The sequence below is a fragment of the Nostoc sp. genome (genome assembly GCF_036918245.1).
Lineage (GTDB): Bacteria > Cyanobacteriota > Cyanobacteriia > Cyanobacteriales > Nostocaceae > Nostoc.
Map to the genome: position 1 here is coordinate 115,344 of NZ_JBALEF010000071.1, position 57,671 is coordinate 173,014.

46 protein-coding genes and 3 pseudogenes (1 of these 49 only partly in view) are annotated in these 57,671 nt (G+C 40.9%); 21 read left to right on the forward strand and 28 right to left on the reverse strand.

Translation table 11 applies throughout. The features are described 5' to 3' along the window. Positions 1 to 625, forward strand: the 3' portion of a protein-coding gene (locus V7L12_RS20350; RefSeq protein WP_335086962.1) for a protein kinase domain-containing protein. It extends 659 nt beyond the left edge of the window; only the last 625 of its 1,284 coding nucleotides appear in the window; its start codon lies off the left edge, out of view; the stop codon is at positions 623 to 625. Positions 626 to 709: 84 nt separating this feature from the next. Here V7L12_RS20350 and V7L12_RS20355 read toward each other — a convergent pair whose 3' ends face one another. After that, entirely contained in the window at positions 710 to 928 is a 219-nt protein-coding gene (locus V7L12_RS20355) for a DUF4327 family protein (protein WP_012407469.1), read from the reverse strand. Between the two features lie 891 nt (positions 929 to 1,819). Here V7L12_RS20355 and V7L12_RS20360 point away from each other — a divergent pair. The 4 genes from V7L12_RS20360 to V7L12_RS20375 all read left to right on the forward strand — a co-directional run bounded on the left by V7L12_RS20360 (position 1,820) and on the right by V7L12_RS20375 (position 8,998). Continuing rightward, a complete protein-coding gene (locus V7L12_RS20360; RefSeq protein WP_335086964.1) occupies positions 1,820 to 2,224 on the forward strand; it encodes a tetratricopeptide repeat protein in 405 nt (134 codons plus the stop codon). A 105-nt stretch (positions 2,225 to 2,329) separates the two neighbouring features. Then, positions 2,330 to 2,878 (forward strand): acyltransferase, encoded by a 549-nt coding sequence (locus tag V7L12_RS20365; RefSeq protein ID WP_335086966.1) that lies wholly within the window; start codon positions 2,330 to 2,332, stop codon positions 2,876 to 2,878. Positions 2,879 to 2,895: 17 nt separating this feature from the next. Then, the gene (locus V7L12_RS20370; RefSeq protein WP_335086969.1) at positions 2,896 to 4,110 is read left to right on the forward strand and encodes an aminotransferase class I/II-fold pyridoxal phosphate-dependent enzyme; all 1,215 of its coding nucleotides are present in this window, start codon (positions 2,896 to 2,898) and stop codon (positions 4,108 to 4,110) included. Between the two features lie 25 nt (positions 4,111 to 4,135). After that, positions 4,136 to 8,998 (forward strand): glycosyltransferase, encoded by a 4,863-nt coding sequence (locus V7L12_RS20375; RefSeq protein WP_335086971.1) that lies wholly within the window; start codon positions 4,136 to 4,138, stop codon positions 8,996 to 8,998. Here the strand turns inward: V7L12_RS20375 and V7L12_RS20380 are convergent. The 5 genes and pseudogenes from V7L12_RS20380 to V7L12_RS20400 form a co-directional block, all read right to left on the reverse strand. Further along, a complete protein-coding gene (locus V7L12_RS20380) occupies positions 8,995 to 9,330 on the reverse strand; it encodes a XisI protein (RefSeq protein WP_334958981.1) in 336 nt (111 codons plus the stop codon). The genes V7L12_RS20375 and V7L12_RS20380 overlap by 4 nt on opposite strands. Beyond that, positions 9,318 to 9,736 (reverse strand): annotated as a pseudogene (locus V7L12_RS20385) (XisH family protein). Before V7L12_RS20385 ends, V7L12_RS20380 begins: the two are co-directional and overlap by 13 nt. Positions 9,737 to 9,907: 171 nt before the next feature. Beyond that, positions 9,908 to 12,127 (reverse strand): O-linked N-acetylglucosamine transferase, SPINDLY family protein, encoded by a 2,220-nt coding sequence (locus V7L12_RS20390; protein WP_335086974.1) that lies wholly within the window; start codon positions 12,125 to 12,127, stop codon positions 9,908 to 9,910. A 139-nt stretch (positions 12,128 to 12,266) separates the two neighbouring features. Then, positions 12,267 to 12,833 carry a type IV pilin-like G/H family protein gene (locus tag V7L12_RS20395; protein ID WP_335086976.1) on the reverse strand — a complete coding sequence of 189 codons (567 nt, stop codon included), beginning with the start codon at positions 12,831 to 12,833 and terminating at the stop codon, positions 12,267 to 12,269. A gap of 101 nt (positions 12,834 to 12,934) precedes the next feature. Further along, positions 12,935 to 13,060: pseudogene (locus tag V7L12_RS20400) on the reverse strand (Uma2 family endonuclease); the annotation flags it as partial. A 107-nt stretch (positions 13,061 to 13,167) separates the two neighbouring features. Here V7L12_RS20400 and trxB point away from each other — a divergent pair. Next, complete coding sequence (gene trxB / locus V7L12_RS20405; RefSeq protein WP_335086978.1) at positions 13,168 to 14,541, forward strand: thioredoxin-disulfide reductase; 1,374 nt, start codon at positions 13,168 to 13,170, stop codon at positions 14,539 to 14,541. Positions 14,542 to 14,587: 46 nt separating this feature from the next. On the opposite strand, the gene V7L12_RS20410 is transcribed toward trxB, so the two are convergent. After that, on the reverse strand, positions 14,588 to 14,836 hold the full coding sequence (locus V7L12_RS20410) for a putative toxin-antitoxin system toxin component, PIN family (RefSeq protein ID WP_335086979.1): 249 nt from the start codon (positions 14,834 to 14,836) through the stop codon (positions 14,588 to 14,590). 164 nt (positions 14,837 to 15,000) lie between these two features. Next, on the reverse strand, positions 15,001 to 15,240 hold the full coding sequence (locus V7L12_RS20415; RefSeq protein ID WP_335086981.1) for a hypothetical protein: 240 nt from the start codon (positions 15,238 to 15,240) through the stop codon (positions 15,001 to 15,003). Between the two features lie 227 nt (positions 15,241 to 15,467). Here V7L12_RS20415 and V7L12_RS20420 point away from each other — a divergent pair, with 227 nt between their 5' ends. The 4 genes from V7L12_RS20420 (at position 15,468) to V7L12_RS20435 (ending at position 18,273) form a co-directional block, all read left to right on the forward strand. Next, positions 15,468 to 16,364, forward strand: coding sequence for an ABC transporter permease (locus tag V7L12_RS20420; protein WP_335086983.1), 897 nt, complete (start codon positions 15,468 to 15,470; stop codon positions 16,362 to 16,364). A 65-nt stretch (positions 16,365 to 16,429) separates the two neighbouring features. After that, the gene (locus tag V7L12_RS20425; protein WP_292858707.1) at positions 16,430 to 16,639 is read left to right on the forward strand and encodes a hypothetical protein; all 210 of its coding nucleotides are present in this window, start codon (positions 16,430 to 16,432) and stop codon (positions 16,637 to 16,639) included. Between the two features lie 89 nt (positions 16,640 to 16,728). Further along, positions 16,729 to 17,631, forward strand: a complete 903-nt coding sequence (locus V7L12_RS20430; protein WP_335086987.1) for an ROK family protein — start codon at positions 16,729 to 16,731, stop codon at positions 17,629 to 17,631. A 3-nt stretch (positions 17,632 to 17,634) separates the two neighbouring features. Continuing rightward, complete coding sequence (locus tag V7L12_RS20435) at positions 17,635 to 18,273, forward strand: type I restriction endonuclease subunit R (protein WP_335086989.1); 639 nt, start codon at positions 17,635 to 17,637, stop codon at positions 18,271 to 18,273. A gap of 203 nt (positions 18,274 to 18,476) precedes the next feature. On the opposite strand, the gene V7L12_RS20440 is transcribed toward V7L12_RS20435, so the two are convergent. The 3 genes from V7L12_RS20440 to V7L12_RS20450 form a co-directional block, all read right to left on the reverse strand. Then, positions 18,477 to 19,421: an SDR family oxidoreductase gene (locus V7L12_RS20440; RefSeq protein ID WP_335087196.1), complete on the reverse strand. Its 945-nt coding sequence runs from the start codon at positions 19,419 to 19,421 to the stop codon at positions 18,477 to 18,479. Positions 19,422 to 20,006: 585 nt separating this feature from the next. Further along, complete coding sequence (locus tag V7L12_RS20445; protein WP_335086990.1) at positions 20,007 to 20,429, reverse strand: hypothetical protein; 423 nt, start codon at positions 20,427 to 20,429, stop codon at positions 20,007 to 20,009. A 158-nt stretch (positions 20,430 to 20,587) separates the two neighbouring features. Continuing rightward, positions 20,588 to 22,225, reverse strand: a complete 1,638-nt coding sequence (locus tag V7L12_RS20450) for a CTP synthase (RefSeq protein ID WP_335086991.1) — start codon at positions 22,223 to 22,225, stop codon at positions 20,588 to 20,590. 84 nt (positions 22,226 to 22,309) lie between these two features. On the opposite strand from V7L12_RS20450, the gene V7L12_RS20455 reads away from it, so the two are divergent. The 3 genes from V7L12_RS20455 to V7L12_RS20465 all read left to right on the forward strand — a co-directional run bounded on the left by V7L12_RS20455 (position 22,310) and on the right by V7L12_RS20465 (position 24,947). Continuing rightward, a complete protein-coding gene (locus V7L12_RS20455) occupies positions 22,310 to 24,064 on the forward strand; it encodes an N-acetylmuramoyl-L-alanine amidase (RefSeq protein ID WP_335086993.1) in 1,755 nt (584 codons plus the stop codon). Between the two features lie 198 nt (positions 24,065 to 24,262). Then, on the forward strand, positions 24,263 to 24,658 hold the full coding sequence (locus V7L12_RS20460; RefSeq protein ID WP_335086995.1) for a type II toxin-antitoxin system RelE/ParE family toxin: 396 nt from the start codon (positions 24,263 to 24,265) through the stop codon (positions 24,656 to 24,658). Next, positions 24,630 to 24,947: a helix-turn-helix domain-containing protein gene (locus V7L12_RS20465; protein ID WP_335086997.1), complete on the forward strand. Its 318-nt coding sequence runs from the start codon at positions 24,630 to 24,632 to the stop codon at positions 24,945 to 24,947. Before V7L12_RS20460 ends, V7L12_RS20465 begins: the two co-directional genes overlap by 29 nt. 361 nt (positions 24,948 to 25,308) lie before the next feature. Here the strand turns inward: V7L12_RS20465 and V7L12_RS20470 are convergent, their stop codons facing one another. The 4 genes from V7L12_RS20470 to V7L12_RS20485 form a co-directional block, all read right to left on the reverse strand. Then, positions 25,309 to 26,388, reverse strand: a complete 1,080-nt coding sequence (locus V7L12_RS20470; RefSeq protein WP_335087198.1) for a ParM/StbA family protein — start codon at positions 26,386 to 26,388, stop codon at positions 25,309 to 25,311. A gap of 457 nt (positions 26,389 to 26,845) precedes the next feature. Further along, on the reverse strand, positions 26,846 to 27,856 hold the full coding sequence (locus tag V7L12_RS20475; protein WP_335086999.1) for a hypothetical protein: 1,011 nt from the start codon (positions 27,854 to 27,856) through the stop codon (positions 26,846 to 26,848). Positions 27,857 to 27,894: 38 nt separating this feature from the next. Next, entirely contained in the window at positions 27,895 to 28,023 is a 129-nt protein-coding gene (locus tag V7L12_RS20480) for a hypothetical protein (RefSeq protein WP_335087001.1), read from the reverse strand. Between the two features lie 96 nt (positions 28,024 to 28,119). Further along, positions 28,120 to 28,920, reverse strand: a complete 801-nt coding sequence (locus V7L12_RS20485; RefSeq protein WP_335087003.1) for a Uma2 family endonuclease — start codon at positions 28,918 to 28,920, stop codon at positions 28,120 to 28,122. 163 nt (positions 28,921 to 29,083) lie between these two features. On the opposite strand from V7L12_RS20485, the gene V7L12_RS20490 reads away from it, so the two are divergent. Beyond that, positions 29,084 to 29,485: a hypothetical protein gene (locus tag V7L12_RS20490; RefSeq protein ID WP_335087005.1), complete on the forward strand. Its 402-nt coding sequence runs from the start codon at positions 29,084 to 29,086 to the stop codon at positions 29,483 to 29,485. An 85-nt stretch (positions 29,486 to 29,570) separates the two neighbouring features. Here V7L12_RS20490 and V7L12_RS20495 read toward each other — a convergent pair whose 3' ends face one another. Further along, positions 29,571 to 30,080, reverse strand: coding sequence for a pentapeptide repeat-containing protein (locus tag V7L12_RS20495; RefSeq protein WP_335087007.1), 510 nt, complete (start codon positions 30,078 to 30,080; stop codon positions 29,571 to 29,573). An 87-nt stretch (positions 30,081 to 30,167) separates the two neighbouring features. Between V7L12_RS20495 and V7L12_RS20500 the strand changes: the two genes are divergently transcribed. Both V7L12_RS20500 and V7L12_RS20505 read left to right on the forward strand, forming a co-directional pair. Further along, positions 30,168 to 30,683, forward strand: coding sequence for a hypothetical protein (locus V7L12_RS20500; protein WP_335087009.1), 516 nt, complete (start codon positions 30,168 to 30,170; stop codon positions 30,681 to 30,683). 86 nt (positions 30,684 to 30,769) lie between these two features. Then, positions 30,770 to 31,282, forward strand: a complete 513-nt coding sequence (locus tag V7L12_RS20505) for a YraN family protein (RefSeq protein WP_335087011.1) — start codon at positions 30,770 to 30,772, stop codon at positions 31,280 to 31,282. Between the two features lie 70 nt (positions 31,283 to 31,352). On the opposite strand, the gene V7L12_RS20510 is transcribed toward V7L12_RS20505, so the two are convergent. Beyond that, entirely contained in the window at positions 31,353 to 31,742 is a 390-nt protein-coding gene (locus V7L12_RS20510; protein ID WP_335087012.1) for a hypothetical protein, read from the reverse strand. 272 nt (positions 31,743 to 32,014) lie between these two features. On the opposite strand from V7L12_RS20510, the gene queA reads away from it, so the two are divergent. The 3 genes from queA to V7L12_RS20525 all read left to right on the forward strand — a co-directional run bounded on the left by queA (position 32,015) and on the right by V7L12_RS20525 (position 35,365). Further along, positions 32,015 to 33,172, forward strand: a complete 1,158-nt coding sequence (queA, locus tag V7L12_RS20515) for a tRNA preQ1(34) S-adenosylmethionine ribosyltransferase-isomerase QueA (protein WP_442947901.1) — start codon at positions 32,015 to 32,017, stop codon at positions 33,170 to 33,172. A 135-nt stretch (positions 33,173 to 33,307) separates the two neighbouring features. Then, positions 33,308 to 34,405 carry a tetratricopeptide repeat protein gene (locus tag V7L12_RS20520; protein WP_335087014.1) on the forward strand — a complete coding sequence of 366 codons (1,098 nt, stop codon included), beginning with the start codon at positions 33,308 to 33,310 and terminating at the stop codon, positions 34,403 to 34,405. Positions 34,406 to 34,522: 117 nt separating this feature from the next. Further along, positions 34,523 to 35,365 carry a methyltransferase domain-containing protein gene (locus V7L12_RS20525; protein WP_335087016.1) on the forward strand — a complete coding sequence of 281 codons (843 nt, stop codon included), beginning with the start codon at positions 34,523 to 34,525 and terminating at the stop codon, positions 35,363 to 35,365. A 97-nt stretch (positions 35,366 to 35,462) separates the two neighbouring features. On the opposite strand, the gene V7L12_RS20530 is transcribed toward V7L12_RS20525, so the two are convergent. Both V7L12_RS20530 and V7L12_RS20535 read right to left on the reverse strand, forming a co-directional pair. Then, positions 35,463 to 35,924 (reverse strand): hypothetical protein, encoded by a 462-nt coding sequence (locus V7L12_RS20530; protein ID WP_335087018.1) that lies wholly within the window; start codon positions 35,922 to 35,924, stop codon positions 35,463 to 35,465. Between the two features lie 433 nt (positions 35,925 to 36,357). Then, the gene (locus V7L12_RS20535; RefSeq protein ID WP_104905330.1) at positions 36,358 to 37,101 is read right to left on the reverse strand and encodes a response regulator transcription factor; all 744 of its coding nucleotides are present in this window, start codon (positions 37,099 to 37,101) and stop codon (positions 36,358 to 36,360) included. Positions 37,102 to 37,258: 157 nt separating this feature from the next. On the opposite strand from V7L12_RS20535, the gene V7L12_RS20540 reads away from it, so the two are divergent. After that, on the forward strand, positions 37,259 to 38,323 hold the full coding sequence (locus tag V7L12_RS20540; protein WP_335087020.1) for a YheT family hydrolase: 1,065 nt from the start codon (positions 37,259 to 37,261) through the stop codon (positions 38,321 to 38,323). Between the two features lie 95 nt (positions 38,324 to 38,418). Here V7L12_RS20540 and V7L12_RS20545 read toward each other — a convergent pair whose 3' ends face one another. After that, on the reverse strand, positions 38,419 to 38,586 hold the full coding sequence (locus V7L12_RS20545; protein ID WP_199784761.1) for a hypothetical protein: 168 nt from the start codon (positions 38,584 to 38,586) through the stop codon (positions 38,419 to 38,421). A 494-nt stretch (positions 38,587 to 39,080) separates the two neighbouring features. Between V7L12_RS20545 and hetI the strand changes: the two genes are divergently transcribed. Next, complete coding sequence (hetI, locus tag V7L12_RS20550; protein ID WP_335087024.1) at positions 39,081 to 39,800, forward strand: 4'-phosphopantetheinyl transferase HetI; 720 nt, start codon at positions 39,081 to 39,083, stop codon at positions 39,798 to 39,800. Between the two features lie 59 nt (positions 39,801 to 39,859). Here the strand turns inward: hetI and V7L12_RS20555 are convergent, their stop codons facing one another. The 8 genes and pseudogenes from V7L12_RS20555 to V7L12_RS20590 form a co-directional block, all read right to left on the reverse strand. Further along, positions 39,860 to 40,663 (reverse strand): SDR family NAD(P)-dependent oxidoreductase, encoded by an 804-nt coding sequence (locus V7L12_RS20555; protein ID WP_335087026.1) that lies wholly within the window; start codon positions 40,661 to 40,663, stop codon positions 39,860 to 39,862. Between the two features lie 455 nt (positions 40,664 to 41,118). Continuing rightward, positions 41,119 to 41,349, reverse strand: a complete 231-nt coding sequence (locus tag V7L12_RS20560) for a hypothetical protein (protein ID WP_335087028.1) — start codon at positions 41,347 to 41,349, stop codon at positions 41,119 to 41,121. Positions 41,350 to 41,408: 59 nt separating this feature from the next. Continuing rightward, positions 41,409 to 42,923 (reverse strand): thioester reductase domain-containing protein, encoded by a 1,515-nt coding sequence (locus V7L12_RS20565; RefSeq protein WP_335087030.1) that lies wholly within the window; start codon positions 42,921 to 42,923, stop codon positions 41,409 to 41,411. Positions 42,924 to 42,925: 2 nt separating this feature from the next. Then, positions 42,926 to 44,602 carry a PfaD family polyunsaturated fatty acid/polyketide biosynthesis protein gene (locus V7L12_RS20570; protein ID WP_335087032.1) on the reverse strand — a complete coding sequence of 559 codons (1,677 nt, stop codon included), beginning with the start codon at positions 44,600 to 44,602 and terminating at the stop codon, positions 42,926 to 42,928. A gap of 135 nt (positions 44,603 to 44,737) precedes the next feature. Further along, a complete protein-coding gene (locus tag V7L12_RS20575) occupies positions 44,738 to 49,486 on the reverse strand; it encodes a PfaB family protein (RefSeq protein WP_335087034.1) in 4,749 nt (1,582 codons plus the stop codon). Positions 49,487 to 49,633: 147 nt separating this feature from the next. Further along, positions 49,634 to 51,361: an SDR family NAD(P)-dependent oxidoreductase gene (locus tag V7L12_RS20580; protein ID WP_335087036.1), complete on the reverse strand. Its 1,728-nt coding sequence runs from the start codon at positions 51,359 to 51,361 to the stop codon at positions 49,634 to 49,636. A gap of 251 nt (positions 51,362 to 51,612) precedes the next feature. After that, complete coding sequence (locus tag V7L12_RS20585) at positions 51,613 to 57,057, reverse strand: beta-ketoacyl synthase N-terminal-like domain-containing protein (RefSeq protein WP_335087038.1); 5,445 nt, start codon at positions 57,055 to 57,057, stop codon at positions 51,613 to 51,615. A 204-nt stretch (positions 57,058 to 57,261) separates the two neighbouring features. Next, positions 57,262 to 57,539: pseudogene (locus tag V7L12_RS20590) on the reverse strand (hypothetical protein). Positions 57,540 to 57,671: the final 132 nt, after the last annotated feature.

Sequence of the window (57,671 nt, forward strand, 5' to 3'; positions counted from 1 at the left end):
TGAGCGGGAGGCGCACACTCTCAAATCCCTTAACCATCCTGGAATTCCCAAGTATTATGACTTCTTTGTAGAAGGCGGAAAAAAATACTTGGCAATGGAACTAATCCACGGACAAGATTTAGAAAAACGTGTCTATACCACTGGCCCAGTGACACCAAACCAAGCGATCGCTTGGATGATCCAAACCTGCGATATTTTAGACTATCTTCATAGCCAAGAGCCTCCACTGATTCACCGCGATATTAAACCTGCCAATTTAATGGTGCGAAGTTCAGTAAATCGCATCGTGGTGCTAGATTTTGGCGCAGTTAAGGAAATTGGCACAGCGCCCGGTACTCGAATTGGTGCAGAAGGTTACTGCGCTCCTGAACAAGAACGAGGACAACCTTTAACTCAATCTGATTTGTATGCAATTGGGCCAACGTTGATTTTTTTGCTCACAGGCGAAAACCCTTTCAAGTATTACCGCCAACGAGGGCGAAACTTCAGGTTTGATGTGGCAAAAGTTCCCACCATTAGTTCCCAATTAAGAAATGTGATTGATCGCGTTACAGAACCATTGCCACGCGATCGCTATCAAAATGCAAAGGAATTGGCTGCGGCTTTAGGTGCTTGCAAAGTTTAGAGAGTCGGGAGTATGTAAAGACGCGATTAATCGCGTCTAGGGAGTGGTGAATATTAAAAATTCCTATCCCTTATCCCCTATTCCCTACTCCTCATCCCAAGTTTCTACAGCTAGCAATTCACTAACTGGGTCTTGCATACTAAAGCCAAAGTCAAGGAGTTCCTGTTTCCAGTGCTGCCATTCATTACCATAGAGCAGAGCGATTTTCCAGATGCTATCGCTTGGCTTGATAATATTCGATTCTATGAGTGATTGCACGTTGCGCTGCAATTTCACCATTGGGTGAATCACTTGCTGAGTCATAACCTCGATTGAATTCTGATTTTGTGGGTAAATGCTTAATTAAAACTGCTTCCCATTCTGCAATTGTTGCCGGCCCGTAGAGTGGTGTAATTTGGTAAAGCTAGTCTTAACTTTCTAACTATACCATAACAAACTCTACTAAGTTACTGGTAAATTCGGTTTTGTACGGTAATTACCACCAGAAAATCCCAATTTTACCAAGCATTCCTTAAACTTTTTGCAGAAGCCAGACAAAAGTTTTGGGAGAAGGAGTAAGGGATGTTTATGTTTCCCCTTTTTCCTTTAACCTTTGCCCCTTTTGTTTTTCCTCTTTACCTCTATCTTTTTTCCGCAAGAGTGCAACACTACCTTCCGTAAGATATCTATTGTGGACTTCGAGCAGAATAATTAGTCCTCAGGGAAGTTCCACTAAGTAGTGTGACTGAGGACTACTGGGAAAATTCTATTTGTTTAAATTAGGAAAAATATGCTTGCTTGTTGAAGAAGCTATAGGATACGAGCTAGTTTGAAAGTTTTTGACTGACAGGGAAATTTGCAATTGAGTAGGAATGTGTACTCTTTCTGTTGATTTAAATGTTATTTACGATATCGCAAACATCTGGCTTTAGGCAAAATAATTGCAAATCTTTATATACTTTTTATGTTTTGCTCAGAGAATAAGGCTTGTTAGGGCACAGAGTAGGGTTTTGCTTTGAGGTATAGGAGCGATCGCATGGCAAAATTGTTGGTACAGCATGGGTTTAACATAAAGTTCCCCCGTCTTCAGAGTCAGCATTTGAAGTTTGTGTAAAAAATTTTTAGCGAGGATGTTAGTTTCTGTTGAGCAGATGGGTATCCTCAGAACGGAGGCTTGCTGATACCTAAGTATTTACCGCAGCAAGTATGTGAAGCATGGCTGGTTCAGACGAAGAATACCTAGTTACTCGCAAAAAGCAGATTCAGCGGCGACAAAAGATTGTCACGATAGTGTCGATGTTCTCGTTTTTTGGTTCTACGGTATTTGCAGTTATTCCAGCAATCCAACAGGCTACTCAACCTAAGCCAGCAACTGCGTCTGCTTCTCCTGAGTCAGGATTACAGCAACAGGCGCGGGGCTACGAGTTGGTTTTACAACGGGAACCAGAAAACCAACTTGCTTTAGAAAAACTGTCTTTGGTGCGGTTGCAATTGAAGGATGCTAAAGGTGCGATGGAACTTTTGGAGAAGCTGGTGAAGTTACACCCCGATCGGCAAGATTACAAAGTTGTATTAGAGCAGATTAAAAAGCAAGAGGGAAATAGCGATCGCGTTAAGTAAATAAATAAGCTTATTTCCTTAATTGCTAAGGTAAGAATTAAGTAATAAAACGATTATCTATTGAATCGATATTAAAAAACTATTCAAAATGTGAGGTTAACAGATATGGAAACACCTGTTGAGAAGTATGGGATACCAAGTGTCAGTACCTTTGAGTATACAAAAATAATAGGTTTAGAAAATATAGAATTCGGTAGGAATATCATAATTGATGATTTTGTATTTATATATGCTAAAAAACGAATCAAGATAGGTAACAACGTGCATATTGCATCATTCACTTCAATAACAGGAGGTGAGTGTTTTACAATGGAGGATTTTTCAGGTTTATCTTCTGGTGTAAGAATTTTTACTGGATCAGAAGATTTTCAAGAATGTGGTTTTGGTAATCCTACAATTGACGAAAAGTATAGAAACACAAAAAGAGCGCCCATACATATAGGAAAATTTTGTGTCATCGGTGCAAATAGCGTCATTTTGCCAGGCGTTACTGTTGGCGAAGGGGCTACAGTCGGAGCAGGCTCAGTTGTCACAAAAAACCTAGATCCTTGGGGAATATATGTTGGTAATCGCAAAATAGGCGATCGAAATAAATCAGGAGTTATTGAAAACTACAACAAATTTTTATTAGAAAATATAATTTCTACAAATTAACTCAATATATTATCAATATGGTTTTGATAAAAAAACACCTTAGTGATTTAGCCATTTTTGATGGCAGACCAACATTCACTGAAAAATTACACGTTGGTCGTCCTAATATTGGAAACCGCGAACACTTACTTAATCGCATCAATGACATCTTAGATAGAAGATGGCTAACAAACAACGGCCTTTATGTACAAGAATTTGAGCAACGTATTGCTGAATTTGTCGGAGTAAAGCATTGTATTGCTAGCTGTAACGCTACAGTAGCATTAGAAATAGCTATCCGCGCTGCGGGTTTAAAAGGCGAAGTTATTGTCCCTTCTTTTACCTTTATTGCAACTGCACACGCTCTACAATGGCAAGAAATTACCCCTGTATTTTGTGATATCGACCCTGAAACCCACAACATAAATCCAAAGCAAATAGAGCAATTAATAACTCCACGTACTACAGGTATTATTGGCGTTCATTTGTGGGGCCGTCCTTGTAATGTGGAGGCTTTAAGTAAAATTGCTCATACCCACAACTTAAAATTAATGTTTGATGCAGCTCATGCTTTCGGTTGTTCACATCAAGGACGTATGATTGGTAGCTTTGGAGATGCCGAAGTTTTTAGTTTTCATGCTACTAAATTTTTGAACACATTTGAGGGCGGAGCAATTGTGACTAATAATGATGAATTAGCCGCAAAAATTCGCCTCATGACTAACTTTGGTTTTGCCGGTCTTGATAACGTTATCTATATTGGTACAAATGGGAAAATGCACGAGACATCAGCGGCAATGGGGTTGACAGGACTTGAAAGCTTAGAAGATTTTGTTGCTATCAATTATCGTAATTACCAACAATATGAACAAGAATTGCAGAGGATTCCTGGACTAAAGCTTATTACTTATGACAAAACACAAAAATGTAATTATCAGTATATTATTTTAGAAATTGATGAAAAGGATTTTGGTATAAGCCGAGATTATTTAGTTGAAATATTACAGTCTGAAAATGTTATTGCTCGCAGGTACTTCTATCCAGGTTGCCATAATATGGAACCTTATCGTTCTTATTTTCCTCATAATAAGCTATTGCTACCTGAAACTGAAAAACTTGTAAAACGAGTACTCTGCCTACCAACAGGCACGGCATTAAAACCAGAAGATATTAGCAAAATTTGTCAAATTATCAAGTTAGTCGTCGCAAATAGTTGCGAGCTTTCCAAAGTCCAATTTTATTCACATATCTAAAATTTATCATCTTAGAGGTAAAAGGATGAAAGTAAGTATTTTAATGATTACCTATAATCATGAAATTTATATTGCCCAGGCAATCGAAAGTATTTTAATGCAGCAAACTAATTTTGAATACGAAGTTGTTATAGGGGAAGATTGTTCTACAGATAATACACGCCAAATTATTATTGATTATCAAAAGAATTATCCCGAAAAAATTCGGTTGTTATTGCCTGATAAAAATATTGGTATGCACAAAAACTTTATCAATACGTTGCAAGCTTGCCAAGGTCAGTATATCGCACTTTTAGAAGGTGATGATTACTGGACTTCTAGTGAAAAACTACAAAAACAAGTAGATTTTTTAGATAAAAACCTAGACTTTTCTATATGTTTTCACAATGTATTAGTCTTTTGGCAAGATAATAGTTACTCACCTGCAATTTTTTTACACAATCAGCCAAAAACATCTACTATAGAAAATTTGTTAATAAACAATTTTATTTCCACTCCTTCAGTCATGTATCGTGCTGGTTTAGTACAAAAGTTTCCCGATTGGTTTTATGAACAAAGTATGGGAGATTGGACTTTCCATATTTTAAATGCACAGCATGGAAAAATCGGATATATTGATGAAGTGATGTCAGCATATAGGGTTCATGCAAAAGGAGTATGGTCTGGTAAAAGCCGAGAATACCAAATAAAAGAAACTATTAGAATGCTTGATACTATAAAATATGATTTTAATTCTCAATATCAAGCAATTATAAATACATCAATAAAATTCTACTCTCAACAACTAGCTAATGTCTTAAAGGATGAAGACTTAATTAATTCTTCATCCGTTGATTTGAAAGAATATTTGCAGTTAAGAAATACCAACTTAATTATTGTTCCAGATTGGAATCAGTCGGATGAATTATTATATAAAAATTTAGCTAATCTTATTAAAGGATTAAATAGTCATATTAATAAGCATGAAATAACTTTACTGATATGTACTAATAATATCAGCGAAGAAAATGCAAGCTTGTATATATCCACTATCGTTATGAATCTTTATATGGAGGAAGAAATAGAAATAAGTGAGGAAGTACAAATTTCTTTTACCGGAAATCTAAGTCAAATTAAATGGCGAAATATCCTACCTCTTCTTACAGGAAAAATAATTTTCAGTGGAGAAGACGAACAAGCAATTTATTCATCTGGATTAGAAAGAATTCCGGCTCTTAATTGGGAAGAATTTAGTGCTAAACATTTAATTTTATCTACTTTTGATAAACCTTATAAATTGAATATCGGGTGCGGACATATTAAATTTGATAATTGGATAAATATAGATATAGATAAAGATAAAAAAGCTGTTGATTTAGTTTGTAACGCGGCACAAAAACTTCCTTTTGATGATGATTCCTGTGCATTGATATATAATGAGCATTTTTTAGAGCATTTGACAGTTGAAGAAGCTATATTTTTTCTGCGTGAGTGTTATCGGGTTTTACAGCCAGGGGGAATATTACGTATAGCTATGCCTTCTTTAGAGTATGTTGTGCAGAAATACAATTCTGAAGAGTGGCAAAATCAAGAATGGTTGAATTGGCCAGAATTCAAGTTTATTAAAACTCGTGCTGAAATGCTAAATATTTCTTTTCGTTGGTGGGGTCATCAGTGGCTTTACGATAGAGAAGAGTTAAATCGTAGACTTTTTGAAACAGGTTATACCAATATCAAAGATGTTGCATGGGGATTGAGTGAGATACCTGAACTAAGGAATCGTGAAACTAGAGCAGATTCATTGCTTATATATGAAGCTCAATTAGCAGATAAGAATGAATTAAATAAATCACAGCAACAAACTATTTACAAGAAAAATAATTTATTACAAGGAGAGCCATTAGTTAGTATTTGTATTCCTACTTACAATGGAAAGGACTTTATAGCAGAAGCAATCAACAGTGTTTTATCTCAAACATATAGAAATATAGAAATTATTGTTTCAGATGATAATTCAAATGACCAGACTCTAGAAATAGTCAATAGTTTAAAAAATATATCTGAGATATTATTTTTTGTTATTAAGCATGAAAGATATGGATTAGCTAATAATTGGAATTATTGTATTTCTCAAGCTAAAGGAAAATATGTAAAATTTTTATTTCAAGATGATTTATTAGAACCAAATGCTATTGAAGAAATGGTTTATTTGGCTGAACAAGATGAAGAGATAGGTTTAGTTTTTTCGCCAAGAAAACTTTTTACTAATACTCACGATTCCGTCTATGATTCAAATTTTTTAATGCATCATGAAGCTAAGGATATACACAAAGCTTGGTCAAGACTGAAGCTGATTCAATCAGGACAACAACTTTTGCAAGACTCAAATATACTTGATAGCCCAATTAATAAAGTTGGAGAGCCTAGTACAGTCTTAATTAGAAAAGATGTTTTTGAAAAAGTAGGATTATTTAATTCTGAGTTTTGTCAACTTGTAGATTTAGAAATGTGGCTTAGAATTATGAGTCAATACAAAATCGGTTTTGTTGACAAAGTTTTATCTCACTTTAGGATACATCTACAACAACAAACTCGTCGAAATGCTGCTTTAAAGGATGCTATTTTATTAGATTACCAAAAACTATTTCAGAGAATTTATAGTGATAAACGATATCCTGAAGCAACGAGACAACAAGCTCTTTATAGATATGCAGCTTTGAGTGAAGAAAATGCACAATTGCAGGAGTTGCGAAAACAAATAGCAGAAGAATGTCTGAATGCTTCAGATAAGCAGATAACAGATATGTATCTGGGTCTGCTAGGTAAAACACATAAAATGTTAGTGAATAGTAGCATCAAATATGAAAGTCTGACTGATGAAGAACAGATTTTTACTAATGATATTGTTACAAGTATATCTCAAGGTTTTGATCGGTCAAAAGCAATTCAGAGTTTACTAGCAGCTATGCTGTATTGCCGTGCTGACCAGTTACCATTACAGTATGACCTCTCTCACATACCCCGTTGGTTAGTTCAGGACTATTTACAATTCCTATTTTCTTCCCCAGTTCACTTTCAAGAACCGTGTGAGGCAGATAATTACTATTACTATATGCAGGAATCTATTAATTATTTACACACATCAATATTACAAAATTCTGATTCTCAGTTATGGGATAAAACCGTTAGTAATTTTGCGTCTATTTCTAATTTTATTCCCCTATATTTTAATGAGCATAATCTGAAAGACATCTATGTTAAACGTGCAGAAATTATAGAATTTTTACTAAAAATTAAGGGTTATGAGGTAGATTACGAGTTTGTTGATAGACCTATAACCAGAAAAAAAATTCGCTTGGGTGTCCTAGCTGCACATTTTCTACCTGGTTCTGAAACATTTGCTTACCTGCCTGTTTATGAGTATATCAGTAGAGATTTTGAAGTAATTTTGTATTCTCTTAATCAAGCTGGTCATCAATTAGAGCAATATTGCCAAAGCTGTGCAAACTCCTTTAAACTACTACCGCAAAATTTAGCAGAACAGGTAAATATTATTCGTGCTGATGATCTCGATATATTATTTATTGCTACCAATGTGACGGCAGTAACCAATCAAATCTGCTTCTTATCAATACATCGGTTAGCTAGAATACAAGTCACAAGTGGCGGATCTGTTGTAACAACAGGAATGCGGCATATAGATTATTACATTTCTGGTACACTAACCGATTCATCAGCAACGGCAGAACAGCAATATCAAGAAAAGTTGGTGAAACTTGAAGGAACTGCTCATTGCTTTAGTTATGGTAATGAAGAAGAAAATGTAACTGTCAAAGTTGAGCGAGAAAGTTTGGGTATATCTGAAGAAACAGTTATTTTTATCTCTGGTGCTAACTTCTTTAAAATCATCCCTGAACTAATTGATGCTTGGGCAAAAATAATTTCTAGAGTTCCTAACTCTGTTTTAGTGCTTCTGCCATTTGGCCCGAATTGGTCAAACAGTTATCCTAAAAAAGCTTTTGTGAATCACTTAAATAAAGTATTTTCAAAGTATGGAATATCAGCAGAACAACTGATAGTCTTAGATCCTCAGCCAGTACCAAATCGCGAAGAAGTTAAAGAATACTTCAAAATTGCCGATGTTTATCTAGATTCTTTTCCATTTGCGGGAACAACTTCTTTGATAGAACCATTACAGGTTAATTTACCAGTAATTGCTAGACGGGGAACTAGCTTTCGCTCTGCAATGGGGGCTGCAATAGTGCAAGCATTAGATATACCTGATTTAGTTGCAGATAGTGAAGAGTCTTATATAGAGTTAGCGATCGCACTCGGAACCGATCCTGAATTACGCCAACAAAAGAGCACCCAAATCAAGGAAAAAATGCAAGCTAATCCTAGTTTTCTAGATAGCCGCGCTTACTCAGCTAAAATAGGCAGCCTCTTCCAACAACTATTTAGTAAATATCTTGCAGATACCCTGAGTCAAAATTTCCGCTTAGGAGATATCAACTTAATCATTTTCCCAGACTGGTTACAGCCAGAAGACCTACTGTATCAAGATTTAGCGAGTGTCATTTCTACTCTCACTACTCACCCAGATAAAAGCCACATAACTCTCCTAATTAATACTCACAATATTTCTGAAGAAGAAGCCGATATGCTTTTATCGTCTTTGACCATGAATTTGCTCATGGAAGATGATGTAGATATAACTGAGGGGCCAGAAATTTCTTTGCTAGGTAAGTTAAGTGATGCACAATGGAAAACTCTTTTGCCTAGAATTGATACTCGAATTGCTTTAACAACAGATAATCAATCTGCGATCGCACAAGCGAAAGCAGAATATCTCCCCTTTTGCGATGTAGATAGCTTGAGCGCATCTAAATTAGAGATGACACCTCTCTAACCCACTGCATATTCTGTAAACTTCCTCATGAAAGGAGACTGAAACCCTAACACAATGTCCTCTTTAGGAACTCCCATAGTAACTAAATTTGCTGCAATATCATCTTCTGTACCATTCCACTGAAGCCAAATTTTTTCACCCTTAATATCAATATGGATGATGCAACTATGTACCCAATCTTGACCTTCCCAGCCTACATGGACTACCTGGTAATGGTCACGTTCTATATCAAAAATATTCTCAACGTCTATATTACCATCAGAGGGTTTTTGCTCACTATACTCCTGTAATATCTGCTGTACTATCTGGCGATAGTGGGCTAGTTTATCCATTTGAAAATAACCTCTTGCTCTACATCATAAATAATCATTTTGACTTGATTCTCTTCAATCATGGCTTGGGGGAAATCAAGTTGAAAAATGTTTTATAAGTTGTCAAAGGTACTGCTAAATACAAAACACGCTCTGGCTGTCGTCGCCTTAATGCGCCTCTATAGTTGATAAACTGTTCCAATGCTGTATGAAATTCTGAGATTGCAGATGATTTCTCCAAAAAACTTTTAACTTCAACAGCAATTTTTTCTCCTTCTCGTTCTGCACCAATGAGTTTTTCAGCAGCTAAATCAATAGAGACATTCACACCACCCACGCTAATTGAGAGGGGGTCATGAGTAATCTGCCAACCATCCTTCTGCAAAGCTTTTTTGACAACTTCATGAAAGACATTTTTAGCAGACATATTTATCCACAATTGTATTTCTTATTTTTATATTACCTCTTAAGCCCGCCATGCAACATAGGCAAGCACCTCATAGATATAGGCTTCCTTAAAGTTACAATAATCTGTGGTTTATTTACCTAGAAATTGCTGTAAGAGGTTATTTTGAGCGCTCAAGCGCTCACTACGAGCTTATTTTCCCTGAATATAGCTCTGCCACATCTGCTCGTAAGCCTTTTCCATCTCACGGGTAAACTGTTTGCCATTCCACAGTGGTGCTGTTTGTCGCGATGCTTTCAGTTTCAGAGCAACTTGCTGGCGTAAAGCCTCATCTTTCCCCAAGCGCACACCCCATTCTATATACTCTTCATCTGTCCAGGCAATACCTTCTGTGATACCCGCATTCATCATCATGGTGTAGCTGTTACGCGCTGCAAATTGTTCACCAACTCTTGTCACTAAAGGGATACCCATCCACAATGTTTCTAAAGTTGTTGTCGCTCCATTGTAGGGAAATGTATCTAATACAATATCAGCAATGCCTAAATTAGCACGATGAACTGACTCTAAATAAACTTGTGGTAAAAATCGTAACCGAGAACAATCTACACCTTCTTCTTCGGCAATTTGGTAAAAGAAGCGTTTAATTGTATCCTCCTCAGCAGGCCCCTTAATCAAAAAATAGCTATTAGGTACTTGTTTAATAATTTGCATTTGCCATTTTGTGGTTTCTGGATGACGTTTATATCCTCTTTGGGCACTGAGATATACAACGGCATCCATAGGAATATCCAAGTCATCGCGGCGGAGAGTTGGTACACCCACTTCAAAGCCATCTACTGCTATGTAAGTTTGGGGTAATCGCCAAATTTTTTCTGTATAGTAATCTTGTGCATTATCTGGCAGTACATAAGGATCTGCGATAAAGTAATCAATTGCAGGTATGCCTGATGCATCCCACCCCAGCCAAGTAACTTGAATTGGGGCTGGCTTGAGTGCCATCACTTCACTGGTAATATCTAAAGTGATGCTATCAAGGTCAATTAAAATATCAATTTCATCTTGATATATCTGGTCAGCAATTTCTAGACCATCTATGCCTAATTTATGAGCATTGCCTGCTTTTTCTACATACCAATCCCGGAGAAAATCATCTACTAATTTATAGTTCACAAAATAGGTATGAATATCAAATTTATCTCGATCATGATGTTCAAATAACCAGCGAGCTAGCCAACCAACAGAATGATTTCTTAAAGCATAAGATATATAACCAACTTTTATTTTCTTCGTAGAATAATATAAGTTTTTTCTATTGATATTTTTGTGACAATAGATTTTTCCTTCTGATTGGGCAAAAGCTTTAATATAAAAGTCAAAAATTTCAGCTACCTGATTATGAACAGCTCGAAATTCAGCAGGAGCATCTTTAATATGAGGTATTGCAAAGGCTGGCGTAAGTAACCGTAATATTCTTCCTTCTTCTAAAGGAATTGGTTGAGCTTTAATAAACTGTTTATATACAGTTTCTAATTCTTGGCAAGTTGTACATATCTCTTGCCAATATCCCCCTGCTGACATTAGACCCCTTAACAACAGATGGAGCGCAAAAATTTTATCAGCTAAACCTTCTGATAGGGAATAACATAACCTAGCTGTTTCTATCCCTTGAGAATAATTACGAGCATCTTGATAAAAAGTTGCTAAATGCCGCAAAATTTCTACATTATCTGGTTCTAATTGTAAATGCAATTTTAGCACAGATGCTGCTAGTAAAGGCTGCCGCAAAGTATGACCAAGTTGAATAGCAGCAGGGAGCAGTATACAGAAGCATTGATGAGTATCAGAGAAATAAGGAAGACTAGCTTCTATTAAATTTAAATTAATTGGATGTAAGGGAACAGTACTTAAAAAATCTTTTAAAACTTGGATTAATAATTCGGAATTAACTTCTATATTTTCTTTTGCATTTAAGCTTTCAATTAATCCCCATTCATTTAAATCATTAATTTCTTCAAATTTTTCTAATTTGATAGAAAGAAGAAGAATTTGAAGCAAATTATTGATATCACTAGGATTAATTTCTCGTATATGCTGACGAATTAACCAAGCTACAGAATATTTTCCCAGTCTTGCACGTCTTTCAGCTTCTATTTGCAAAACTTGAAATAGTTCATCTGTCCACATTTGTAACTGTTCTTCATCTGCCTCTGTCATTGGCAGCATCCAAGTCATTTGAGCTTCTGCTTCTTGCCCTTGTAATAGGAATAGTAACCCTAAATGCCAATAATAAGAAATAGCATTTGGTTCTATGGCTATTGCTTGTTCATATAACTGTGCTGCTTGTGAATATTTTTCTTGAATGAAGTATTGTTCCGCTTGGTTTTGCCAATTATATATATCAGTAATCATTGTAATTCTCTGAGAAAATTTTATGAGAAATATACTTATGAACAACTCACATAACAGAAATAAAGTGGATAGAAGCATCTACCCACTTTGGAAAACATCTAGTTGAGAGAAAATTTATATACCGTCTGTCATTGGTTAATTACTTAGCTAAAGATACGAAGTCGGTGCCAGCGTTGGGACAAACAGGTGCTCCAGCGGTGTAGGCAACTGTAGCGGTATCTGCATTTTTACCACCGTTAACCATAGCATTTTTACCTTCACACAAAATAGCCACGGTAGTAGCTTCACTGGTAGCAGCTTGGTTTGTCACCTCTACAATACCAATATAGCTTTTGAGAGGTGCAGTGGTAACTCTTACTTTTGCTTGGTTGCTTACTACACTAGTACTGCCTGACAGCAAGACAGCCGAGTATTCGTAATTTACGGTTTGTGTTGCAATACCAAGACCTAAAGCACCAATTGAATCTGTAAATGTAGTATTTTCTAAGTAATAAGCTTGCTGCGCGCGGTTCATGGAACCTGTATAAGTTTTAGCTTCTGACTGCTTGGCTTTGTTAGCTTGGTTCAAGAAAGAAGGCAGAGCGATCGCAGACAAAATACCGATAATGATAATTACTACTAGTAATTCAATAAGTGTAAAACCCTCATCTCCTTTCTTTTTGGCGAGGATGTGTTGGAGAAACTTGGCTTTTAATTCGGTTTTCATAAGTGTTTACCCTGGGGTAGGAAGTGCTTGGGTGTTCTAGATGTAACTTACCCAACTGCGATCGCTTTCCTATCACCTCCAGAAAAAAAGTTTGGGGAGATGTCGCTTTTAGATTTAATCTCAACCATTAGGTCTGGAACTAACTCTACAAAGTTGCGCTTGGTTTTCTTCAGTCGTTCAGCTTTAACAAAAGACACGTCAGGCGATCGCAGGTTTCTTTTTTCGAGTTGTCCTCTTTTATATTCATTCGTTTGCGATCGCTTACCACCTGGCGTAGCCAATCATAATTTTTTATGCTATATTAAGCGTAGTCGTTATGAGTTCGGATATTTTCATGACTAACTCTACAGTAGAAAACTTAGTAATTATCGGTTCTGGGCCAGCAGGGTACACATCTGCCATTTATGCCGGACGCGCTAACCTGAAACCCGTTGTATTTGAAGGTTTCCAAGCCGGGGGTTTACCTGGTGGGCAACTAATGACAACGACGGAAGTTGAGAATTTTCCGGGATTTCCTAAAGGAATTACCGGGCCGGAACTGATGGATCAGATGAAGGCGCAGGCGGAGCGCTGGGGAGCTGAACTATATACTGAAGATGTTATATCAGTTGACTTGAGTCAGCGTCCTTTTACAGTGCGATCGCAAGAAAGGGAAATTAAAACCAATAGCATCGTCATTGCTACTGGTGCAACTGCAAAGCGTTTGGGTTTACCCAATGAACATGAATTTTGGAGTCGGGGTATTTCCGCTTGTGCGATTTGCGATGGTGCAACACCGATTTTTCACGGTGCAGAATTGGCTGTAATTGGTGCTGGCGACTCGGCGGCGGAAGAGTCAATTTACCTTACCAAGTATGGTTCTAAGGTGAATATGTTGGTACGCACCGATAAAATGCGGGCTTCTAAAGCCATGCAAGACCGCGTTTTGAGTAACCCAAAAATCCAAGTCCATTGGAACACAGAAGCCGTGGATATCTTCGGTAATGGTCACATGGAAGGGGTGAAAGTCCGAAATACTAAAACTGGTGAAGAGAGCCAACTGCACGCTAAAGGTTTATTCTACGCAGTTGGTCACAGTCCCAATACTTCTCTATTTAAAGGACAATTAGAACTGGATGAGATAGGTTACGTTGTCACCAAGCACGGTACAGTGGAAACCAGTGTAGAAGGCGTTTTTGCTGCTGGCGACGTACAAGATCATGAGTTTCGGCAAGCAATTACGGCTGCGGGTACTGGTTGTATGGCGGCGATGTTGGCAGAACGTTGGTTGTCATCCACTGGCTTGATTCAAGAATTTCATCAACAGCAAGAAACAGCAGATAATGAATTAGAACATCAGCCAGCTGCGAAGAAAACCGAAGCCGAGGAAGAAGCTGGATTTAATTTGGATGGGACGCGCCATGAGGGAGGTTATGCTTTACGGAAATTGTTCCATGAAAGCGATCGCTTACTCCTTGTTAAATACGTCTCTCCTGGTTGTGGCCCTTGTCATACCCTGAAGCCAATTTTAAATAAAGTGGTGGATGAATTTGACAGCAAAATTCACTTTGTGGAAATTGACATCGACAAAGACCGAGATATTGCTGAAAATGCTGGTGTGACAGGAACGCCAACGGTTCAACTGTTCAAAAATAAGGAACTAGTAAAGGAAGTCAAAGGCGTGAAGCAAAAGAGTGAATACCGCCAGTTGATTGAGAGCAATCTGTAAGAGAATGGGGAGTGGGGAATGGGGGACAGTTACTAATGTCCAATACTCACCCCCCTACATCGCAAACTAACCTGTTAAATAAAGAGACAGAAATAATCGTTGTATTTACCAAGGTTTGCGCCTGATTAAAATCAGAATCACCCGTAATCAAAAAATCTGCTTCTGCTGCAATAGCACAAGCTAGAAACTTTTCATCTTTTCTATCTGTGGGAAAATTAACTTCCAATTTGACATCAATTAGTGTTATAAATGTATCGATAATTTCAACCCATTCACATATCACTTCATCCGTCAACTACTTAAACTTTCTGCGACTTAATACCTCCTTATATTCCACAACAATTTCTTCAGAAGCTATCCATTACCAATCAGGATTATCAAAAATAAACTGAAGAACATCCCTTGGTACTCTACCCTTAAGGACAGCAGAAACTAAAATAGTAGTATCAATAAAAACTTTCATTCTCCGCGTTGATAAGCTTCAATTTCTGTTTCAATTTCTGCTTCTGTAATATCTTGCACTCCTGGTAAAGACTGTGTTTTGTCAAATAAATCTTTCAGCTTTTTACTGATTTTCGCTCTTGGGTTATCCTCAGCTAATATAATTATTTCTACTCTCTGTCCGACCTGAAAAGGTAAATCAGATAATATTAATTGACTTGGATCTGTAATGGTGATGTATTTTTTATAAGCGTTCATAATTCCTCCATTAACTTGGTCTTTGTCTACTGGAAATGATTAACCTCTGCGGTGACACTGGCTGATAATTTATCTCTAGCAAAAATAAGGCATAATCTCACCTCTTACTCAGTCTAGCTCTGTAACCACCACTCAAGAAATTGGACTTTTATCCAGGATGTTTACGCAATCCCCTGTCTAATATGTAAAATGGTCAGCGTATCTTGCTTGATCCAGGCGATCGCTTTATGGCCATTACAAAACGGCGGCTACCGACATTTTTACAGTTTGGCAAAAGTCTCAATCTTTCCCAAAAACTCATGCTCATCGGGTTAGCCATTACCCTATTTTTTGTCTTCCTGGCATTCTTCGCTCCTGTATTCCAGGCTTGGGGATGGCTACAAAACCCCAAAGATTTTCTTTCTAATCCAATTCATGAACCACCCTCAGCTAAACATTGGTTTGGTACTAGTCGCCTGGGTTATGATGTCTTCTCCCGAACATTGTTCGGCGCTCAAGCTGCTTTGCAGGTGGTGATTTTGGCAACAGCACTGAGTATGATTATCGGTGTGCCTTTGGGGATGCTCAGTGGTTATCTCGGCGGGAAGTTGGATAAAGTGTTGCTATTTATTATGGACAGCATCTACACTCTACCGGGGCTACTGCTGTCTGTGACACTGGCGTTTGTGGTGGGGCGTGGGATATTAAATGCAGCGATCGCTATTAGCATTGCCTACATACCCCAATATTACCGGGTTGTTCGCAACCACACCGTGAGCGTGAAAACTGAAGTGTTCATCGAAGCTGCTCAAGCAATGGGCGCTTCCACTTGGGTTGTGCTTTCTCGTTATCTGTTTTTCAACGTCATTCAAAGCGTACCCGTCCTATTTACACTCAATGCCGCTGATGCGATTTTGGTGTTGGGGGGTTTAGGCTTTTTGGGGCTAGGACTTCCCGAAGAAGTGGCAGAATGGGGACATGATTTAAAACAAGCCCTAGAAGCTCTACCTACTGGCATTTGGTGGACTACCCTTTTCCCTGGTTTAACGATGACATTCATGGTGGTAGGGTTATCACTACTTGGTGAGGGGTTAAATGAATTTGTCAATCCCCGATTACGGAGAGAAAATAGAATCCGACAGTAATCATTGGTCATTAGTTTTGGACAAATGACAAAGGACAAATGACAAATAACAATACAGAGATTTGTATGAAAGATAATCTAACATTAATTGCTGCCGCTACTGGCGGGTTTATCCTTTCCGTTGCTCTTGCTGGTATCTTAAGAGGTGCGCCAATTACAGCTTGGCAAGAGCAATCGAGTTTCCGTAGCACGACTTTTGCTAATTTACAGAAATCGGAGTTGAAAGCTGCGCGTCTTCTCCCAAGCGGAGACACTATGCGAACAGATCGGGGTTGAAAACGACTCGCGCCCAATAATAGGGAATAGCTGTTCACCAATTACCAATGCCCCATGCCCAAGGACAAATGACAAATGACAAATGACAAATGACAAATGACAAAATTCAAGTAATTGGCATTGATGTCGGGGGAACAGCAATTAAGCTGGGGCGTTTTGCAGATGATGGTACTTGTCTGCAATCTCTGACTGTGGCAGCTCCCCAACCAACAACGCCGGAGGCTGTGCTGGCGGTGCTGATAGATGCGATCGCTCAAATCGATCCAGATAATCAAGCTGTTGCTATTGGTGTTGGTACTCCTGGCCCATCTGATGCCGCAGGACGCATTGCCAAAATCGCTATTAACTTACCTGGATGGATCGATGTGCCTTTAGCAGACTGGTTGGAAGCTAAAACTGGCAAACCGACTGCGATCGCTAACGATGCCAACTGCGCTCTTTTGGGAGAAGCTTGGCTAGGAGCCGGTCGCCACTTTCAAAATCTGATTCTGCTAACTTTAGGTACTGGGGTTGGTGGCGCAATTATCCTTGATGGCAAACTATTTATTGGACATCAAGGAGCCGCTGGAGAGTTGGGTTTAATTTCATTAAATCCTGATGGCCCAATTTGTAATAGTGGCAATCGAGGCTCTTTGGAACAATATGCCTGTGCTACTGCAATTCGCCGCCGCACTCTCAAAGAACCCGTCGAATTGGGTTTTCTTGCTCAACAAGGAGATCCCGCAGCATTGACTTTTTGGCAAGAATATGGTATAAACTTGGGAATTGGTTTGACGAGTTTGATTTATGTACTCACACCGCAAGCGATCGTGATTGGTGGCGGTATCAGTGGCAGCTTTGAGTTTTTCTTACCAGGTGTAAAGGCAGAAATTGAGAAGCGAGTTCAGCCTTTATCACGAGCGGGTTTACAAATATTGCCAGCAGAGTTAGGCAATTTTGCCGGGATAGTAGGTGCAGCAAAGTTGGCATGGCAACACTATTCAAGATTTTAAATTATGGTTCAAACAATCCCAGCTAGAGACATCAGTCTTTACGAATTAGAAGAAAAATTTGGTTTACAACTTGCCACAGACACCAATTTCTTTACAGAATGGACAGAAAATTTACCAACTCTGACTGATGGTGAAAAGCAAGCGATCGCGCGAGTAAAAAGCAACTATTTAAACTTGAATAAGCACCGTCTGATGTCAGAAGAGGCGGTAAAGATGGTAGTACTGTCTCCTTTACTCGATTTAGCTGGGTTTTATCAACTTCCTTTTGAGATTGAAACCGAGACTTCTGTTGAGATTTCTGCTGAAGACGAGAGCTTTATCGTTAAAGGAAACATTGATGTTCTTGTCATCCAAAAACATTTTTGGGTACTTGTGATCGAATCTAAAAGCAGTAAATTTGATGTGATGACAGCCCTACCTCAAGCACTAGCTTATATGCTTGATCGTCCAAATCCTGCACAACCGACTTTTGGTTTACTAATCAACGGTAGGGAATTTGTTTTTGTCAAATTGATTCAACAAGAACATCCGTGGTATGCACGATCTTATGCGCTCTCAATTGAACGTGATTTAGAACTACACCAAGTACTCAGTATATTGAAGCGCCTTGGAGAATTAATCGTGCTTTTACCCCCTGAATGACCAAATTGTGAACCATAACCTGAGCAAAAGTTAAGGGCATCTCAAGGGTTCTAGCCAAATTTGTATCAAATTGTGTTACTTCACTTGAAATGCTGAATCTATATGCAGTACACAAGCGATTTACACCAGCAACTGATAAAAACTAATCTCTAGCAAACTAACGAGCAAACCATTAATTTTATTAGTCAGGCATAGAGTTACGTCTAGTGGAATACTGCGCCAGAAAGCAATGCAGCAAAGGCAGCGCTCCAATTCGTTAGTGGATTGCCTTTCTCGTTATAGACTTCAAAGGTTTTGCCTTGAGCAGTTTTGTTGTGTAATGCTTGCATATAGACTTCTGCGATCGTTTCATGCGCCACCTGCCCCTCAGCTAGATCGCGCTGCTCCAGGCCAACACCCCGACTACCAGAAAACAGACTGGTTAGGTTTCTAAAGCAACCTAACTGATTCAACCAATACTTAATGTAACCGTCCCCTCCATCTACATCTAATATCGCTCCTGTCGTAAATCCATTCTTGATAAAGTAGGAAACTGCTTGACCAATTTCATCAGGTTTTCCAACCCGCCCAACAGGTAACTCTCCGCCCATTTGCTTAAAAAAATCTGCTTTCTGCTCAGGAGTCATCCAATTATAAACCGGAGTGTCAAACAGACCGGGAGAGAGAATATTCACACGTAGAGGAGCAAGCTCTTTTGCCATCGTGAATGCCATTGCTTGAATTGCGCCATTCACCGCAGCCACCCCAGTTGTACCGGGGATTGCTGAACGGCTTGCACCACCGATGACAAACGTGATCGAACCATCAGCACGAAGTTTGCCTAAAGCCGCTTGAGTACACAAGAAAAAACCGTAAAACTTTTGCTCGAATGCAACTTTTAGATCCTCTAGTTTCAGATCACGAAAATTGCCCCACACTGCTTTCCCGCTACCAACTAATGCTAAATGGTCGAGAGAACCTACTTGCTCAAAGAAGGATGCAACCGAGGCAGCATCTGTGAAATCAAGTGGAAATCCCGTACAGTCCCCCGCAACTTCAGAGAGTGCCTTGTTGATCGTGTCTTGAGAACGACCAGAAATGATGACGCGATACCCTTCACTGCTGAGTACCTGTGCAGTTGCCAGCCCCATACCTGATGTTCCACCAATTACAACAACGGTTTAGCTCACAATCAAATCTCCTCTTTTTCAAGAAAAACTCTGTCATTCAGCTTAATCTTGAACACCAGCAGATAGCCTTCAAACTACCGTCTCAACCGATCTCCAAAACTGTCGGCATTTTATCAAAAATCACAGGAGTTTCGATATTGTTCTCTACGTTGTGTTCTCCTTGAAGTAACTCAAATCTCTTGTCTATGCTTGAGATCAAACCCTTGCGTATTCAGACGAAATCAAAATCAACTGTAAAATCCACATTTCACGCTTCAAAATGTAATATTTGAATACTTCAATAACTCTTACGCAAAATCATTTATATTATTAAGTATTAACATTGATCCTTTATAGGCTTTTGGCGTAGGCGTTGCCCAGAAACGCTATTCTCTAAGTGTGCCTTTATCTCTTAAATGACCAAATTGTGAACCATAGCCTGACCAAAAGTTAACCCAATCTCAAGGTTATAGCCAAACACCACTTAGTAATTCCAGTACTGATCAAAATACAATAACCCACGACACATAAGAGCAAACAGATCCCAGCAGTAACAAAAAGTTGGGCAGACCTTACTAATTAATACTAAGACAAAGAATATCCTGTTGCTTTCTGAACGTATTTCACAACTTTTTCATAAGATTCCGGATTACTCACAGGATTAATGATGATGGGGATAGTGCCATCTGGCAACCAAAAAGTTATCCTGCCGTTCGGTTCATGACAAAAAGAACTGATACAGTTAAGATTAATTACATATTCATTTTTTTCGTAAATTATTTTCACCCAGTGGGCACAATCTAATTCTAATCCTGTCACACATTCTAAATAATTGAGAATTTTTTGATAGTCTTCCAGGTTACTTTGTGGGTTAATTACTATGGGAATAGCACTATCGGGTAGCCAAAAAGTAACTCTGCCATTCAGTTCATAACAAAAAGCATGGACACGTTCAAAATTTACTACATATTCTTTCCTTTCGTAAAGGATTTTCACCCAGTACGCCACAACATCTCCTCAAGTCCGAAATTTACGAATGATGCACCCTGTATGTCCAAATCTGCTGAAGCCTTAAGTTAATGTTGTAATTAATTTTGTTAGCGCAGCGTTAGCGAGTCTTCTCCCAAGGGGAGACGCTAAGAGCGAACGAGCGTCATTATGAATTGTTATGACACCTCCAATGGCGTTGGTGTACTAGATGTCGAAAGAGAAAGAGCGATCGCTGTTTGAATGAACCCTTTAAATAAGGGATGAGGTGTACTGGGGCGTGATTGAAATTCTGGATGAAATTGACAAGCAAGAAAGAATGGGTGCTTGGGTAATTCCACAATTTCAACTAAACGTCCATCGGGAGAAGTACCACTAATCACATAGCCAGACTTTAACAACAAATCGCGGTAAGCATTGTTGAACTCATAGCGGTGTCGATGTCGTTCATAAATCACATCTTCTTGATAAAGCTTAAAAGCTAAAGTATCAGGGAGAACACGACAAGGGTATAGTCCTAAGCGCATTGTACCCCCTAAATCCACTACTTCCTGCTGTTCTGGCAATAAATTAATTACCGGATCAATTGTGTAAGGGTCAAATTCAGCACTATTAGCACCTGTTAATCCCCCTACGTGCCTGGCCCATTCAATCACGGAACATTGCATTCCCAGGCATAAACCCAAGAAGGGAATTTGGCGATCGCGGGCGTATTTAATCGCGGCAATTTTGCCATCGACTCCCCGAACCCCGAAACCTCCTGGTACAACTATGCCATCGACACCCTCAAGAGAATTTTCGGCTGCTTCAGTTTCCAAATCTTCTGAGTTCACCCAACGCAGACGCAGTTTGCCATAGGTGGAGATTGCTGCATGGTTCAGCGCTTCCACTACAGATAGATAGGCATCACTTAACTGCACATATTTACCAACAATGGCAATTTCTACCTCGTGCTTGGGACTATGTAAACGTTTTACCAGGGTTTGCCACTGCGTCAAATCTGGTTTACGTTGTTCCATTTGCAGTAAGTTCAGCACTTGTTCTGCCATTCCTTCCCGTTCTAGATTCAGCGGTACTTCATAGATACTTTTGGCATCTTGGGAAGTGATGACGCATTCTTCCGGTACATCGCAAGATCCCGACAATTTCTGCTTTAATCCCTTGGGTAAGGGGCGATCGCTCCGACAAACTAAAATATCTGGTTGAATGCCAATGGATCTCAGTTCCTTAACTGAATGCTGTGTTGGCTTAGTTTTCATTTCACCCGCAGAGGCAATCCACGGCACCAGCGTGACGTGCATATACAGCACATTCTGCCGTCCCACCTCTTTACGGAACTGGCGAATTGCTTCCAAAAACGGCAGTGATTCAATATCTCCCACCGTCCCGCCAATTTCTGTAATTACTACAGCAGGATTTGTACTTTTAGCAACTCGCAGAATCCGCTCTTTAATTTCATTGGTAATATGAGGAATTACCTGTACAGTACCGCCATTGTAATCTCCGCGCCGCTCTTTATTGATAACTGCCTGGTAAATCGAGCCAGTAGTCACACAATTTAAGCGCGACATCGATGTATCGGTAAAGCGTTCGTAATGCCCCAAGTCTAAATCTGTCTCCGCACCATCTTGGGTAACGAATACTTCCCCATGCTGAAAGGGACTCATCGTCCCAGGATCGATATTGATATAAGGGTCGAGTTTGAGAATCGACACCGAATATTCGCGCGACTTGAGCAAACGCCCTAGACTTGCTGCTACAATGCCCTTACCAATACTGGAAACTACGCCTCCAGTAACAAAGATAAACTTAGTCATAGTAGTTTGAATTTCTAACAACTTCTAAAAATACATCCCGTCATTGTGCCACAGTTGTTGTGGTGTCATCTTCTGTGATTTGCTGTGAAAAACCTCTTAGGATTAGTAATATTAGGCTGTATTCTCACCTCCTCGGTAGCATTGGCAGAGCCATCTCTTATAGTCGTTTTTCCCCAGACAAACTACCAGACAAGTGCCCAAAAAATCTTCTTTCTGGGCACTGCACCACCAGATGGTCAGGTTTTGATCAATAGTAAGCCAATTACTCGCAGCAAAGCTGGTCATTTTTCCCCTAGTTTCCCCTTGCAGTTGGGGGAAAATCTTTTTACTGTGCGTCGCCAGAATCAAGAACTTAAGATTAAGGTGATCAGGCTTAACGCTAGCCCTGAACTACCACAGGGGGTAGCCTTTGCGAAAGATTCCCTGACTCCCGCAGTTGACATTGCCAGATTACCGGGAGAAGTAATTTGTTTTGGTGCGATCGCACCCCCTAACGCTAATGTCTCTGTAACCCTGGCTAATCAAACTATTGCTCTTTCACCCCAACCTCAACAGGCACAACTACCAAGTAATTTGGCAGCTTTGACAGGGCAAAATCAGCCTCATGCCCAGTCTAGCGTAGGCAATTATCAAGGTTGCACCACAGTGGCAACAGCCGCCGATCTGGGAAAACCTCAATTTCAACTGATGCTTGACGGCAAGACGATAACTCAATCAGGATCTGGTAAGATTGAAATCCTCTCAAGAGCACAGTTGCCAGTTTCTGAGGTTACAGTAGAGTCAGGTGTTGCTCGTACTGGCCCTAGCACCGATTATTCTCGACTCACACCACTACCCAAAGGCACGCGCGCAACAGTTACAGGTAGGGAAGGTGAATGGTTGCGCCTAGATTATGGCGCTTGGATTAATAGTAAAGAAACCCGCATTCTACCTGGTGCAGTTCCGCCACAAACAATAATTCGCAGTGTCGGATACCGTCAACTCCCTGGTGCGACAGAGATAGTTTTCCCCTTACAAGTTCCCGTACCTGTGAGCGTGCAACAAAGCGAGGGTGCTTTCGCTCTCACTCTCTACAATACCACTGCCCAAACGGACATAATTCGCCTGGATGATGACCCCCTAATTTATCGCCTAGACTGGCAACAGGAAGCCCCAGGACAAGTAAAATACACCTTTAACCTCAAAAAAGCTCAACAGTGGGGATACAAGCTGAGATACGACGGTACAACCCTGGTTTTGGCTTTGCGTCATCCGCCTAAAATCGGGAACACAAGACGCAAGCTTTTAGCTAATTTCAAGATTGTACTAGATCCAGGGCATGGCGGTAAAGAATCTGGTGCCAGTGGCCCAACTGGATATTTAGAAAAAGATGTGAATTTGGTGGTATCTAAGTTGCTGCGCGACGAGTTGGTGAAAGAAGGAGCAACGGTAGTGATGACACGGGAGGATGATAAGGAGGTTTCCCTAGTAGAACGTCAGGCAATTATCAGTCAAGAAGAACCATGCATTTCTATTTCCATACATCACAATTCTTTACCCGATGATGGTGATGCCGAAAAAATCAAGGGATTTGCCGCTTTTTGGTATCAACCCCAAGCCCATAACCTCGCAATGTTTTTACACAACTATGTAGTTAAAAAAATCGGTAGACCTTCTTATGGTGTGTTTTGGGATAACCTGGCGCTGACACGTCCGACAGCTGCACCATCGGTATTGTTGGAATTGGGTTTTATGAGCAATCCTGATGAATTTGAGCAGATAGTGAACCCAGAGGAACAGAAGAAAATGGCTGATGCGATCGCTCAAGGGATTACTGAGTGGTTTATGAGTATTAAATAAATTTGCAGATACAACATTAGTTCCTCATTGTATTTGGTGGAGTGCGATCGCCTCCGGCGGGGCGTAGCCCATCGCTCTTTTTAAGCTAGTTCCTACTCAATGTTGCGATCAGTCTTTGTTCAAGCTTTTTGACTTTTGTAGTGTATTGCCAAACATAGCACCAAGTGCTATATGATAAGCAAAGGCAATGACCATAGCATGATAATCTATAAAACCCGATGGTTTGACCGTTGGGCACGCAAAGAGGGTTTAAACGACCTTAGTCTCTGTGCGGCTGTAAACGAAATGACGGCAGGACTTTACGAAGCCGATCTAGGAGGCGGACTGTTCAAAAAGCGGATTGCCCGCTCTGGACAAGGTAAGTGTGGTGGCTTCCGCACACTGGTAGCGACCAACAAGGGAAATTGCTGGTTTTTTGTTTTCGGCTTCCCGAAAAACGAGCGCAGTAACATTAACAAAAAAGAAGAAGAAGCATTAAAAAAGCTGGCATCGGTGCTGTTATCTTACACGCTAGAGGATCTCGAAAAGGCCAAGCTGGAAGATGAATTGATGGAGGTAATTTGCAATGGCGAAGAAGAAATCAGCGATTCTTGAAGCCGTTCACGAAACGGCTACGGGGCTGCACAAGGCTGGACTGATGGATCAAACTACATTGCGTGAATTCGACACTCTGTGCTTGTCTGAGATTGAACCGCTAGAACCTAAGCAAATTAAGGAAATACGGGAATCATCTCATGTCAGCCAGGCAGTATTTGCTGCGATTTTGAATACAAGTCTATCAACGGTTCAAAAGTGGGAAATCGGTCAGAAACGTCCCAGTGGCACTGCTCTTAAGCTGTTGCACCTAGTTAAAAAACGGGGATTGAATAGCGTGATTGATTAAGGGTTATTTTTGAGGAAAGTGACGCTATCTTGATGATTTAAATGAGTTTCCTGAAGAAGTACAAGATGTAATGGGTTATGCTCTGGATTTGGCACAACATGGTGAAAGCATCCTGATGCAAAACCTTTACATGGATTTTCAGGGGCTGGTGTTTTAGAAATTGTAGATAATTTTGAATATTCTTCGGTAGCGTCAATATTCAGTAATCGCTATTCTTTAGCTAGTTCCTGCTCAATGTTGCGATAAGTGTTTAATATCATGAGAAAGTTTAATTTTCATTTTTTTACTGGTATGTTAGATGAACCTTTACATCTACAAAAAATTATCTTCCCTTTGAGATAAATTCAAAGTAACATTAGTTTTATGACCTAGTAGCGTGAACGCTAGACAATTGCGCTTCTGCATAAATATACTGCCCCAAGGCATTAGCTTGCCTAGAGGATGCCGCTAAACAGGCATTAATCTTTGCTTCTTTAAGCAGACGTTGAACGTCATCCCAGAAGAATTCACCGCCACCACCAGTAATAATCACATCAGTTACACGCTCTGGCAACCAAGCGAGGACATGGGAGCAAACTTCATGGGAAAACATTTCTGTGAGGTTAGGAAGGAAATCATCTAAGTTGGTGGGTTTATTAGCACCTTTAGGAAAATAGAAGCGATGGCCTCTAGGTTTATTCGCAACAGCAATGAAGGTTAAAGATTGACTATCAGCGCCTTCTATTTCGGCAGCTAGCAGTTCATAAAAAAAGTTCATACCAAAGTCTTCACTCTTAGAAGCATCTCTAACAAACCGGAAGTTATCTATCATAATCATATTAATGTTTTGATAACCAATATCAACAATAGCCCCGGGAATTTTTGTCAAATCAGGAACATTTAGATGGTTTCTAGGTTGAGATTCAGACCAGAGCCAACTACCATAACCTTCCGCCATTACCCATACTTTAGAAATATTCAAACATACGGATTCACCACGGAAGTTTATTTTATGTGGGCCAGCAATCAAACTAATTAACTGTGCTTTCTCCATCTCAAATTGTTTTAAGGAAAAGAAAGGTAAACCTATCGCTACGGATATTTCATCTTGAAGTTTAAAATAGGCAGCACTTGCCAAAACTTTGATCAATGCAGATTCAAGTTTAGATTGTCCAACACCGAGATTTGCACCAAACTCAGCTGCTAATTGACCAACAGCATAACCACTACCTTGATGTTCCATCCATAAATCCATTAATGGGTCAGTAGCTCTAGGTTCAAAAAGACCCCCACGAATTTGTTCAAATGAGATTTGCTTCACGTTGGCAGGAATAAACACCACATTATTAGGTTCGCAGCTCACACAAGTCTTTGTGCTGCTTCTGCCTAAATCAACACTGAGAATAGCTTTACTGCCAGCATCGCTGGATTTTATAGTGTTGATTTTTTTAGTTGCTGCTATTGCTGTTAAAAGGCTTGCATAGTAATCATTAGGAACAATAATTAGCTCCTCTTTTAATTGGTAGAGAACTTGGTTAGTTTGTTCCACTGCTGCTTGAAACCTGTTTAAAGCATCTGTTGTAGGTTCTCTATCAATCTCCCACATTAAGGAAATGAGATTTTGTTGCAGTCGTACTGCTAAACGCAAACAGTCTTTTTCTACTTCATCTAATGCGTGTTGGCGAGTTAAATCATTAATCTGCCTTTTGCTCTGATCAGCAAATTCATAATATTTCTTCTCTAAATTGGCGTATTTGTCTGTTAATTCATTTGCAACTTGTCTGTGATGCTTGCCTGCTTGTCTGTCCTTTTCTCCAGCAGCATGAGCAGTAAAAGCACCTGCGACAGCACCAACTGCCGCCCCTAAAGCACCAAACAGAAGAGGAATTATAAAAATCATACAATTTTTGACTAATTCTCTAGGAATGAGGAGGAAGGTAAAGAAGTTGAGAATCAGGCAGTAACTTACTATCAGTTGATGCTAGTCCTAAAGACTGAGCAATAGCTACTGATTCACGTAACCGTTGCATAGCCCCTTCTATTCCCGGTGCAATTGGACGATTTGTAATTTCTTGATTAATTACTTGCGCTTCGGCCAAAAACTCTAGATTTTTATGGTGTTCATAAATCAGTTCATTTTCAATTGCTTCTAATCTTTCTAATTCTTGCTCAGTTAAAGATTCATAATAGATTTTCACGGTCTGTTTATGGTCATCAAGGATTTTGAAAAACTCGTAAACCATACCCCCAGTTCCAACAACAGCTAAAACTGGTGCAGCTGCGGTTAAAGCGATCGCAATTGGTGGACAAGCTGCTGCTACTGTTGTGGTTACAAACGCTGTCACACCCCCAACTGTGCCGCCTTTTACGGTATCTTTCAATGTTTCTATAGCGGCTTCTTGTGCAGAAATTTCACCCCGAACTACGCGTAGCGCGTTGGTTAGCAACGAAAATGGTGCTGTCGTCGCTACACCAATGGCTGCTCCAAAGGGCGCGGCTTTAACACCTGCTTTGACTGCACCTGTTAGGTTGTCAAAATGCCATTTAGCATCTAGTCTCATTTGCTCCTGGGAAGTCATGGGTTTATCGCCATGGGCTAAATTATCTTTGGCATTTTCCCACTTGATATTTTTGGGATCATTTGAGCCGCCTTTGCTATGCGGTTTGATATGACTAGCGTGCTTATCTAATAGGTATTTTTGGGTATTAACATCAGGCGATTTGCCATCAATCCCTGCTCTTTGAGATGGAGGGATTTTATCTAACATTTCTTGGGCTTGCACTCTGGTTCTGATCGGATCGCCAGGTCGAATCCCACCTTTATATAATCTACGGGCTGCACTTAAGGATAAATCTTGTAATTGGGCATGTTGAACGTTAATGTTAGCAGCAGCATTAAAAGCGGAATTACGCTCTTGTTCGTCAGACATGGGTAAACCAATCTAGTGTGATGTATTAACTTATTTTCTTATGGTTCCCATTTGAACACAGATGCGATCGCACCACTGCCAAACCCAAAAGATGGAACAATGCAGAAGATAGTAAAAACAGCCCTCAAGTTATTGAAAGATGCCTTGGCGTAGCCCGTCGTAGACATCGCTGATTTGCCTTCTACTCAAAAGCTAGTTGAAGTCTGTGGTAAGCTTTTGCCCGTGATTACTAAGTTTTTCGGCTTACCATAACTTAGTAAATATTACTCTACTTCTGGATCGATACCCATTGCCCTGAGCCGTTCTGTTAATTGTGCAGCTTTTCGTTCAGCTTGCTCGGCTCTTCGTTCTGCTTGCTGGGCTTTTTGTCTTTGTAACTCGGCTTCTTCTTGACCAATCAGTAACAGATTTCCCTCTAAATCCCACCAGCGCAACCAAAATTGCTCAGGATTATTCAAGTAACTTCCCTGCCATAACCCTAGTTCCATTCCTAAAGGAGTAATTGGGTAGTGGCCTCGCTCATTAGGCTGCATTTTATGGTAAGAAAAATCTACCAGATGATAAACTTCCAGTTTGTCATTACTAATTTCATAAATGGCATAGTAGGGAATTCGGATTATTCGCTCATATACCCAGAATTTACCTGGTTTTGCGCCTTCCCGACTACCAGCTAGAGGTAAAGGAGTGACATCTCGTTCTTCATCGCCATTACCACTAGCTAGTTCTATAGCAATCAATGGCGGTATGTATTCCCGCCACAAAACATAAGAGCGACGGTTTTTGCCATCTAGCCTTGGTGGTACACCAGGGACATAAAACCAATCCGGTGCTGCTGCTCCTTTTTCTGGTGGATCGGTTTCTCGCCAGTAAATACCACAATCTTGACCAATACAATACTGTCCATCTGGATGTAAGCGTTGCAAAGCTTGAGCAATTGAGTCTGTCAAAATGACGGTTTGGGGATGCTCTTGAAAATTTTTCACAAACGTACCATCAGACTCTGGTAGTTGAGTGTGATCGGGAAACTGGGGCGGTATGGCAATATCAGCAAGTGTTTCACTCATACTTTGAAAAGTATTGCAGCTCTTTGTTTATTACTTGACGCTTCCCATAAAGTGTTACTAACTAGTATAACACCTTGCTCTGTCTTGATTTCAGTGCTTTTACCCTGCCAGAACCCCTTTGATTGCGGATAGAAATATATGAAATCTTATATTTTGAAACTGTATGTATTTTAAAATAGGCGGCATGGTGGGAGCGATCGCTATTTTATTGAGTAATGGCAGTGCGATTGCTAAAGATGTTGACGCAGCCATCGCTCAAGATGCAGAAAGATATATCACTGTCGGGCATGATAAATTAGGAAACAGCGTAGCTCTGGATACAAAAACTATTAAGGGCACGATATACAAGCTTTACGGTATCTATGGAGATGGCATCTTCGAGACTACCTTTGATGCATCGTGCAAAGAATCGCGGCTGTTTCGCAATCGCATTGCGATTTACGGGCCAGAAGGACAGCTACTTGAAGAGGATAAAGAAAAAGGAGAAATCCCTTTTGTAGCAAGTTCTTCACCAGGCAAAGGTATGAAAATTGTTTGTCAAAAGATTGGTGCGAGTGGTTGGTAGTTGCTCAATATTTTATGAGTAGGGAATGGGGAATAAGCAATGCACAATGCCCAATGCCCAATGCCCAATTCCCAGCTAAAAAATACTAAGGACAAAACAACGTGTCACGCGTATCTCGTCCTGTAATAGGATTAGTTCCTTTAGCAAGTTTGCACAATTTTTTTTGCTCATCGGGACGCAGCAGCGTATCGGTAAAATCTGCCCCATCAATGATTGCACCATCAAATCTGGCATTAGCAGCAAAAGCACCCTCCAACAGTGCATTTGTTAAATTTGCTCTGACTAAACGAGCTGAGTCTAAAGTGGAATTTCTCAAATCAGAACCCTCCAAATTCGCAGACTCCAAATTTGCTGCAAAGAAACTGACACCGTTCAAATTAGCATGGCTGAAGTTGCTCTGGCGAAGATTAGCTTTGGTAAAGCTGGAGTCTGTTAAATCACGTCCTGAGAAATCAGCCTCGACCAAAATTTCTTTATTATATTCAAGTGCCAAAGCTGTTGGAGTAAAACCGACCGTTGCAATGATGCCAACTATTCCCCAGAGGAATAAGCTGAGTATACTTGCCCAAATCCGGGCGCTTAACTTAGAATTCATTCTATTTTTAGCCAATGGCGAACCCTCCTCCATTTCATTATCCTTGAGTCAGAGATGTTAGCGCAAAAATCCTTTAAAAATATTTTTATGAATACTAATTCAAGTTCATACGACGATTTGAACGTTGCCTTCACACGACTTCAGGCTATCCAATGGGATACGTTAGGAATGGGGGAGAAAGACGAAAAACTTACAGAACTGATGTTAGAATTTCTGTCGCGGGTCAGACAATGGGCAAAGTTTTTGCAGAGCGAACAGAAGCATATTTTTCAAAATCTTGCTCTTCAGATTCGCCCTGACATGGAACTCCCATCTTCCCTAATCCAATGGCTGGAGGAGTTATACAACAGCGACCGGATACCAACTAGGCGTGGTAGTGCCTATGTTCTGCTAGGGGTACGTAATTACTTATTTTGGTGTCGTCTACGGGAATTTGATGCAGTCCCGGCGAATGGTCTTCCTGACCCTTATGAGCCGTTCATCACCTTTTTGGAATGTGGTGGTGGCATATATGTCGAACATCACTCTTTTATGGATATTTACCCAAATTATGTTTACTTCAATTTGACTGTTGGGAATGCCACGCCAGCAAGTGAAGAATAAGCACATCATGGGAGTATGATTTCGTGGAACTACTAGAAACTCTTATTTTCCTGTTGAATTAAATAACCGAGAATACTAAAGTTTATATGCATTGTCCAAATAGTGGTCAATTAGGAGAAGAACTAGTAGCCCAATGGTTGCAATCTACTGGTTGGATAATTCTTCATCGTCGATTTTCTAGTCGCTGGGGGGAAATTGATATCATCGCTGAATATGCTAAAAAAGTAGAGGAAGCAGGGGAGCAGGGAAGCAGGAAAGAAGTAGGAAAGCTTAGGACTCAGCACTCAATATTGGCATTTGTGGAAGTTAAAACCCGTAGTTCAGGTAGTTGGGATACAGGGGGAAGAAGTGCAATCACTCCACAAAAGCAAGCAAAAATCTGTCGGACAGCTGAAATGTTTTTAGCCCAGTACCCTGAAAAGGCAGATTATTCTTGCCGATTTGATGTTGCTATTGTCTACTGTCAAAGGATATCAAAAAATCTGACTGGAGTCACAGCAAATCAGGAAGCTCTAGCTACTTCATCAGTACCCGGATATAAGTTTAAGCTGCAAGAATACATTCTGGCAGCTTTTGACTCTTCAATTGATAATGGTTAATTGGTAATAGATAAAATATCTTAATTACCAATGACCAATAATTTTGTAGTGACGTTACAACCAAATAGTGTTACGCCAAAGTTTCTGGACAATAACCTAAGCCCCGGACAAACTGTTGCCGGAACGCTTCAATTTCGTCTCTTTCTGGGCTACCATGAGAAACGATCGCTACCTGATAACGACGCATCACATCCACAGGACACTGTCCCGCTTCCAAACTCCAAAGTGCCATTTGCACCCTCATTGGCGGTTCGTAGCTAATTCCTAATTCATTTAGAAAAGCACGAAAGTCGCCATCTTCTTGGGGCGAAACTTGACCTCTGAGTTTGATCCTAACCACCCAGCCATCAATTTGATGAATTACGGTGACGAACGAAACTGGTGTCTGGGGTCTAGCGTGGAGGTTTTGAACGACCCTCAGGGTTAGACTGGCATTTGCCAGATAGTACAAGTATTCCATGTTTGTTGGTGCTTGGGATCAAAGCCAATCCTACATATCTATATTCGTCAATCAGTGCCTGTTCCCGGTAGGGTAAAAGCCCCCGTTTTTAGATGGGGAGGTTTACCCAATTTTTATGTTAATTTTTCCGTGTTACTTAATAGTAACAATCTTATAGCCTAGCGACAAAACTGAGCGAAGATACCTTAAAGTTCCTTTAGAAGGGAAAACTTAACCCAGCCTTTTTAAGAGAGTATAAATACTAAATAAAGCAAAAACTAGTACAAGCCAATTTGAAAGATACTTCTAGCCCACAAGAAAAAGATTTGGAATTAGATTGCTCGGTAGCTGGCTATGATTACAAACTACCTCCAGAACTCATTGCCCAAAACCCAGCAGTTCCTAGAGATAGCTCACGGTTACTGGTGATTAATTCTCCTACTACAGGCATCAAAACAGCATCCCTACACCACATTTTCCATGATTTACCTGCACTATTGCGCTCTGGTGATTTGTTGGTTATGAACAATACAAGGGTCATTCCAGCGCGGCTTTATGGTTATAAATCCACTGGTGCGAAAATTCAGGTGTTGCTGTTGGAAGAACAGCAGCATAACTGTTGGTTAGCTTTAGTTAAGCCAGGAAAAAGCTTCAAACAGGGAGCGAAGATTATTTTTGAACCAAGGCAATTGGGGATTGAGGATTGTAAAGATTCTTCCCTAGTCCCCAGTCCCCAGCTAACGGCTACGGTTCTAGAAACAGACGCAGCAACCGGGGGGCGTTTGTTGCAATTTGATGTACCAGAGGGAAAGACTTTGGTGCAACTGTTAGAGATTTTTGGTGAAGTACCACTACCACCGTACATCACTACCTCAGAAGCAGCTGATGAGCAGTATCAGACAGTTTATGCTAAACAGCCAGGAGCGATCGCAGCTCCGACGGCAGGATTACACTTTACCCCAGAATTATTACAACAGTTGCGCGATCGCCAAATTAATCAAGCTTTTGTGACGCTACACGTTGGTGTCGGCACATTTCGCCCTGTGGAAGTAGAGGACGTAACTACTCATCAGATGCATGAAGAATGGATTGAAGTTCCCGCCGCCACAGTAGAGCAAATCCGCGCCACTAAAGCAGCTGGCGGTCGAATTATTGCTGTGGGAACAACGGCAGTACGGGCTTTAGAAGGGGCGGCTAAATCGGGAAATTTACAACCATTTTGCGGCAAAACAGACTTGTTTATTTATCCCGGCTACCAATGGCGGGTGGTTGATGGTTTAATTACGAATTTTCACTTACCGCGTTCCAGTTTGTTGATGTTGGTAAGTGCCCTAATTGGCAGACAACGATTATTGAATATATACAACGAAGCGATCGCTTTTGGATATCGTTTTTATTCATTCGGTGATGCCATGCTAATTTTGCCGTCAGCTGTGGGAGTGGGGAGTTAGGAGTACAGACGCGATTAATCGCGTCTGTACAAGAGTTAGAAGTTAGGAGTTAAAAGTTGGAAATTTGGAATTTTTTCTTTGGTGGTGGGTACTCTGACTTATGAGGAGTTAAAAATAAGTACAGGTCTGCTATTAATGTCTGAAAAATACCTATTTTCTCATTGGTTAAATTTATTTTGTCAGGTGACACTCGGTGGCTGTTCTGCATTTTGGATTTTGGCTGCACCGACAATTACTAATTTCCCAGTTAGCAAGCTGCTGGCAGAAACTGCAATTTCTCAGGATCTCGAAGCAGCTAGCTTTTTCCAGCAGGGAGTCACGCGCTATAACCACCAAGACTTACAAGGTGCAGAATATGCCTTTCGCCAAGCGTTGCAGCGAGATCCTAACCTTGGGGTAGCACGGAATTATCTGGGTAATATATTTATGGAGCAAAATCGCCTGGATATAGCTTTACAAGAATATACGGAGGCGATTAAAGTTAATCCCAATTTTAGCGAAGCTTATTACAACTTAGGGTTAGTGTTGCACCGACAAGGAGAAAAAGATGCAGCAATTACGGCTTATCGCCAGAGCTTAGTGATAGATTCAACAAGGGTGGCAGCGCTGTATAATCTGGGTTTGTTGCTGTATGAACAAGGAAAGTTAGAGGAAGCGATCGCTGCATACCAAAAAGCAATTAATTTAGATAGCAGCAACGCCAAAGCTTATCTTAACTTAGCGATCGCCTTGCAACAACAAGGTCAAATCGAGCCTGCGATCGCCAGTTATCGCCAAGCTTTGAAGCTAGATCCTAAAAATGCTATAGCCTACAGCAACATGGCAAATTTGCTAGCAATGCATGGTCAAGCTTCTAAGGCTATTTCTGTTTATCGGCAAGCTATTCGCCTAAATCCGAAAAGTGCCTCAGCTTACTATAACTTAGGAGTAACTTTATATAATCAGGGCGAGTTCAAAAAAGCCAGTGGAGTCTTGAAACGCGCTCACAATGAATATCGTCAGCAAGGCAACATTGAACAAGCCCAGAAAATTGAGCAGCTAGTGCAGCAAATTGCTCAGAAAAGTGGGCAACAGCAACCTCAAACCAGTCAAACAGCTACTCCTTCTCAGAGTTCAGATTCTACCAGTAATCTAGTACAAACATCTGAGCCAGAGATCCCAAATCAATCAGGAACGCCCGCGAACCCTGTCTCAGTTGAACCACAATCTACTTCAACCACTGCTGGAGAATAACAATTCAAAATTCAAAATTCAAAATTAATATTCTGACCTTATTTAAAAACATACATGGTAGCCTACCACCAGTATGTTTTTTTTTGAATTCTACTTCGTCTCAATACTACTTTTTTCATGAGTGCAACACTTTACCAGCAAATTCAGCAGTTCTACGATGCTTCCTCTGGTCTGTGGGAACAGATTTGGGGGGAACACATGCACCACGGCTACTACGGGGCTGATGGTAGCCAGAAAAAAGACCGCCGTCAAGCTCAAATTGATTTAATCGAAGAACTGCTCAATTGGGCAGGGGTACAAGCAGCAGAAAATATCCTCGATGTGGGTTGTGGCATTGGTGGCAGTTCTTTATATCTAGCAGAAAAGTTTAATGCTAAGGCTACAGGAATTACTTTGAGTCCTGTGCAAGCTGCCAGAGCAACAGAACGCGCAATGGAAGCGAATTTGAGTCTGAGAACTCAGTTTCAGGTAGCCAATGCTCAAGCAATGCCTTTTGCTGACAATTCTTTTGATTTGGTTTGGTCGCTGGAAAGCGGTGAACACATGCCAGATAAAACTAAGTTTCTCCAGGAATGTTATCGGGTGTTGAAACCTGGTGGGAAGTTAATTATGGTGACTTGGTGTCATCGACCGACTGATAAGTTACCACTGACGGCAGATGAGGAAAAGCATTTGCAGGATATTTATCGGGTGTATTGTTTGCCTTATGTGATTTCTTTACCAGAGTATGAAGCGATCGCACGTCAACTTCCATTAAACAATATTCGCACCGCCGATTGGTCAACCGCCGTCGCCCCCTTTTGGAATGTAGTAATTGATTCGGCGTTCACTCCCCAAGCACTTTGGGGCTTACTCAATGCCGGTTGGACTACCATTCAAGGGGCATTATCACTGGGGTTGATGCGTCGCGGTTATGAGTGCGGGTTAGTTCGGTTTGGTTTATTGTGTGGTAAGAAGTAGAAACGTTCTTTGGGAAAAGACCGCGCTGTTTCACCACAGCGCGATCGCACTACAATTTCAGAAATTCAATGATGGCTAATGTCTACCTTCAGAAACCTTACTTTACTGTGAAATTGCCTATAATGCCACCAGCTTCGAGCGAACACTTAAAAAGTGTACCTGTTTCGCTATTCCCATCAGGCCCATCAAATACAGAAAGATTACCAAGATTCAGGGTTTGCCAAACTTTTGGCCCAGAAGTAGTATTAACTAAAGAACTAAACGCGGCACCGTTTCCAACACCATTAATCGAAACTGCTTGACACGAGCTATTATTTCCATTAATTCTGACTGACGTTGGGTGAGAACCTGGTGACAGTTGTAGGGTTCCTATTACTTGAACACTGTAATTACAGTTATTGATAATTCCCCCATAACTCGAAGTGCTTAAACATGAATTGTCTTGGGGAAAGGAATTCTTCATAGTAGCTCCTGGCGCCGTTACTGCCAAAGCTTGGTTCGCCACTAAGCTTATGACTCCAGCCAACATACTCACCAAATAACCTCTTATAAACCGCATTATTGTTAACTCCATTTTTGTAACTTATTTCAGTTTCATAATTGAATTTACCTAAGAATTAAGCACGTTTTTGACAAAGTTATTCTGTCGTTACAATATTTTTTCATAACTTTTTCATATAATATTTAAGCTATCAAAGACTTTGAAAATAATGATAATCAAAAAGAGGCAGAGGAGTGTGACTGAAAATCACATTCTCTTCCTTTCGATCACATGATTATCATTTTCACTAAGCTTAATTTGAGTATTTTAACTCATTGACAAAAGACGCTTTTAATTAAAAAATCACGAATGCACTTGTAGAGACGTTGTATTGCAACATCTCTACATACTAGTAAATTCCACTAATAACCTTAACTAAGCGGTAAGGAATAACAGTTACAGAGAGTTCTTGCCTAAGTGATAGCAAAGTTTAAGGGAATTTAGCGTGATTTTATTCAACGACTGTTACTGAAGCCCCTTCGTTTGATGGAGGGATACCGGGTAATTCAAGACAGTATCCAGCACCATACACTGTCTTGATATAGCGGGGATGGCGAGGATCTGGTTCTAGCTTGGTTCTCAAGTGGCGAATATGGACTCGAATCGTTTCTATGTCATCATCAGGATCGTAGCCCCAAACTTCTCTGAGGATTTCGCTGGGAGAAACTGTTTGACCGTGGCGTTGCAGCAAGCAGTGAAGTAGCTCAAATTCCAAGTGAGTCAATTTCACCGTCTCATTGAACCATATTGCCTCAAATCTTTCGGGAACCAGGGTTAATGAGCCATAGTTGAGAATCTCACTGTGCTTTGCGGCTTGGGGAATCCGGTCAGTACGCCGCAAAAGTGCCCGCACCCGCGCCAGCAGTTCTTCAACTTCAAAAGGTTTGGTGAGGTAGTCATCTGCGCCAGCATTGAAGCCTTCCACCTTATCCTGAGTTTGGCTCAAAGCCGTCAACATTAACACGGGAATCTCAGAGGTGCGATCGTCTCGGCGCAGGCGTTGGCAAACAGTAAACCCATCTACTCTGGGCAACATTAAATCGAGCATGATCAAGTCTGGTTGTAGCTGGAGAGCCAGCGCTTGACCTTTGATGCCGTCTTCAGCTTGACTAACATCGTAGCCAGCCATTTCCAAGTTGACGGCAACTAGTTCTGAAATCGCTGGGTCATCGTCTATGACAAGAATCCTCGGCATTCTTAAAAAATTATTACTACTTATTAAGGATAATTAACAACCTTTGATAGATACAAAGATTTTTGAATCGATTATGAAAAAGGTTTTAAATCTTACATAAATATTAAGATTAAATGACTGTGAAATCAAGACTCAATTACACGAAATCTTATAGTCTATGATGTGTTATACTCCCCCTTACAATCCGTCTTGGTTTTTACAAAACGGTGTGACGATGACTGTATACACCGCTTTGTGGGGAAAACGCTACTGGGAAATTACTGTTCAAGACCCAGAACCGTCTTATCACGAAAAAATCTTCATTGGTGGCCAAGGTGTGCCAATTTTTGGCTTGGTTGCTATCCCGGAAAATGCTCATAGCACGATTATCGGGACTTATGGCATTACTGGAGAGTTAAAAACAGAATGGTTTTTAAGGGTGCTAGGACGTAAAGCCTACGCTCAAGGCTATGCTGTGGTGTTATTTGATTGGCGGGCCCACGGCAAAACTGCCAAATTATCCCCGACTCTGACTTCTGATGGTTTGTATGAGGGGGAAGATTTTGTTCGCATCGCCGCCGCTGCTAAGGCAATGGGATGTCCGGGGAAATTTTGGTTTACAGGGTATTCTTTAGGAGGGCAATTGGCGCTATGGGCGGTGAAGGTGGCTGGTGAGGTGATTAGGGAGCATGGAGATTTAGGATTAGAAGATAGCGATATTGGCGGTGGTATGGTGATTTGCCCTAGTTTGGATTCGGAGCGATCGCTATCTTATCTGGTTACAAAGCCCTTCGGCAGATATTTGGAAGCAGGGATTGCCCAAAATTTAAAAAAACTAGCGTGGCGAATTTATGATGCTCATCCTGGAAGCCTTAATCCAGAAGCGATTGAACGGGCGAACAGCATTTGGGGTTTTGATAATGAACTGGTAATTAAGCAACTAGGTTTTCCTTCTGTAGAAGCATATTACCAAGCTAGTAGTGCTTTACAAGTATTGCCGCAAATCTCGAAACCGACTTTGATTCTATATGCTGCTGATGACCCACTTTTTGACCCAGCGATTATACCGGAATTAGAAGAAGCTTGCGATCGCAATCCTGTAATAGATTTGTTACTCACTGAATACGGCGGCCATGTTGGCTATTTGAGTAGTAAAGAGTGCCAACGTCAAGTACAAGATTCTGATCTTTGGTGGGCATGGAATCGGGTTTTACAATGGTTAGAGCAACAACGAACAGAGTAATAGGCGAGAAAATATTCTAGTTGCTAGGATACTCGACGGATGTAGTCGTATTGCTTGGAAGCCCAAATATAGAGAGGATGGCATTGACCCAGAAGCTACCACAATATTATTGGTAAACCAGCAATAACAGAAGCAATACCTGTCCAGAGAGTAAAGCGCTCAATATCTAACTCATCCAAAGCAACACTCATTTGCCTAATTGCTAATAGCAGTGCTGCTAGTAGCAGTATAAAGAAGGCAAAGTACTCCAAATTAATAATCATTCATCCTCACTATGTTCTACAAAAAAGTAGTTGTAATAGGTTTTTAACAAGCTTTGGCAAGGTTTTTTTGTTCCAGATTTAACACTTTCTGAGAAAAACTATTTACTACTGAAGAGATATCTACTTCAGAGCACTTGCAGACATTGGTCGTAGTTCCTTTGAGTAATGCTGTAATAGCTAATGTTGTAGCCAAAATAAAATTTGCGATTCTCTGTCAAAGGTTTTAAAGCATTCTCTCTCAGGAGATTTAACGTGGAGTTGAGGAGCGTACATCTAGAGCAATAAATTATAATATTTAGCGGGCAGAAGCAATTGCGGCTACCTGTATTTATGTTTACAGGTAGACTTAATCTCTAACAAAACCTATGGCAGATTCTAGGAAAAACACACGCAGTTGTATATAGTAGTGCTAAAGCGTCAAACCAGATCCACCCATAATAATTGTCGTAATTAAAGAAACTATTAGAGTACAATTCCCTTGACTTTTTGACTCAATGACCGCTTCTAATGATATTTGGCTACCTGCACCGACGGATTTAACTTTGCTACCGGATGAGATTCATGTCTGGCGCATAGACCTTGAGCAACCAGAAACACAACTGCAAGGTTTAGCAGCGACTCTTTCCAGTGACGAAACTGCTCGTGCTGAACGGTTCTATTTTCAGGAACATCGACAGCGTTTCATTGCTGGTCGTGGTATTCTGCGAACTATATTAGGTAACTATTTGGGTATCCAGCCCTTACAAGTGGAGTTTAATTATCAACAGCGCGGCAAACCAGTATTAGCAGATAGATTTGCCGATAGTGGACTGGCGTTTAACTTGTCTCATTCCCAAGGGTTGGGTTTGTGTGCGGTGAATTGTACCTGCCAAATTGGTGTAGACCTAGAATATATTCGCCCGATGTCTGATCTGGAAGCTCTTGCCAAACGGTTCTTTTTAGCGAGAGAATATGAAATGTTGCGATCGCTATCTCACAACCAACAGCAAGAGGTATTTTTCCGTTACTGGACTTGTAAGGAAGCTTATTTAAAGGCAACTGGAGACGGACTATCCCAGTTAGAGCAAATCGAAGTATCGCTGACTCTCACAGAACCAGCCAAGTTACAGATAACTGAAGACTGGAGTCTTTTTGAACTAGTACCTGCTAACAATTATGTTGCTGCTGTTGCGGTAGAGAATTTTGGCTGGATTTTAAAGTGTTGGCAGTATTAATGTTAGTCATTTGTCATTTGTCATTAGTTTTTCTTCCCAATGCCCCATGCCCAATGCCCCTACTTATCTTCCTGCATATTTCTGACAATTTTTGTCACCAGCTTTCTAGGTACAAATCTGACGCTTTTTGCAAGTAGTTTATTGATAAAACCAGGAATAACAATGGTTTTGCCCTTCATTAAGGCGTGAAAACCAATTTCGGCTACTGTTCGTGCATCCATCATCTTCTTACCCTTGAGCAACTTAGAGTCAGCCATCCCAGTTCTTTCATGAAAGGCTGATGCGGTTGAGCCTGGGCAAAGAACTGTCACAGTGACACCAGTACCTTCTAATTCATTAGCGATCGCTTCTGAAAAAGATAAGATATAAGCTTTAGTAGCAAAATAAACCGCCATCAAAGGCCCTGGTTGAAAGGCAGCAGCTGAGGCGACGTTTAAGATTTTACCTTCACCTTGCTTTACCATGTGCTTCACGAATAGCTTGGTTAAATGGGTAAGACACACCAAATTTACCTGTAGCATTTCCAATTCCGTTGCTAGGTCAGTTTCGTGAAATAATCCATAAATCCCAAATCCGGCATTATTTACCAGGACATCAACATTTATATCGGCTTTTTGCAACTCTGTAAAAATTTCTTCAGGAGCCGTTGATATAGATAAATCCTTAACAATAGGTTTGACAAAAATTCCAAATTCTTCTTGGAATTTAACAGCAATTTCTACTAGCTTTGGCCCATTTCTGTCTACTAAGACCAGATTATAATCATGAGCAGCAAAAATACACGCTAATTCGTAGCCAATTCCACCAGCTGACCCAGTAATAAGAGCAGTTTGTCTGCTCTGTCCTTGATGTGTTGTGTTCATGTAAGAATGTTGGTGAATTCAATTTGATGAAGCTGCGTTGCATTTACAGTCGTTCTCGTTCTACAATTAAGTATGCGTAATATCTCAACTGACGAGAAATGTCTTGAGTTATTACCCTTTCAAATGCTTGTGTGATGCCTTGGATATATGTAGCAGTCCAAACGCAAATTTAGGATTTATGCATCGAATAAGTTGGGCATTAAAAAAGTTCAGTTATTTCAAACTCCTAGCGCTGGCTTTTAATTACTGACAAAAGCCAGCAGTTAGAATCAAACTTTCATACCCGATACTAACCATTCTATCCTCAATTACTTCTGTCAAGAGGTGAATACTAAAAATTTACATGATTGAGCATAAAAAAACAGGGCAATTATATTGCCTCTGTTAGTCTATGAGTTGTTCCTGGCATCTAAAAGATTGGCTATTCAGTAGTACTGAGTTTTAAAAAACATCGACTAAATAAAATTATTTTGTAGGGGAGCCAGTGCGTTGCGGTGAATCCAGCGCTGTAGGCGACTGGTGTTAGCGTAGCGGTAGCGACGTAGGAGCGTCACCCAAAGGGAGGTTCCCGACGCTCGATAGCGTAGCAGTAGCGAGTACTCAAGCGTCCGTAGGAGCGTCTGACTTGCTAACGCTGCGCTATCCGTTGTCGCAACTGGCGTTGTGTTACGGCTTCTGTAACGCACCGAAAATATCTGGGACGGTGCGTTAAGTTGCTAACATATCCTACGCAACTTTTGAGTTTCTAAGCGATATTTAAGAAACCGCTTTGAATCAAGTAGGCGGTATAAGTCATAAACAATTGAGAGTCAATCGGGGGACAAACAATAGAACTACCTGCTAGTGCATTGAGAGTATCTTGGCAGCTAATATGGGGTCTTCTAGCTTGCAAGTACAAATCAGGAATAGTCAGTTGTTCATCAGACCAACGTTCCAGTAAAAAGGGTCGCAGAGTATACAAAGGATTGTCTACAGAAGACACATTATTGATTAACTCTGATTGCCATTTTTCGTAAGAAATCATCTCAACTGAATAACCAAAAGAGCGTATCCACTCAACTAGCATTTTCAAAGCAGCAGGTTGGGGATGTTGTAAATTGAAAGCTTTGCCTATCGATTCTTTTTGCCGTGATAAATAAACAATGGCTTTACTTACATAGTCCACAGGAGACATATCTAACATATAATCTACATCCGGGAAACTTCCCATTTGTAGACAGCCCTTGGTCATCAAATTGATAAAGTCATGTGTGTTACAAATGCCTGTTTTGCTATCACCAGAAATCAGTGGTGGTCTGTGAATAGTTATAGGAAGTCCACGATCATGAGCAATTTTAACTAACTTTTCAGCTACCCATTTAGTTTGTGAGTAACCAAGATAAATACCTTCCCAATGATTGAATTCATCCTGTTCTTTAACAACCTTGCCAGCATAAGCAGTGGATTCAAAAACAGCAACACTAGAAACATAATGTACAGGCTTGACTTTAATTTGACAAGCCAATCTCAAAACTTCTTGAGTACCTAAAACATTAGCTGCTTTCAGTGCGGAGTATGGAAAAACATAATTCAACAAAGCACCACTATGATAGATGGTATCAATATTAGCAGCTAAAATTTGAAACTGTTCAGAGCCAACACCTAACAAGGGCTGAGATAAATCACCGACAATCGGAATAATTCTTGAGTTAAATTCTTCTTGCCAAATTGCATATTGTTGCAGATTTTTTTGGAGTTTGCTTTTGCCTTCTTCAGGATTAGCAGCACGCACTAAGCAATAGATATCCGCATTGGTTTCTTGTAGCAATTCCCGGATGACAAAAGCTCCTAAAAAGCCTGTTCCTCCAGTTAAAAAGATATTCTTGGGTTCACCCAAAGGCAGATTAGATGCAGCACCGGGGTGGATGGTAGGGTCAAGAACAGCCTCAGCAGCTAAATCTAGAACAGCGGGAGCAGCGTTGGCATTAGAAGCTGTCACCCCTGTATCTTGAACTGGTGAACCATCTTGCACTTCTTCAGCTAAACGCTGTGAAAGAGCTTCAATATTTGGGTAATGCCACAGCAGCAATGGAGATGGTTGAAATCCGAGCAACTTTTCTAAGTTACTTACTAGAATCATTGCTTGGGCTGAATCCAACCCATAATTTTCTAAATGTTCTTTGACATCTATTTCATCAGTTGCTACTCCTAGCAATTTAGCTAAATTAGATACCAAAAATGTTTCAATATCGTCTGCTGTGAAAGACTGTTTTATAGTCATTTTTAAATCTCCAACAATGATGTAGAACGAACAGGGTGATACTGACTGTAATAATCGGAAGCTTGCAATCCTTGAATTTTCAAATTTTGGACACGATACAAAAAGGCTGCACCAGTCATAATTTGATTAGCAACATCAACTACCTGACGATTATTTGATTCAGACAGGTAGGAACCGCGTACCCAGTCATTGAAACCGCCCATTGCCGGGCCACACCAAATTTGATAATCGACTTCTCTACCTTTTTCACCAGAACTAGACCAGCGAGAAGATAATCCTAGATACCAGCGGAAAATCAACGCCATTTTCAGTTTAGGATTATTGACTGCTTTCCCAAGTTTCTCAGGATTCTTTTGGGACAAATAAGCCGCAGTTCCTTCCCATACTTCAGCAATAGTTTTGCGAAAAACTTGTTTTTCTAATTTCTCTCTTTCTGCCAAAGGAATCTCTTCAATGGAATTATAAGCGCGATAGAGTTCAAATAATTTCTGCGCTCGCATGGGGAACATCGTACCCCGTTTGAGAACTTGCAATTTGACTCCCATTTCAAACATATCTGCTGCTGGGGCCATAATCATATCAGCCATTTCAGCTTGGGCTAGTAACTTTTTGGTATGTTCACAAGCCCCAGATTCAACGCATGACTGATTAATGGAACCGGTCATTATATAAGCAGCACCCATCATAAAGGCTGCTAATGCTGATTGTGGTGTGCCAATTCCCCCTGCAACGCCGATTCTAATCGGTGTTTGGTAATGATATTGTGCTTGAATTTCATCTCGCAAGGCAATAATAGAAGGTAACACACAAACCAGAGGACGATTATCTGTATGACCTCCAGAATCAGCCTCAACGGTAATATCATCAGCCATTGGAACTTTGGCTGCAAGGGTTGCTTGTAACTCAGTAATTAACCCTTGTTCCAGGAGTTCTTTGATTATTCTGGCCGGTGCTGGTTGCAGAAATTTAGTAGCAACTTCTCGGCGAGAAATTTTGGCAATGATTTTATTTTTGATTTCAATTTGATTGGCGCTATTCAATCCCAATCCAGCAACACGGTAATAAACAATGTTGGGGGTCAAGTCGAGAAATGCAGATGCTTCTACTGTTCTCACTTGATATTTGAGGTATAAATCCACAGCTCGCCGTTCAATTGCAGGTTCATTGGGACTGTGAATTAAATTAAATGCATAAGGCCCTTGAGGTAAAGCTTGTTGAATGCGATTTATGGCTACTTCTAAACGTTCTGGAATTAAACCACCTGCACCAAAGGAACTCAAAATTTGCTCTTTTCCGAGTGCAATCACCATTTCTTCAGAAGCTATTCCGCCAGCCATTGCGCCGGTGACGTAGGCATATTTCACTCCATAAGAGGAGAGAAAATTGGGATCTCCAAATTGTTGAATGCGGATTGGTGCTGCAAATGTAAGTAGTTCTACTTGTGCTGTTGTGCCATTATCACCAGGGGATAAATACCCCTCATTTGTGACACCGATTTTTCCGGCAACTTTCACGATGTAGCAGGGTTTATTTAACACCATCAATTTATCTTTGATGGTTTGTTTCTCGAAAGATACAGTTTCTAAAGAACCTTTCCAAACCTGGTTTTTGTTATAAGACCAGGAAGAGAAATTAAGGCCATTATCGTGTTTACTTAGTACCGTATCTACGGTTGTCACGGCAGTTATCCCTCGGATTACAATTATTAAATAAGGGGAGTGGGGAATAGGGAGTGGGGAAGAAATATTTTTCTTTTACCAGTTCACCTTTCCCCTTACCCAAGGTCATTGATGGTTGAAGTATGTAGACTTATGTCAAGATTCGTCGTTAAGCAAATTTTGGGCGCAAGCTAGTTGCAATTGAATTATTTCGCTCATTTGCTGACTGTAATCTTGTCTAGCTTGCAAGAAGGCAGTGTGTGCTTTAGTTATCTTTGAATTATTAGCATTGAGCTTTTGATACTGAGTCTTATTTAAATCGAACATGCTGATGATGCTACTAATTTTTTGAGTGATGATAGGTGGCGAAGAAAGAGAAATTTGCTGCCCAATTGCGCTTGACTCAGAAGATTGTAATTGTTCTCTCGGTTCAAAAACGTTATCAATGATATTTTTCGCTTTTACTTCTTCTGGCTGAGGCAATATGTTAGGGGAGTAATTCTCTTCTTGGGTTATTTGGTTGGAAGTGTTAAGAAAATCTGTGATTTCAGATTGTTGAACATCAGGTATATTTAGATGCTGTATTTTGAAGCGATCGCTCCTAATATCTCCAGCAAAATCTTCAACAAGTTTACGATTTTCGTCGCTTAAAATTGTAGCAGCGATCGCTTTTCCACCCAAGGTAACTGTTCTCAATGTTGCTTTATTTGAATTAGCAGTGTCTTGGGCTTTGCTGTACAACGGTGACAAATCCACGTTCACCTGATGACTAAGTAGTTTTGCTAATGCTTTGACCATTGAAGCATGATCATCCATCCCTCTACGATTCAGAGATACTGTGATGTGTTCTTTGTTGCCGAGAATTTTATCAATCCATCGTGAACAGACACTACCTGCGCCCGCTTCTAAAAATATTCGGACACCATCACCGTAGACACGGTTAACTAATTGCGGAAAATCAAGTTCTTGGCACAATCCTTTGGCGATGTTGTGAGCAATGGCGTCGCTTTCAAGTGCGATCGGTTGATAATCGGCGGCAGAATAAAATACAATACCAGGAAGAGTTTGCGATGGTAAGGTGTTTACCTTCTTAATTTCTTCGTACTGCGATCGCATCGCTTCACAATGGATCACATGGTCGAAGGGAGCGGGGAAAGAATTGCAACCTAGAGTTTGAATCAATCGCTTACAGGCTGCATCTTCACCAGCAATTAATACTTCTTCTGGTGTGTTGATTTGAGTTAAATAGACGCGATTCTCATGTTTGAGGCATTCTCTAACTTGCGATGGAGTAGCCATGAGAACATAAGTATTCCAAAAATTGTTGTTTGGTGAATCTGTTAATCCCCAATATTCACGCACAGCATTTTTTGGCCCAGATAACTTATCGCCAAATAGAGGTGATGAGTTTAAGGTGTTACTTCCACCCTCAAAATCACTCCAAACTCCTTGGGCAACCATCATGCTAGTTTCACCTAAGCTATACCCAAATACACATTGCGGCTTGACTTGAAAATCATCTCGGAAAATTGCCGTCATGTATCTAGCAAAGGCAATTTCACTTTCAAACATTCCCAGTGAGTCATCTAATAATTGCTTTTCGAGAGTTTCTAGTTGCCTAGTTGTCAATTTAGGTAAACTTCTGGGATAAACCAACTTTTCTACATCGGCAGCCCGGTTATAGAGATTGTTACTTTTTAAATCCTCGAAGACTTTCGGAAATAACCGGAAGACGCTGCGACCAATACCGATATAAGAATTGACTGCTGCGGGGTAAACGTAAGCAACTGCTCCGGTTTTACCCAATGGTTTTGCTGTGAAATAACTTCCTAGTGGTGTTTGCCAATCTGTGCCGTTTTCAAAGGCATTATTTACACCTTTGCGGGCAGATTCAATTTCTTTGAGTAAATCTTTTTTGTTACGTCCTGTGATTGATAAGACGTATTTAGCCTCAGAATGCTGTTCAAAATTAGCAAATGTCTCGCTGGCGGTAGCTGATAAAGAAGAACTAGCTTCAATGGATTTTTGGAGATGGTTAAGTAAATCTGGTATGGTGGAGCGATCGCTAACTGCAATCGGGAACAGATGAAAAGGCATTTGTTGCAAATATCTGTTGTCGCGCTCCTCTTGGCTAGGTTCCTCCGATAAGATTAAATGGGCGTAACTGCCATCTATACCCATACTATTAATTGCTGCTATTCTGCGTGTGCCGCCTTTATCGACAAACCAAGGTCTTGATTCCATCGCTACATAGAAAGGACTACCTTCCCATACTTGCGGTGTTTTGACACCAGACCATTTGGGTGTGGCGGGAATATACCTGTAATAAAGACACAGAGCAGTTTTGATTAAGCTAGCAATTCCCGATGCTGTATAGGTGTGGCCGATATTGGCTTTGACGCTGCCCAATGCACAATGCAAACCATTGCCCACTTTCGGATAAGCTTGCAGTAAACCTGTGATTTCGGCTTCATCCTCCTGGGGAACGCCACTACCGAAGACTTCTACATAGTTAACCTCTGTAGGTTGAATCTCTGCCATCTGGAAAGCTTGTTTGCAGACATTGCTGATGGCTGAAGCATCAGGTTTTACCAAAGCATTACTTATGGTAGAATTACCTTGTGCGAAACTCATGGCATCAATTACTGCATAGATGCGTTCATTGTCTTCTTTAGCAGTTTCGTAACGTTTGAGGACAACTGCACCAGCACCTTCGCCAACCGTCCAGCCATTAGCTTGTTGGTCATAACCCAACGTATTGACACCCGTATTAATTGGTGCAAATTGGCTGCGGAACAAGACATTTTCCACACCACCGGCTAAATCCACTGCACCCACAACCACCGCATCAACTTCTCCCGTAGCGAGTAGCATTTGTGCAACTTCCAACGCCTTGAGGGCAGAATTTTCGCCAGCCGTCATGGTGAATGCAGGACCAGTAAAATTCCACAAAGCCGAAATTCGACTTGCCATGATGTTGGCGATGTGACTGACATATTCGCCGATTTCTACTGGTTGGTGAATGCTATCTTTGACGATGGTTTCTAGTTGGGAAAGCTGTTCATCAGGTAAAGAAATTCCTTGATTGAGTAAGCCATCCTTAACTTGCCAAGATAGATTCCATCTTTGCTGTAGCTGATGCACAGAAAACTCTGTCTCAGCAGCGATAATAACCGCCACATTGCCACCCTCCTGTAGTTTCGCATCTTTCACGGCGCGATCGGCAACCTTCAAGAGTAATAATTGTTGTGGGTTTAACTTCTCTATTTCATTCGGTGGGATTTTGGACGATAAAGTATCGATTTCAAAATCTTTGATGTATGCCCCTATTGGTGCTTTTCCATCTGTTAAACCGTACTCTTTCAGGACATTCTCTTGATTTTCTATACCATGCCATCTTTGAGGCGGTAGGGAAGTAAAATGCTGTGTTCCATCATAAATACTGCGTTCAAAAGCATCCAAGCCATTGCAATTACCAAAAAAGGCATCCATGCCGACGATGGCGACTTTTACAGGTGGAACAGGCGCAATTGAATCAACTGATTGTGCTGTATTTCCTTGTTCTAAAATCAGATGAGAATTAGTGCCGCCAAAACCAAAAGCACTGATGGCTACCCGTTTAATTGGTGCATTATTATTAGGCCATGCTGTAGCTGTTCTAACAATTTTATCAACGGAGATTGTACTATTTTCGGAAGGTAAAGGTTCAGTAACATTAATAGTTGGTGGAATTACGCCATGAGACATACTCAAAATCACTTTAGTCAAGCCAACCATGCCAGCAGCAGTTAGCAAATGACCAGTATTTGCCTTGACTGAACCTACTAGAGGTGCAGCATGATTTTTACCAAAAAATGTTTCTATAGAATTGACTTCAGTTGAATCTCCCAGTAATGTGCCAGTAACATGACACTCTAAATAATCGATAGATTTTGGATTAGTTTTTGCCTCATTATAGGCTCGCTCAAAAGCTAAGATTTGTCCTTTAGAATTAGGACTGAGTAAGTGTTTACCCTTGCCATCATTTGAAAGTCCATTACCGCAGATAGTGGCGATAATATGATCACCATCTCTGATGGCATCAGAATATCTTTTCAGCATCACCATCCCAACACCATCGGCGGGGATTAGTCCTCTTGAGGACTTATCTAAGGGGCGGCTGATGCCGTTTTCTGGATACCCTTGAACACCGGAAAATAACATCCGCACGAATAGGGGATCTGCACAACTTATCGCTCCAGCTAACATGACATCAGCTTTGTGTGACCATAAGTAATGAGATGCTACTTTAATAGCATAAAATGATGATGAACAAGCAGCATCCAGACAGAAATTAATCTGGGATAGAGATAGAGCTTGAGCAATTATAGATGCTGGTAAGCCAGATATCATGGCATTGTACAAAGATGCTTTAGTTGCAGTTGAGACAGCTAAATCAAAGTCTTCATACTGTAAAAGTTCTCTGACAGCAGGTGCGATCGCTTTCTGGTAAAGGGGAGAGAATAATTGATTAGATAACTTCGTAGGAAGCGAAAGATTACCTAAAATTACACCACATTTAGAGAGAACAGTTTGATTACCCCAATAACCACTATGCACAATTGCTTGTTTAGCAGCATACAACGACCATTTAAAGGTATTATCTAAACCAGCAACAAATTCTGATGGTAGATTGTATTCACCAGGGTCAAACTGAAAGTTACGGATGTATCCTCCCTGGAGAGAATAGGTTTTATCTGGTGTGCCTTTAACTGGATTGTGAAAGATTGTCGGATCTACTCCGATTTCTTCGACTGTTGCAGAGGATGTCGAATCTTTTTGATTAACAATATTCTGCCAGAATTCTTCGGGGTTTTTAGCATCGGGAAATAGACATGATAATCCGATGATCGCTATTTTTTCCACTAGTTATATCCTTAAGGTTTGGGTATTAGGCAAGAGATATTTAAAACGCAGGATTTACGCTGTTCCCCAAACTTTAAAAAGGCGGTTGCTGAAGAAATAGCTCACGTATGGGACAAAAGAGGCGCAGAGAGAAGAAGTTGAAGATTACTAGCTTCTGAGTGATTTCATCGACCAAATAATTGCGTGGGCACCGAGCATACGCGAATATATTTGTCCTTGACGGTCATGTATGATAAAGTCAGCGATCGCACTAGTTGCTGTTTTCGCTTTCACTTCACAAGAAACGTAAAAAGGTTTGTTATGTGGTGTAGCTGCAAACTGTTCATATTTTTCCACCTTACCAGGTAAACAACCTTCTTGATAAAAGTGCTGTGTCCAAATCCATAACCCGTGCATACTCAAGTCAATCGTATAAGGATTGATCCATTGCACTGGAAATTGTCCTTGTTGCTTGTCGCTGATTTCTTGCCAAAAACATTCTGTAGTGATTTTTTCAGGGCTAATGTTTAAGACTTTTTGGACTTCTTGAAAAGCAGGGCCATGAAATAATGTACTTCCTCCATTTTGGTAAAGGGCTTTTCCTGTAGCGGTGATGATATTATCCTGTTCAAGATTAATTGATTCATAAGGGTGGCAAATGGGGATTTCTTGCCGGAGATTGAGTTGAGCGCTAAAATGATAATGAATTTTTCCTTCTGGGTTTTTACTCCAGATTTTCGCTTTAACTTCGATGTTTTCAAAGCTAACCTTGGAAATTTCTTCTATTTCTAAAATATGTTCCTTTGCTAAAGATTCATTGAAAGTAATTCCCTTCAATATTTTAAAGTTTTTGTGATAGAACAATCTGTAACCTGGATAAAGTTGTTCACAGGCATTGATCATCCATGACATTGCACAAGTTGCTGGTAAAACTGGAGAACCAGCAATAGTATGATCCAGCAAAAAGGGATTAGCTGCTAGTGTCATTTGGCGACGAATATGATGGGTTCGCAGTTGAGAATCTAGTTCTGTCGCAACTGGAATCATTGTGCTACCAATCACAACTTGTGCAGTTGGATCAGTGGCGCTATTTATTTCTTGAACGAGCATTTGTGCTCCAACTGCAATCGGAATTATTTCAATTTTGCGCTCTTGAAAAACTTTCTTTAATTCCGGTGTCACCATACCACTATCCCAAGCTCCCCAATTAATCGCAACTACATGGCATGAGGGATAGTTTTGCTTGATTAGATGGGCTGATTTATTGAGAATTTCATTAGCGATCGCATAATCAGACTGTCCAATATTTCCATGAAATCCTGTTACAGAAGAAAACAAAACTAAATGCTGAAGTTGACTAGGGTTAATGCAAGTAAGTAGATTTTCTAATCCTTGCACTTTAGCGGTGTAAACTTTTTCAAAATCCTGTTCTGTTTTCTTTTCAATTAACTTATCGGCTAAATTCCCAGCCCCGTGGATGATTCCTGTTATTGGGCCCATACGTTGTACAGAAGTGGCAAGTTTTTCCTGTAAAGCCTGCGTATCTGTGACATCAACACTGATATATTCTGCTTTAGCTCCTGTTTTTTGAATTGCTGCTAAAGTCTTTTTAATTTCGCGGCTGGAGGTAATTTTGTTATATATCTTTTGCACGCTCATGGGTGTGGGCTTTTCTCCTTGGGAAAGAAGATTTTCCATGATGCGTTTTTTCAATGCTGATTCATCACAATCTTGAGCAAAATCTGGCTCGGTTTCTAAAAGTTCGGAGCGACCGAGAAGGATAAATTTGCAGGGTTGCTGTTGGGCTAATCTGATAGTACACTCAGCCGTAATCCCTTTTGCACCGCCGCTCACGACAAAGACAGATGATGGACTAAGCTGGGCTGTTTGGGTCATAAATCCTCGTAAATACCTGTATAAATTGGTTTTTTTGATATACGAACCGCAAAGGGCGCAAAGGACGCAAAGTAAGAGAAATAGGCAATATTCTTGTAGTAGCAAGGAAGTAAAAAACATCCTAGTAGCAGTCCTAAAAAATTGTGAAATTCTCTGTTTATTTCTTTTCTTTGCGCTCTTTGCGTCCTTTGCGGTTCGTTCAAAACAGGAATTTTCACAACTCAAATAAGACTGCTATATCAAAGAACTAATTAATCGGCGATAATGGTGACTCGTCCTTGTGAGCCGTAGCCAACTTCACTAATATAAAGATTGGGGTCGTGAAGCTCGGCAATGATGTTTTGTACTGACTGTTTAGCATCAAGTCTGGGACTGAGGTCGATCGCACGGGTAAATACCTTTGGCCATTCCCATCTCAGAGTTTTGGTTAATCCGAATAAGCCAGCGCCGATCGCCCCAAAGTTGACTTTGTACTCTAAGCCGAAGGCTCCATCGAGATGAGCAACTGTGCAAAAACAACTACGTCCATGATGCGCGGCTTCGTTTAGGGAAGGTTTGAGGTGTTTCGCCATCAAAAATACCTGTTTGACGATCGCCTTTTCTTGTTCGTTATAAGAAATACTCCCGGTGTGATTTCCTACAAACAGTGGATGGAGATGGATGAAGGCCCCAATCGCCCCGCAGTGAGATGCGATCGCTTGCAATTGTTGTTGGAGATGTTCTTCATTCAAGTTTGCTAAGGTAACGCGGGTTACTCCTGTGGGTAAGGGCGCTTGTTGGGCGATCAGCGATTGGGGGAAGCTGATAACTACTACTTTCCAGCCTTTCTCGATTAGGGATTCAGTTAATTTATAAGTGGTGAGGGAACCATCATCGGTAATTAAAGCGATGTGTCCCTCTGGTAACGTGAAATCCAAATAATCGGGCTGTGGTAGGCTTTTGAGTTTGACGGGATGGCGCTGGATATTATGCTCTAATTCTGGTGGCTGTTGTTGGACAAACTCAGGCTCAGATTTTTTTTTTTCGCCTCCAGCTAACTGCTGTAGGTAATCGACTATTTGACCGATGGTGCGGAGGTCTCCGAGTTCTTCGATATTCGGTTTGGGTAAGTTGGGGTACATTTCTTGCATCGCCCCTAAGATTTCTACCCGTTTGATGGAGTCAATCCCTAAGTCGGCTTCCATGTCCATTTCCAATTCCAGCATCTCGACTGGATAGCCGGTCTTATCACTGGTGATGGCTAACAGGGTTTCACCTAAGTTTGCAAATTCATCACTTGTAACGGCTTCTGGTTCTGGGGTGAATGCGACAACTAGGCTTGGTTCTGGTGAAGTTACTACCTCAACTACGCTTGTCTCAGGTGAAGTGACTACCTCAACTACAGGTGCAGTCTCTACTAGAATCTCGGTTGCTTGTTGTACTTCGTGAACTGCAATTTCTACAGTAATACTTTTAGAAGCGTGGGATTGCAGATACTCTACAACTTGACCGATGGTGCGTTTTTCTGCTAGTTCTTCTAAATTGGGCTTGGGTAAGTTGGGGTACATTTCTTGTAGCGCCCCTAAAATTTCTACCCGTTTGATGGAGTCAATCCCTAAGTCCGCCTCCATATCCATATCCATTTCCAGCATCTCTACTGGGTAGCCGGTCTTATCGCTGGTGATGGCTAAGAGGTTTTTATCCAAGTCAACAATATCGATGGTTGCGCCAGATACAGGTGCAGCAGTTGTGGATGCTGGTTCTGGGGTGAATGCAACAACTTCATTGACTGGGGGTGAGCTAATTTTGACTACAACCTCGGCTTGAGGTTCTACTACTGGGATAGGTGGCGCGACTACAGGCTCTACTGTCTCGACAGTGGGGAAGTGGGGAGTGGGAAGTGGGGAGTAGGAAGTTGCAACTACAGGCTCTACAGCAGGCGGCAGAGGTTCTTGGGTAACATTTAAGCCATTTTTAGCTATAGGCTCAGTTACAGGCAAAGGCTGGCTTTCTACTATCTTGGTAGTAGGAGGTACTGGTGCATCAGTAACAGTTGTTTCTATTGTGAACGGAGTGAAATTGCTCAGTTTCTCTGTTAGTTGGGTTGCTCCCTCACCAGAGATGATTTGAGAATACTCTTGCTGTATGAGTTGGAAAAAGTTTTTGGTATATTCCAACTGTTCTTGAAGATATTGCTCATGGATGCGTAGGGTTTCACCTTGTTGGGAGTGAAACTGCATCATGCTGCGCTCTAGGCTTTCCATGACAACTAGCTTCATTTTGGCAGTTTCGGCTGTTGATTTACTTTCACTCAACAAAGAATTCTGCTGCTGCATCAGTTGGAAAAATGCCTTAGCGTATTCCATTTGATGGTTGAGATAAGTACCGTGAACTTGTAAATTCTCGGCTTGATTTTCCTGGAACTGTGTCAGAAGGTATTCTAAACTTTCTAAAAGTTGTTGGTAATTTGTAAGTTTTTCTGGCGTTGGTTGCATCTTAGATTCCTGGGCTGGCTGTGAAAGGGTCACAGGATTCATTTGTTGCTCTGGTTGGGTGATGATATTAGAACTCACACCGTTGATTGTTGCGGTGGATTTTTTATGTCCGTTAGTCTCGATCGCAGCGAGAGTTGGAGTCACACCTGGGCTGCTAAATAAGGGAGCCGCATCAGGATATTCGGGGGTAGGTAATGTGACTTTATGCCCATCCTGCAAAGCTAGAGCGAAGGCATTTTTCGTTTTTTCGGATCTGTAGTTTATCCCGTTTAAACGGACATTTAATGTCTTCTTCGTCTCAATTGGGGGGATAGTTTGGGGAAGTTGGTAAGGATCGAGGTTATTCAAAGCCAAACCAATCACTCGCAATTGCACAACTGCTTCCCGCAAAGAGCGATCGCTATTCTTTTGGGTGCTGGGGTTCAAAGATACGGTAATATGTGGGCGATCGCCAAGGATATCTTTGACTAAGTTGGTGAGAATTTTCCTCGGCCCAAATTCCACAAAGCAAGTACCACCCGCCGCATAGATATTTTCAATTTCCTGTTTAAACAGCACTGAGTTGGAAAGGTGCGTTTCCAGGATTTTTTGAATACCTTGGGGTTCCTTGGGATACTGCTTACTGGTAACGTTGCTGTAAACAGGGATTTTGGGACTTTGGAACTTGACTGACTTGGTAGCGATCGCAAAGGATTTCTGAGCAAAGGCGATTAGCGGTGTATGGAAAGCTGCTGAAACAGGTAACAATACAGCTGTATATCCTTTCTCGTGTAAAGCCTCTCTAACTCTCACTATTTCTGCGGTGGGGCCAGCCAAAACAAATTGAGTCGGAGAATTTTGATTAGCGATCGCAACTTGGGGAAAATGTCTCAACACTACTTCGACTTTGCTGATGTCTTCTTTGACAGCCAGCATACTACCCGCATCATGATCCGGGTCTTCAGGAGCCGCCATTGCTTGACCCCTAGCTTTCACTAAAAACAAGTAATCTTCAGTACTCAAAACTCCCGCAGCCCACAAAGCTGTTAGTTCACCAAAGCTATGTCCCGCCACAAAATCTGACTTAAACCCAGCTTGTTGCAGGATGCTGTACATCCCTGCACTCAACACCCCGATGGCTGGTTGAGCATATTCTGTGCGTTGTAAGGCAGCAATTTGGACATTTTTTTCTGCCTCTCCAAACACAGGATGAGGAAAAACTATCTCTGAAAGCGGCTGCAAATTATCTTTGATTAACAGGCTATCCATATAACCATGAAGACGGCGCATCAAAGGGAAATTCATTACCAGTTCCCGGCCCATCTCCAAGTATTGCGAACCTTGACCAGAAAATAGAGAGACAACTTTTCCGCCCAACTCCATACCAGAGGAACGGTAATAAATCCCTTGGGGATGTTCCCAAGATGCTGCTGACCCTTTGAGTTTCAGCCAGTCAATGCTAGTTTGCAAGAACTTGCAAGCTTCTTCCAGATTCTCGGCTACGAACCCAAACCTGGGAGCAGAGAGGGGAATCTGTGGTGATTTGCATTCCTTGACTAATTGTGCATAGTGTGTAGATGCATCTGGCGATCGCAACTTACCTAAAATCTCTTCCGATTTGCTCAACAATTGCTCTACTGTAGGAGCAAACAACAGCACTTCACTAGCACCACTGTGTAAGCGGTAAGCGTGGTTTTGGTCGGCTTCATATTCTTCCAAAACGACGTGATAGTTGGTTCCACCAAAACCAAAGGAACTTACACCTGCGCGTCTGGGTGCTTCCCCTTCTGGACGAATCCAAGGTCTGGTTTCGGTATTCAAATAAAAGGATGAATTTTTAATGTTGAGTTTGGGGTTCGGCTCGGTAATGTTAATTGTGGGCGGTAATACTTTGTGATGTAAAGCCAAAGCAGTTTTAATCAAACTCGCCGCACCCGCAGCCGCTTTTGTGTGTCCGATTTGTGATTTCACACTACCCAAAGCGATGTGCTGCTTTTTGTCATCATGTCCATCAAAGAAGTCTTTTAAAGAACCGAATTCTGTCGGATCTCCAGCCATTGTACCGGTACCATGTGCTTCCATCAAACCAACAGTGGCGGGAGAAAAGCCAGCATCTTCATAAGCACGTTCTAAGGCTTTAACTTGACCTTCTTTGCGGGGAGCATAAATGCTCTTGTAACGCCCATCACTGGAAGTACCAATACCTTTAATTACGGCATATATTTTATCATTGTCCCGTTCAGCATCTTCCAGGCGTTTAAGGACAATCATCCCGATACCTTCACCTAGCATCATCCCATCGGATTTAGCATCGAAAGGTTTGACACTCTCACTAGGAGAAACAGCCGGTGTTTTGCTGAAAGATATGAAAGCCATGATGGTGTTGTCAGTATCAACACCACCAGTCAACATCATGTCAGAACGATGCTCAATTAGTTCGCTAATTGCCATCTTTAAAGCACCGAAGGAACTAGCGCAAGCGGCATCAACTACGCAGTTCATCCCGCCAAAGTTGAGGCGATTGGCAATTCTACCTGCGACTACGTTAGCTAACATTCCAGGGAAAGCATTCTCATCCCATTTCACGTAGGCGCTTTTGATTTTATCGACGATTTTTTGCGTATCCTCGTCAGATAAACCACTGCTTTTAAGTGCTTTTTCCCAAATCGGATATTCCAACCTGGCAGAAAGTGGCATTCCTAACTGCTTGGCCATAGCCACGCCTAAGATTACCCCAACCATCTCGCGGTCAAACTCACGTTTTTCGCCATAACCTGCATCTTCCATCGCTTCTTTCGCAACCACTAAACTTAATAGTTGCGATACATCTGTGACTTCTAAAATGCTGGGTGGTATGCCGAATTCCATCGGGTTAAAATCTACCTCTGGAAGAAACCCACCTCTTTTACAATAGGTTTTATCTTCAGTAGTTCTGGGATTCGGATCGTAATAATCTTCAACACTCCAGTGAGTAGAAGGAACATCAGTAATACAGTCAATTTTGTTGACTATATTTTGCCAGTATTCCCGTAAGTTTCTGGCTTGAGGCAATAGAGAGGCCATTCCAACAATGGCTATAGGATTGTGTTGTAATTGTCTGTTAATTTTGTTGATTGACACTGATTTATCTGATTTATCTGACTTCATGTTTTTTTCCTCTATAGACCTCATTACAGCCTTTTCACAATTATTGATAAGGCTCTCTAACTCCGCTAAGGCAGTATCAATTGAATAAGCAGACATAGGGCATAGTTAGTACTGTGGATTGTGTAGCTACAGTAATTTCTGTTGCCTACTAAATAATCAAAATCTCTCGTCTTGTAAAGCAGCTAGCTATCCTATCTGTGCTAAATGCTTTTCTCCAAATCGACACTACACGACACATACTGCCCCGATAAAGCCTTAGATTTATAGGCGATTTTGGCACACTGCGATCGCGAAAAAATGTTATACAACGCTAGACTCTTGATATTGTGGCAATAGGTCGATGACGTTGTTAAAACTGGTAAAATAGTCTTGGAGTGTAATAGCTGCTTGACCAGTGAATTCAATCCATTTGTAATAGTAGAGATTTTGAGCAATGGTATCCTACTGGAGCGAGGAAAACTGAGGAGTAGCTAAGGAAACAGAAACTTTTTTTCACCCTAAACCGTTTGATTATCTAGCCTAAACACAGCAACATAGCTGGTGTTAATAACAACGTTCTGTATCTCAATCAATGTCATAGCTAGTTTCAACGTCCGGGATAATATATTTTATGGTATTTGACCCAGTAAAGTTGACAAGTTCGTTACAGAAAAGACACCGCCTTTAATCCGAGTTTATGCAAGTTGGAAAAGTAATTAAACGATCACAAG

What these genes read in the sequence shown, in the direction of transcription:
- V7L12_RS20390 (WP_335086974.1), bottom strand. Translation starts at nt 12,127, where the DNA reads ATGATTACTGATATATATAATTGGCAAAACCAAGCGGAACAATACTTC.
- V7L12_RS20555 (WP_335087026.1), bottom strand. Translation starts at nt 40,663, where the DNA reads ATGAACACAACACATCAAGGACAGAGCAGACAAACTGCTCTTATTACT.
- V7L12_RS20545 (WP_199784761.1), bottom strand. Translation starts at nt 38,586, where the DNA reads ATGATTATTAATTTGGAGTACTTTGCCTTCTTTATACTGCTACTAGCA.
- V7L12_RS20460 (WP_335086995.1), top strand. Translation starts at nt 24,263, where the DNA reads ATGATAATCTATAAAACCCGATGGTTTGACCGTTGGGCACGCAAAGAG.
- V7L12_RS20475 (WP_335086999.1), bottom strand. Translation starts at nt 27,856, where the DNA reads ATGTCTGACGAACAAGAGCGTAATTCCGCTTTTAATGCTGCTGCTAAC.
- V7L12_RS20425 (WP_292858707.1), top strand. Translation starts at nt 16,430, where the DNA reads ATGAAAGATAATCTAACATTAATTGCTGCCGCTACTGGCGGGTTTATC.
- V7L12_RS20430 (WP_335086987.1), top strand. Translation starts at nt 16,729, where the DNA reads ATGACAAATGACAAAATTCAAGTAATTGGCATTGATGTCGGGGGAACA.
- V7L12_RS20360 (WP_335086964.1), top strand. Translation starts at nt 1,820, where the DNA reads ATGGCTGGTTCAGACGAAGAATACCTAGTTACTCGCAAAAAGCAGATT.
- V7L12_RS20355 (WP_012407469.1), bottom strand. Translation starts at nt 928, where the DNA reads ATGACTCAGCAAGTGATTCACCCAATGGTGAAATTGCAGCGCAACGTG.
- V7L12_RS20375 (WP_335086971.1), top strand. Translation starts at nt 4,136, where the DNA reads ATGAAAGTAAGTATTTTAATGATTACCTATAATCATGAAATTTATATT.
- V7L12_RS20395 (WP_335086976.1), bottom strand. Translation starts at nt 12,833, where the DNA reads ATGAAAACCGAATTAAAAGCCAAGTTTCTCCAACACATCCTCGCCAAA.
- hetI (WP_335087024.1), top strand. Translation starts at nt 39,081, where the DNA reads ATGACCGCTTCTAATGATATTTGGCTACCTGCACCGACGGATTTAACT.
- V7L12_RS20565 (WP_335087030.1), bottom strand. Translation starts at nt 42,923, where the DNA reads ATGACTATAAAACAGTCTTTCACAGCAGACGATATTGAAACATTTTTG.
- V7L12_RS20450 (WP_335086991.1), bottom strand. Translation starts at nt 22,225, where the DNA reads ATGACTAAGTTTATCTTTGTTACTGGAGGCGTAGTTTCCAGTATTGGT.
- V7L12_RS20480 (WP_335087001.1), bottom strand. Translation starts at nt 28,023, where the DNA reads ATGTCTACGACGGGCTACGCCAAGGCATCTTTCAATAACTTGAGGGCT.
- V7L12_RS20535 (WP_104905330.1), bottom strand. Translation starts at nt 37,101, where the DNA reads ATGCCGAGGATTCTTGTCATAGACGATGACCCAGCGATTTCAGAACTA.
- V7L12_RS20585 (WP_335087038.1), bottom strand. Translation starts at nt 57,057, where the DNA reads ATGTCTGCTTATTCAATTGATACTGCCTTAGCGGAGTTAGAGAGCCTT.
- V7L12_RS20500 (WP_335087009.1), top strand. Translation starts at nt 30,168, where the DNA reads ATGAATACTAATTCAAGTTCATACGACGATTTGAACGTTGCCTTCACA.
- V7L12_RS20435 (WP_335086989.1), top strand. Translation starts at nt 17,635, where the DNA reads ATGGTTCAAACAATCCCAGCTAGAGACATCAGTCTTTACGAATTAGAA.
- V7L12_RS20490 (WP_335087005.1), top strand. Translation starts at nt 29,084, where the DNA reads ATGTATTTTAAAATAGGCGGCATGGTGGGAGCGATCGCTATTTTATTG.
- V7L12_RS20520 (WP_335087014.1), top strand. Translation starts at nt 33,308, where the DNA reads ATGTCTGAAAAATACCTATTTTCTCATTGGTTAAATTTATTTTGTCAG.
- V7L12_RS20380 (WP_334958981.1), bottom strand. Translation starts at nt 9,330, where the DNA reads ATGGATAAACTAGCCCACTATCGCCAGATAGTACAGCAGATATTACAG.
- V7L12_RS20420 (WP_335086983.1), top strand. Translation starts at nt 15,468, where the DNA reads ATGGCCATTACAAAACGGCGGCTACCGACATTTTTACAGTTTGGCAAA.
- V7L12_RS20510 (WP_335087012.1), bottom strand. Translation starts at nt 31,742, where the DNA reads ATGGAATACTTGTACTATCTGGCAAATGCCAGTCTAACCCTGAGGGTC.
- V7L12_RS20495 (WP_335087007.1), bottom strand. Translation starts at nt 30,080, where the DNA reads ATGAATTCTAAGTTAAGCGCCCGGATTTGGGCAAGTATACTCAGCTTA.
- V7L12_RS20370 (WP_335086969.1), top strand. Translation starts at nt 2,896, where the DNA reads ATGGTTTTGATAAAAAAACACCTTAGTGATTTAGCCATTTTTGATGGC.
- V7L12_RS20525 (WP_335087016.1), top strand. Translation starts at nt 34,523, where the DNA reads ATGAGTGCAACACTTTACCAGCAAATTCAGCAGTTCTACGATGCTTCC.
- V7L12_RS20505 (WP_335087011.1), top strand. Translation starts at nt 30,770, where the DNA reads ATGCATTGTCCAAATAGTGGTCAATTAGGAGAAGAACTAGTAGCCCAA.
- V7L12_RS20540 (WP_335087020.1), top strand. Translation starts at nt 37,259, where the DNA reads ATGATGTGTTATACTCCCCCTTACAATCCGTCTTGGTTTTTACAAAAC.
- trxB (WP_335086978.1), top strand. Translation starts at nt 13,168, where the DNA reads ATGACTAACTCTACAGTAGAAAACTTAGTAATTATCGGTTCTGGGCCA.
- V7L12_RS20415 (WP_335086981.1), bottom strand. Translation starts at nt 15,240, where the DNA reads ATGAACGCTTATAAAAAATACATCACCATTACAGATCCAAGTCAATTA.
- V7L12_RS20530 (WP_335087018.1), bottom strand. Translation starts at nt 35,924, where the DNA reads ATGCGGTTTATAAGAGGTTATTTGGTGAGTATGTTGGCTGGAGTCATA.
- V7L12_RS20365 (WP_335086966.1), top strand. Translation starts at nt 2,330, where the DNA reads ATGGAAACACCTGTTGAGAAGTATGGGATACCAAGTGTCAGTACCTTT.
- V7L12_RS20485 (WP_335087003.1), bottom strand. Translation starts at nt 28,920, where the DNA reads ATGAGTGAAACACTTGCTGATATTGCCATACCGCCCCAGTTTCCCGAT.
- V7L12_RS20580 (WP_335087036.1), bottom strand. Translation starts at nt 51,361, where the DNA reads ATGACCCAAACAGCCCAGCTTAGTCCATCATCTGTCTTTGTCGTGAGC.
- V7L12_RS20465 (WP_335086997.1), top strand. Translation starts at nt 24,630, where the DNA reads ATGGCGAAGAAGAAATCAGCGATTCTTGAAGCCGTTCACGAAACGGCT.